Origin of the sequence: Thalassospira sp. (genome assembly GCF_040218635.1) — a bacterium.
Classification (GTDB): domain Bacteria; phylum Pseudomonadota; class Alphaproteobacteria; order Rhodospirillales; family Thalassospiraceae; genus Thalassospira.
The window spans coordinates 57,672-114,996 of the sequence record NZ_JAVJRB010000001.1 but is presented as its reverse complement, the minus strand read 5'-3'; the positions used below and the strand labels follow the sequence as shown (position 1 = coordinate 114,996).

The following is a 57,325-nucleotide window of genomic DNA, read 5'->3' as shown; positions in this document are numbered from 1 at the left end:
GTTCAAACGTTCCGGGTGGCAATCCGACAAGTGACATGGTGCCGCCACGGCCCAGCATGCCAACGCCTTGTTTGAAAGCTGCATTTGAAACAGCGGTGACCAGAACCCCGTTGGCACCCCCCATCTGTTTTTGCACTTCTGAGACCACATCCGTTTCGCGCGCGTTCAACACCCAGTCGGCACCAAGACTTTTTGCCAGATCAAGTTTTTCCTGTGCGATGTCAACGGCGATAACTTTCATGCCCATGGCTTTGGCATATTGCACAGCCATGTGTCCCAGCCCGCCAATACCCGAAATCACCACGGTTTCACCGGGTTTGCATTCAGTTTCCTTAAGGCCCTTATAGACCGTTACCCCGGCGCATAGAACTGGTGCGGCATTGCCAAACTCAAGCGCCTTGGGCAGGTGACCGACATAGTTCGGGTCGGCCAGAACATATTCGGCAAAGCCGCCATTAACGGAATAGCCGGTATTTATCTGTTCACCACAAAGTGTTTCCCAGCCGGTAATGCAATGGTGGCAATGGCCACATGCAGAATGCAACCATGGCACGCCAACGCGATCGCCTTCCTTGACAGATTTTACACCTTCGCCGACTTCGGCAACAAAGCCGACACCTTCATGGCCGGGGATAAAGGGGGGATTGGGCTTTACCGGCCAATCGCCTTCGGCGGCGTGCAGGTCAGTGTGACAAACCCCGGACGCCTCAATCTTGACAAGGATTTTTCCCGGTGCGACTTTGGGGACGTTAACTTCTTCTATCGACAAGGGTTTGCCGAATTCCCGCACCAAAGCGGCTTTCATAGTGGCAGGCATGATCTGACCTCCTGAAGGAAGAATTAAGGCCCGCTTGGCAGGGGCCTGTCAAATTCGTTCAAACAGGATAGGGAGATTTCAAGTTGAAAGCCTTGCTCTGAATCAATCTTGGGTCAGGGGTTGCTCATTTTTGACCCTAGCTGTCAAAGCCGACGTCTGGAAGCTCAAGCACATAGTCCTGATAATAATCCGGCGGCATTCCGGCTTCATAGCGCGCTTCAGCATTGAAGGGCGGCTTTAACGATCCACGGAAATGCATGCGCAGCATATCATGCCATGTGGTGTAGTAGGGCAGGCCGCGCTGGTCACAGATATATTCGTAATATTTACGACCGGCTGCGACATGGGCAATTTCATCATGGGCGATGATTTTTAAAATACGTGCACTTTCGGTATCGCCGTGCGAGAGCAGCCGTTCAATGGTTGGCGGGGTGGCATCAAGGCCGCGGGCCTCAAACACCATCGGGACGACGGCAAGGCGCGGCAAAATGTCATATGCCGTATCCATCGATGTTTGCCACAAACCATCATGGGCAGGCAGATCCCCATAAGCCGCCCCCATTTCACCCAAGCGCTTATTGATCATTTTGAAATGACGGGCTTCATCATCGGCAACCTGAACCCATGCGTCGTGGAAATGGCGCGGCATGTTTGCTTCGGGAAAGCGGACACATAAATCCCAAGCCAGATCGATGGCGTTCAATTCGATATGGGCCAATGCATGCAAAAGCCCGATCCGTCCCTGAACGCTGCCTTTTTTGCGTTTCGGCATTTTATTGGGGGCGAGAAGTTCGGGTTTTTCCGGGCGGCCGGGACGATCTGGCATATCGGTTGCGCCGACTTCCGTGATCTCGCCATTGCGCCAAAGTGCGGCCATTTCAGCCGTGACGTCGGCCTTTTCGGTGGCATCGGCGGTCAGAAGGGCGCGTTTGGCGGCTTCGGCGAGGGTGAGTTTGGTCATGATCGTCCGGCTGTGGTTGGGGTGCGAATGTAAGTGTCAACACGTTGTTGGCTTTGTCTGACATCTGCTTGGCATCGGGTCAATGGGCAAAGAAAAAGGCGGCCTTGCAATGATCTGCAACGCCGCCCTTTAAGACATTTGTTTGGTCAACGATTTGGCGCGATCAGGTGATGTTGAAACGGGCCAATGCTTCTGCCAGATCTTCGCCAAATGCGTTGCCTTTGCGAATGATCGCGGTTCGGCATGGCAGGTCCTGCAAGGACGGATGGTTTGGCGCATCTGATGTCAGAACGGCGGTTGGAATACCGCGTGTCTTGGGCATGGCTTGCAGGGCATTTGCCAAATCAACACCGCCCAACTCATCAATGGTTTTAGCAACAATGATAAAGTCCGGGCGGGTGCGCACAGCAAGTTCAATCGCCTCAAACGATGTTTGCGTGACCGAGCTTCGATAACCACAGGCGGCCAATTCACGTTCAAGAATGGTGGCCATGGAGCGTTGCGGGATCACCAACAATGCTTCGACATTGGTTTTTTTCAACCAGTTCGGGTCAATGTCCGGTGCGCGTTTGGAGGGCAGTTCACGGACGAACTCGGCGGTATCGGTGCCACCGGCTGTCATGTCGCCACTCAAAAGGCTCTGAATTTTATCGACAAATGCCTGAATGTCGTCGATCGACCCTTCGTTCAGTTCCTTGCAGGTGGTGACATAATCGGCCAGTCGGTGGCTGGTCAGATTGATCAGCGGGGCGGCAACCGATTTTCCCTTATAGCGGAGATTGAAAACTTCGCGCTGGATCGCGGTCAAATGGGCCGGGTCGCTTTTGCCGCGTGCATTTTGCAGATGGACGTCAATTGAATTGATGATGTCATTTGCTTCGTCACGAAAGTCTGCAAGCATCTGATCGTCGAGATCGATAACATTCTTGTTCATTGGATTATCCGCTTTGCCGGCGTGCCGGTGTGTTTTCTCCCAATAGGTGGAAAACAGCTCCACCTAATACTCCCATATCCGGATTTTTATCCTGAGAAACAAGGTAAGGCAACACAATCAATCTGCGGGTGCTTGGCCAGAAAACTGATTTGAAAGGGTTTTCAAGGCACAAAAAAACAAGGCCCGGCAGGAAAATGCCGGGCCTTGTTCGGATAAAAGAGCAGGGTTTTAAAGTGCGCGGACAGCTTCCAGGACTTCGGCAACGTGGCCTTTGACCTTAACTTTATGCCAAGCTTTCTGGATCACGCCGTTACCATCAATGACGAAGGTGCAGCGTTCAATGCCCATGAATTTCCGTCCATACATGCTTTTTTCTTTCCACACGCCATAATCTTCGCAGGTGGTGCCATTCTCATCAGATGCGAGAATGAAATTCAGGTCATGTTTGGCCTTAAACTTGTCATGGCGGGCAGCACTGTCTTTTGAAATGCCGATAATCTGGGCGTCAACCGCGCTGAAATCAGGTTCAGCATCTCGGAATTCACAAGATTCCGTCGTGCAGCCCGGCGTCATGTCCTTGGGATAGAAATAGATCACCACCGGTTTGCCCGCCAGATCAGAAAGTTTCACACTGCCACCCCCATCGGTTGGCAGTTCGAAATCCGGGGCCTTGTCACCTACATCAAGCGTCATGTTCTATCCTTTGTTCGTTCGTTTTGATTTGCGACCCAATTCATCGCCGGTCCCGACGATGCCAAGGGTGCCTGATCATGAAGATACAAACCCTTATAGGGATGGCAAGGGTGGGTGGATCATTTTGGGTTTATTGTGTGTCTTCTGGTGGCGTAACTTTTTGCGCCGGTTCGGCAATCACCCGATCATAGATGTTCTTGATCCGGGTTGCGGTCGTTTCGATCTTGTCCTGCAAGCTTGCGAAATCATCACATTTTCCAGCACTGGCCAACATTTTTTGCAAATCGGTACTCGCACTTTCCGGGGAAAACGGCCCTTCTGTCGTTAAGCGCAGCATGGCCTGCAATGCCAACCAGAACGACCCGGCATTGCCAAGAAACTCGGCTTCTTCGTTGTCCAAAATCCCTTTGGCACCAAGGTTTTTAAATACTTCGCGGGTGGTTGGCGACAGGATATCCGGATATTTATGGGCGTGGCGCAGTTGCAGATATTGCGCAATGAATTCCAGATCAACCAGTCCACCCCGGCGCATCTTGATGGCCCATGGATGGTTGTCGCCTTTGCCGGCATCCATACGATTGCGCATATCAAAAACTTCGCGAACCAACTGATCGGGGTCGCGTTGCTTGCACAGAACGGCATTGGTTGTTGCAAGGACCTTCTCACACAATGCTTTGGGGCCATACACCGGACGTATCCGGGTTAGCGCCATATGCTCCCACGTCCATGCGTCGTTGGTCTGGTAGGCCTCGAAACTTTTGAAATGGGTTGCCAGTGGGCCTTTTGCTCCGCTGGGGCGCAGGCGAAGGTCGGTTTCAAACAAAATTCCCTCTGCCGTCGGGGCCGACAGGGCATTGATGTAACGCTGACTTAACCGAATGAAATAGTGACCGGGCGAAAGCGGCCTTTGACCATCAGATTCTTCGGCATGTTCCGCAACATCATAGATGAACACCATATCAAGATCAGACCCGGGGGAAAGTTCCTGACCACCATGTTTGCCAAGGGCAAAGACAGCCAAACCGCCATCTTCGAACGTGCCGTGTTTGTCAGCGAAATCTTCGGCAATGCGCGGGAACAGGGCCCGAATGGCAACGTCTGCGACATCGGCCAAGGCCCGGCCAGCCTGATGCGGGGTATGGCGGTTCTGGATGGTTTGAACATCAATCTGGAATTTTTGGTCATTGGCCCAGCGCCGCGCAGTATCAAGCCAATCTTCAACCATGTCTTCACGGGCAAGGCGTGCATCCAGCTCGGCCATCATGGCATCGGCATCAGGCAGTTCTTCGTGAAAGCCTGCCATCAGAACGTAGTCAAGAACGGCGGCATTCCGCCCGATATATTTTGCTATTCGTGGCGCAGTACCGGCAATTTGGGCAAGCAGTTCAAGAAGCTCAGGGTGGGCCGTGAAAAGTGAGAAAACCTGAACCCCGGCCGGAAGACCTTTGAGAAACTCGTCAAAGGACCGAAATGCCATGTCCGGGTTGGTGGTTTTGCCCAATGCATCCAAGAGGGTTGGCATCAATTCGGTCAGGATTTCGCGCGCACGGCGTGAACGTGTGGCGCGGTAACGGCCATGATGCCATCCCCGTACCGTGATCGAGACGTTTTCAGCATTCTCAAATCCCATTTCACGGAGGTTTGCCAACGTGTCCGGGTCATCTTCGGTGCCGGTGAAGACAAGATTGCCTGCGCGTCCGGTAAGCGGGGTGTCATCTTCGAACAATTCGGCATAGTTGTTTTCGACATGGCGCAGATGAAGCAACAAATCAGCCTTGAACCCGTCAACGGCGTCATAGCCAAGGAAGGTCGCAAGGGCCGTCAGGCCTTCATCCGTATCAGGCAGGGTCTGGGTTTGTTGATCATTGATCATTTGCAAACGGTGTTCGACGGTGCGCAAAAATTCATAAGCGTGTAGCATTTCGTCGCGTACTTTTTCGGAAACCTGTCCGAATTCGGTCAAAGCGCGCAATGTGTCACAGGTTGCCTTACCGCGAAGGGCGACTTCGCGCCCGCCCCAGATAAGCTGCTGCGTCTGGGCAAAAAATTCAATCTCGCGAATGCCGCCCCGGCCCAGTTTGATATTGTGGCCGGGAATGTTGATCTTGCTGCCGCCCTTGTGTGCATTGATCTGACGTTTAATCGAATGAATGTCCTGAATGGCAAGAAAATCAAGATGTTTGCGCCAGACAAATGGCCGCAGGATTTCCAGAAACTGATCGCCGGCAATCCGGTCACCGCCAACGATGCGGGCCTTGATCATGGCCGCACGTTCCCAGTTTTGGCCGACAGTCTCGTAATATGTTTCAGCGGCCAGCATCGATAAAATCGGCGGTGTAGATGATGGGTCCGGGCGCAGGCGCAAGTCTGTCCTGAACACATATCCATCACCCGTGCGTTCTTCCATAACGCGGGTGATGTCGCGCACCATACGGACCAGATCCTGCTGAATGCGGTCCGGATCAAGATAGGTGACGACTTCCTGATCATAAAGGAAGATCAGATCAATATCGGATGAATAGTTCAGCTCACCCGCACCCAGTTTGCCCATGCCAATCGAAAATATACCAGATCCTTCCAACGGGTTTTCCGGATTGGGCAAGTCACATTTGCGAAGACGTGCCATAGCAGAAAGACAATGGGCCATGGTGAAATCAAGGGTGAGTTCGGCGGTTTCACTGATGGCCGAGGTGATTTTATCAAGCGGCCAAGCGAGGCAGATATCAGCAATCGCTATAACCAGTGCTGCCCGGCGTTTTGCCCGGCGCACGGTGGTCATGGTGGTTGGTTGATCAAGGTTGCGGGCATCGGCACTGATGCGAACCGGGTTCAGGGCATTGGCAAATGCCTGATCAAGGCCGTTATCAAACACATCACAGACCACATCAGGATCACGAAGACACAGATTGGTCAGATAGGGGCTGTTGCCAAAAAGAGCTTCCAGAACGGATTTGCTTTGGGTATTCGACGCAATATCGCCAATTTTCGATGCAATGCTTTCAAATGCCGGGCGGTCGCCCAAGGCATGCCAACGTTCCATTGCATTGGCAACATGTTCAGGGGCGTGCGGTTGGGGCAGTCCTTGCGAAATCCAGGAAAGAGACACTTTTTGCGTTCCTTGTATTGCGAAAAGGTAACGAACCGGGCTATGCACAGATCTGTACCTGATTGCATAATCTCTGTCAGAAGTTTGATGTCCTGATCAACAGGGTGGCATGTACCTGTTTAGCTTTTCTATGGTCAGACAAAAAGCGATTTGATTGATAACAGTCTGGTACATTTAACCATGCTTGTTGTCTGTAAATGCTAGACAAGTACACCAGACTGCGCAGATTGTTCATAATGCGGCATATGACACCGACAAGACAGGGTATACAGAGTGCGCCTCGTTAAAACCTTTGCTGGATGGCTGGCGCTGATTTTATCAGCTGTCATTCTGTTTGTTGGCGTATTTGCAGCGGTCACAATCTGGCGGTTGTCGCAAGAGCCCGTGTCTTTGCACCGCTTAACCCCCTATATCGTCGATCATTTGAATAAATCGATGGGCGAGAACAAGCTGTCTGTTGGCGATCTTGTTCTGCGCTGGCGCGGTTGGGCGGAAAAGTTTGATGTCGGCCTGCGCGACGTTACCATCATTGGTGCCAATGACCGCGAACTGCTTCACATCCCCGAAGCCGATGTTGTGTTTTCCAGTAAGGCCCTGTTTGAAGGCGTTCTTGCACTTCGCGAAATGAACCTGATCGGGCCACGTATCCGATTGGAGCGCAGTGCGGATGGCAAAATCGATATTGGCTATGTCGCCGATGAAGCCGCACTTGATGCAGATGGTCTGTCGGGCATACTGGCACTTGGCGAAGAAGATGACACGCCGTCCAATCCGGACGAACTGGTCTATGACAAGGGACGTGGTTCATCGGTAACCATCGAACTCCCGTCAAGCACTATAGGTGAAACGGCGGTAGTTGCCGATGGCTCTGACGACATATCTCAACCTGCTATCAACCAATCTAACGATTCTGCGCCGTTGGAACAAAACGGCGCTGTTGAGCAATCGGGCAGTGATGTTTTACGCGATGTGATCGCCATTCTGTCTGGCGAACGAACCGATTTTCCTGCAGCAGCCTATTTCGAAAGCTTTGGGGTCGTGAATGCCGATCTGCAGGTGCGCGATGAAAAGCTTGGCGTTGTTTGGGCCGCACCGCAGGCCGATATCCTGTTGTCGAGAAAGCCATTGGGCATTGGCGCAGAAGCATCCTTGCAGGTAAGTGCCGGGGCATTATCCACCCGTGTCAGTGTGACCGGTGATTACAGTATCCAGACCGGCGAGATCGACCTTGAAGCTGATGTGGGTGAGGTGGAGCTTTCTGATCTGGTCAGTATTTCCGATGTTTTTGAAAATCTTCGCGACGCATATCTTCCTGTATCAGGGAAGCTTAAGGCAAAATATGACACGGACGGCGAACTGCTTTTTGCGTCGACCGACCTTGTCGTCGGAAGCGGGATCATATCGCTGCCCTCTGAAATGCGTGCGACCTACCGTGTTCGGGACGGGAAGATTGTCACAAGTTATGTGCCAGGCCGGTTTAACCTTGATGACGTGGTCTTGAATGTTGGGGATGCCTCGGCAAAGCTGCAGGGCGTTGTGCTTGACCCATTCGGGAAATGGAGCGTCAATCTTGATGCCTTTGCAACCGATGTCCAAACCAACGATCTGAAGCATTTATGGCCTGAATCCCTTGGCGTTGATGCCCGCGACTGGGTTGTCACCAACCTGTCAGAAGGCATTGTGCATCAGGCCAGCATGCATACGGAACTTCATCAGGATGATGAAGACGGGATTGCTCTGGACGCGCTGGGTGGTCAAATGACCATGTCGGGCGTGACGGTGCATTATCTTGGCGATATGCCAAGTGTGTTGGATGCTGGGGGACGGGCCGAATTTGATGCGGACAGCTTTAAAATCTATGTTGATCGCGGCAATGCCGATGGTTTGACTGTTACTGATGCCAGCATCGAATTTACAAGACTGAATGATCCTGTGCCAGCGGCTGACATCGAAGTTGTCGCACATGGCAGTGCGCGTAAGGCGCTTGAACTGATTGAAGCAGAACCGCTTGGCTTTGCGACACGTCTGGGCATTGATCCGGCCCAGATTAGCGGCGAGCAAGCAACGCGTGTGCGGCTTTACTTCCCGTTATTGCGCGCGGTTCGTTTCGAAGATGTCGAAGTCGCCGCCGCATCAAGGATTGAAAATGCCAGCATTACCAACGCATTTCGCGACCTTGATGTAACGGATGGCACGTTCGAATTACAGGTCAATACAAAGGGGCTCGATTTAAACGGTGTTGCCGCAATCGGCAATGGGAAGACCAAGATAAATTGGGTTGAAAACTTTGAAACCAATGCTGCTATTCGCAGCCACTATACCCTGTCCGGTGATCTTGATCTGGGTGTTCTTCCGACGGTGGAGCTTGATGCATCTCCTTATTTGACTGGAATGGCCAAGGGTAAGGTCGATATCAAGGTCAAATCCGATCAGGTGGAGCTTGTCGGGGATGTTGATCTTAAGGCAGTGACAATTGCACTTCCGTTTGATGGCGTTGATTATCAAAAGGAACCCGGTCCCGACGCAAAAGCCACGTTTGATCTGGCCGTTCAATATGATGGCGGTGGAACCCTTAAATCCTTTGCGGCCATCGCACCGGAACTTGCGGCAGAAGGCCGGGGAACTTGGCGCGGCGATAACCCGATGGCCGATAAATGGGTCTTTGAAATCGACACTGCGACGTTTCGTGACAACACCGATGTCAGCGGCACCGTTCGTTTGGCGGACGATGACAAGCTGACAGTTGATCTGCGCGGGTCACAATTCGATCTACGCTATTTTGTCGATAAGGACGCCTCGAAACAAACTGATCCGACGCAATCGGCATCTGATCAGGCGGAAAACCTCAACCTGATGGTTACGTTGGCTTCTGACAGGTTCCTTTTGAAGGGGGATGAGCCGCTTCTGAGTGATGGCAAAATCACGTTCAGTCAGGACCGCGCAAATCAGGAAATCGAAATCTCGGCTCGTCAGCTTATTGCCACCCCGTGGATTGTTTCTGACGATACAGTCGGAAACACGCAGCCCAAACAAAAACAAAGCCCCAATAGTGGTGGCATTGGTCAAAGCGCAACACGTTCTGGCGGCACGACGGAAATCTTTTTGAATATTGAACAGATGGTGATGGCCAATGGCGAACTTCTGGGCGATGTCAAAGGATCGATCCATACAGTCGGGCAGGAATGGGATCGTCTTGTTTTGAATGGTTCGTTGGGTGATCGGGCCAATGTGTTTGCCCAGGTAACCCGCGAAGATTTCGTCACGCGCAAGGTCAAACTGACCAGCGAAGATGCTGGAAAATTCCTGCGTGCGGTTGATATGTATGAAAATCTTTTGGGCGGTATTCTGACGGTCGAAGGAACGGTCGATGACGCTGATTTAGCTCAACCCTTTACCGGAACGGTGAATATTGATGACTTCCGCGTCGTCAATGCCCCGGTTGCCGCCCGGGTTCTTGGTGCTGCATCCTTAACAGGGCTTGGCGACGTTTTGCAGGGCAACGGGATATCATTTGACGAGCTAAATGGTGGTTTCACCTATGCCAATGATGTGCTGTCGCTTTCGAAAATATCGGCAAACGGAACGGCAGTCGGAGTGACAGCGAATGGATCGATTGATCTGGCGAAATCCGAAATCCGACTGTCGGGATCAATTGTGCCGATTTACGCGCTGAACTCCGCACTCGGTGTTATTCCGATCCTTGGCGATCTTTTGGTCGGCGAGGAAGGTGGGGGCATATTCGCCCCGACCTACACGGTTGAAGGCGATCTTGAAAACCCTGATATTACTGTCAATCCATTGTCGACATTTGTGCCGGGTGTGTTCCGAAATCTGATTACCGGGGCAGAACCGGGTTAAAGCCAGTAAACAAAAAGCCCCGCAAGCATATGCTGCGGGGCTTTTGTATTTGGTTCGGTTGCTGAGTAAATATCAGACAGGCTTGATCAGAACGTGGCGCTTTTTGCCTGCCGAAACCTTGATGACACCATCTGAATTTAGCGCATCTGCGGTGATGTTGGCATTTTCATCGCTGACTTTTTCGTCATTGATTTTGGCACCACCACCCTTGATCAGACGGCGTGCATCGCCACCCGATTTGGCAAGGTCCGCACGACGGAACAAATCAAAGGCAGGAATACCTGCATCCAGTTCGGCCTTGGCGACTTCAACCGTCGGGAGGTCGTCAGCCAGAACACCTTCTTCAAAGGTTTTGCGTGCGGTTTCAGCCGCTGTCAGGGCGGATTCTTTCCCACGGCAAAGGGTGACAGCTTCAAGGGCGAGAACCTTTTTCGCCTCGTTGATGTCTGATCCTTCAAGCTTTTCGTATTCTGCGATCTGTTCGAGCGACATTTCGGTAAACAGACGCATGAATTTGATCACGTCGGCATCTTCGGTGTTGCGCCAGAACTGGTAGTAGTCATAGGACGACAGGCGTTCTTCGTTCAACCAAACAGCACCAGAGGCCGTTTTACCCATCTTCGCACCTGAGGCGGTGGTCATTAGTGGGGTGGTCAGGCCGAACAATGATTTCTCGTCAACGCGACGTCCCAATTCAACACCATTAACAATGTTGCCCCACTGATCCGATCCGCCCATCTGCAGGGTGCAGGCGTAATTGCGGTTCAGTTCAACAAAGTCATAGGCCTGCAGGATCATGTAGTTGAATTCAAGGAAGCTCAGCGACTGTTCGCGTTCCAGCCGTAGCTTGACCGAATCAAATGCCAGCATCCGGTTGACCGAGAAATGGCGACCGAAATCACGCAGGAATTCAATATAGTTCAGTTTGTCCAGCCAGTCGGCATTGTTGACCATGACCGCATCGGTCGGGCCATCGCCAAATGTCAGGAACTGCTGAAATACTTTTTTGATGCCGGCCATGTTGGCAGCAATGATTTCATCGGTCAAAACCGGGCGGGCATCGTCACGACCCGTCGGGTCGCCAACACGGGTGGTGCCGCCGCCCATCAGGACAATCGGTTTATGGCCGGTTTTCTGCAGCCAGCGCAGCATCATGATCGATACGAGCGATCCGACATGCAAGCTGTCTGCAGTGCAATCATAGCCCACATAGCACACCACCGTATTGTCGCTTGCATAGGCGTCAAGGCCCTCAAGATCAGTGCATTGGTGGATATAACCGCGGTCATTCATGACGCGGAGAAAATCAGACTTCAGTTCAGTCATGGTTTTTGCGCTATGTTGGTTGTGATAGAAAAATCGAGCCGCCAATAGGTGCGGAGGCGATGATCTAGCACAGAAAACATCCGCTGGGCAACGGATCGGGACGCAGTTCTGGTATCGTCGTAACGATTTCGCCAGAAATTCGATCTAAGCTGCACGCCACAACGACAAAATGCCACGCGGAGAATGACATGACACAAGGCTGGATCAAGGCAATCGGCATGATGAGCGGCACATCACTTGATGGTGTTGATGCGGCCTTGATTGAAACCGATGGCGTTGAAGTTCGCCGTCTGGATCATGCGGTTTTCGTGCCCTATGCCCCGGAATTACGCGAACGGATGCGGGCATGCTTTGGTAATCGCAGAGCGACCAATACCGAACATGTCGTGGCAGATGATCTGACACAGGTCCATGTTGATGCCGTTAACATGCTGCTTGAAAAATCCGGCACTTTGGCGGGCGAAATCGGTGTGATCGGTTTTCATGGTCAGACGGTGTTTCATGAACCGGCATCTGGCCTGACGCGCCAGATCGGAACGCCTGATATGTTGGCTGACAAAACAGGTATTCCGGTGGTGGCCGATTTCCGATTGGCCGATGTTGCGGCAGGCGGCGAAGGCGCGCCACTGGCCCCTGTCTATCATGCCGCGTTGATGAAAAGTGCCGGGGTTGAGCTACCGGTTGCGGTGCTTAACATCGGCGGGGTGTCGAATGTCACCTATATCGATGCCAATGACGAATTGCTTGCCTTTGATTGTGGTCCGGGTAATGCGCGACTTGATGACTGGATGTTGCGCCATACCGGAAACCCGGTGGATTTGAATGGTGCGACGGCAGCATCCGGTAATGGGGACCCGATGGTCGAGGTCAAATTCCTTGAAGACCCGTATTTCGACCGTGTCCCACCCAAATCCCTTGATCGCGAAGATATGGCTACCCGCATTGATGGACTTGTCGGCCAGGCAAAGCTGAATGTGTCCGACGGGGCGGCGACACTGGCCAATTGTAGCGTTGCGGCCATTGTTGCCGGTGTGAACCATCTTCCGGCCGCGCCGCAAAGCTGGTTTGTCTGTGGTGGAGGTCGGCACAATGACTATGTCATGAAAACGCTAAATGCCCGGCTGGGTGTGCCGGTGCGTTCTGTTGATGATCTTGATTGGGACGGGGATGCGGTCGAGGCGGAATGTTTTGGCTATCTCGCCGTCCGTCATCTGCGCGAACTACCACTTAGCTTTCCCGGAACTACTGGCGTGCCCGAGCCCTGTTGTGGGGGTAAGCTTTACATACCGAAAAAGGCCGCCTGAAAAGGCGGCCTTCGTTCTTTGGTATCTCATGATCGCGTAGGCGTGGCAGGCGGTTACGCGCCGCGCTTATCGAGATATGAAGCAGTATGTTTGATCACGTCATCTTGCTGTTTGGCAAAATAATGATCGGCATCAGTGATGGTGCACATGTCAACTTCAATGCCCTTCTGGGAATTGAGCTTGTCAGAAAGCTTGTTGACCGACGCAATCGGAATGTTGGTGTCCTGTGATCCGTGGATCAGGATGCCAGACGACGGGCAGGGTGCCAGGAAGGTGAAGTCATATTCACTGGCGGGGGCCGCAATCGAAATAAACCCGTCAATTTCCGGACGGCGCATCAAAAGCTGCATGCCGATCCAGGAACCGAACGAATAACCGGCAACCCAGGTTGCACGCGCATTGGCGTTATAGGTCTGCATCCAGTCGAGCGCGGATGCGGCATCGGACAGTTCGCCGATTCCCTGATCGTAAACGCCCTGCGAGCGACCAACACCGCGGAAGTTAAAGCGCATGACCGAATATCCGCGACTCTTGAACATGTTGAACAAGTTGAAACACAACTTGTTGTTCATTGTGCCGCCCTGTTGCGGGTTCGGATGGAGGATCAGTGCGATGGGCGAATCGTCAGCGCCGTTATGGTGGTAGCGACCTTCAAGGCGGCCTTCGGGGCCGTTAAAAATGACCTCAGGCATGGATCAGACTGCTCCTGTCCACGAATGGAATGATGTGTGTAACAAAAATATCCGAGTGTTTTTGTATGTTTTTTCGTGTTTGCGCATAAATTGCTTTGGGCAAATACTTGACCAAGTTACTCGGTTATCCTATATTCCGGCTAACCCGTTGGTGCCGTTTTCACCCGTTCTTGCGTTGTGCGTAAGGTCGGGCTTAGGCGTGGCTGCCGGGAATCGAAGGTACTAATTACACAGTGGACCGCCCCATGTTCAAGCTAATTCGTCAGGAAATCGACGCGATGATTGCCCGCGACCCTGCGGCACGTTCCCGTTTGGAGATCGCGCTTTGTTATCCGGCGTTTCACGCAATCATGGGATATCGCGGCACGCACTGGCTTTGGGGGCGCGGTTTTCGCATTACGGCCCGCTTCCTGTCGCAGATCATGCGCTGGTTGACCGGCATTGAAATTCATCCCGGTGCCAAGATCGGCAAACGGTTATTTATCGACCATGGCATGGGTGTCGTGATTGGTGAAACCGCCGAGATTGGCGATGACGTCACCTTGTATCAGGGCGTAACCCTTGGCGGGACGTCACCCAGTGTAAATAGTGAAGGTCAGCGCGGCCTTAAACGTCACCCCAGTCTTGAAGACGGTGTGATTGTCGGGTCCGGCGCACAAATCCTTGGTCCGTTCACCGTGCGCAAAAATGCCCGTGTTGGCGGCAATGCGGTTGTGCTGTCCGAAGTACCCGAAGGCGCTACTGTGGTCGGTATCCCGGCCAGAATCGTTCGCCGCGAGGCTGATGATCGTTTTTGTGCTTACGGCACGCCGATCGGCGATCTGCCTGATCCGGTGGCCCGTGCACTTGAAGAACTTGGCCGTGAAGTCAAAATCCTGCGTGAACAGGTCGGCGTACTTGAAGCCGAAAAAGCAGGAGCTGCCGGGAAATCGGCAGGCGACGTGGCGCCGGATAAACCGCGCATCGTTGCATCATCTAAATAAGTTTGGCGCGCATCGCGCGACAACAATGAACAGCCCGCTGTCAGGTATGCAAACCAGTATGACCAGGACAGCAAGGCAGGAGGACGCACCGTGAAGCTGAGTACAAAAGGCCGCTATGCCGTCATGGCGATGGTCGATCTCGCTGAAAGCAGTAAGGACCGACCGGTCGCGCTTGCCGATATTGCGGACCGTCAGGAAATTTCGTTGTCTTATCTTGAGCAGTTGTTTGGCAAATTGCGCAAAGGTGGACTGGTTCGTTCCGTGCGCGGTCCGGGTGGAGGATATCTTCTGGCCCGTACGGCCGTTGAAACCCGTGTCGCCGATGTCATTTTGGCTGTCGATGAGCCGATCCGTGCAACCCGTTGTAAATCCGGTTCACCGAAAGGCTGTAAGGCCAATCAGGGGCGCTGCCAAACCCATGAATTGTGGGAAGAACTTGGCAATCAGATTTACCTTTATCTGGCATCTGTAAGTCTTGCCGATGTGGTGGATCGCAATGTTGCCGGGACGCTACGCGCATTCCCAGCGAAAACAACGCAAATAGAAGAGCCGTCACAGGTTGCGGCACAGTAAATGCTGCTCTATATCGAGTGCAGATGAGAATAAGGATGAATACAAACTGATGGCCGAACAGGTTTATCTCGACTACAACGCAAGCGCGCCGCTGTGCATCGAAGCACGGCAGGCCATGATCGCTGCGATGGATGTCACAGGTAACCCGTCATCAGTTCACGGAAGTGGCCGTGCAGCCCGCAAGATTGTTGATCATGCACGCCGAACGATTGCCGAACTGGTCGGTGGTGATGCTGAGCGGATCATTTTCACCAGCGGCGGGACCGAGGCAAACAGTCTGGCGCTGAACGGTTTGGAAGATGTCACTGTCTTTACCAGTGCAACTGAACATCCTTCGGTCATCGAAGGACGGGTGGATGCCAAACGTATCCCGGTTGACGGTAATGGCGTGATTGATCTGGCTGCTTTGGAAAAGATGCTTAAAGACGCATCGGATGCCGGGCAAAAGGTTCTGGTTTCGGTCATGCTGGCCAATAATGAAACCGGTGTGATACAGCCGGTGTCAAAGGTTGGTTTGCTGGCACGGGAATATGGGGCAAAAGTCCATTGTGACGCCGTACAGGCGCTGGGACGGATGCCGGTGGATATGGGGCGCTTGCTGGTTGATATGGTGTCGGTTTCGGCACATAAGGTCGGCGGACCCAAAGGAACAGGTGCCTTGGCGATTGCGCCCGGTGTGATGCTGGTGCCGCAGATCCGGGGTGGCGGACAGGAAAAATATCGCCGTGGTGGCACGGAAAACGTTCTGGGTATTGCAGGCTTTGCCGCCGCTGCCCGGCGGGCCGAAGCCAAAATGGCGCAGATGGCGACTATCGCAGGAATGCGTGATCGCCTTGAAACAGAATTGGCGTCAGAAGCTCCTGAGCTTTTGATTGCTGGTAAGGGAACGGAGCGACTGGTGAATACAAGTTGCCTGATCTTGCCGGGAATGCCTGGGGAAACTCAGGTTATGGCATTGGATTTGGCAGGTGTTGCAATCAGTTCGGGATCAGCCTGCTCGTCAGGCAAGGTACGTGAAAGCCACGTGCTTAAGGAAATGGGAGTTTCCGACACCGGATCGGCCATCAGGGTCAGTCTGGGACTGGAAACGACCGACGACGATATCGATACGTTTATCCGAGTTTGGAGCCGGATGAGGGGTAATGCAGCGCGTAAGAAAGCGCGTCACGCTGCCTGACAAGAGAGTGAGTGAGGAAGCCTTTAATTATGAACGAGCTTAAAGCAAAGCCGATCTATCTAGACTATCAGGCGACCACGCCGACCGACCAGCGTGTCGTCGATGCGATGCTGCCGTATTTCACCGAGAAATTCGGTAACCCGCATTCGCGTAATCACAGCTTTGGCTGGGAAGCCGAAGATGCGGTTGAAGTCGCGCGTGGACAGGTTGCCAAAATCATTGGTGCCAGTGCCAAGGAAGTCATCTTTACATCAGGTGCGACTGAGTCGAACAACCTTGCACTTAAGGGTGTGATGAAGTTCTACGGCAAAAAGAAGCCGCACATGATCACGATCGTAACCGAGCATAAATGCGTGCTCGACAGCGCCCGTCACCTTGAACAGGAAGGTTACAAAGTGACCTATCTTGGCGTTAAGGAAAACGGCCTGGTCGATCTTGAAGAACTTAAGGCAACGATCACGGATGAAACCGCACTTGTTTCCGTCATGGGCGTAAACAATGAAATCGGTGTGATCCAGCCGCTCAAGGAAATCGGTGCTATCTGCCGTGAACGCAAAGTGTTCTTCCACACAGATTGTGCACAGGCCGTTGGCAAGATTGACCTTGATGTTGAAGACATGAACATTGATCTGATGTCGATTTCCGGCCACAAAATCTATGGTCCGAAGGGCATTGGCGCATTGTTCGTTCGCCGTCGTCCGCGTGTGCGCGTTATCGCCCAGATCACCGGTGGTGGTCAGGAACGTGGCATGCGTTCAGGGACGTTGCCGACCCCGCTGATCGTGGGTCTTGGTAAGGCATGTGATATTCTGTCAAACGAAATGGCAGAAGAAAATGCCCGTATCACCAAACTTCGCGATTACACGTTGCAGAAGTTCCGGGACCGTTTGGCTGACATCTACCTTAACGGGGATGAAGAAGCGCGCGTTTCGGGCAACCTCAATGTTTCCTTTGCCTATGTCGAAGGCGAAAGCCTTCAGATGGACATCAAGAACATTGCGGTTTCGTCCGGTTCTGCTTGTACGTCGGCATCGCTTGAGCCGTCTTACGTGCTACGTGCGCTGGGTGTTGACGAAGAGCTCGCACACACTTCGCTGCGTATCGGTATTGGCCGTTACACCACGAAGGAAGAACTCGACGAAGCAATTGAGTCAATCAGTGTTGCTGTCGAGCGCCTGCGTGAGATGAGCCCGCTTTGGGAAATGGCCCAGGAAGGCATCGACATCAAGTCGATCGAGTGGGCTGAGCACTAAGAACGACTGACGACGACTTATCGACGTAATTCGTCTCGTGAGAGAGACTTAAAAGACTTTTAGGAAGGATTCCTATCATGGCTTATAGCGAAAAACTGATCGACCATTACGAAAACCCGCGTAACGTTGGTTCGATGGACAAAAATGAATCGTTCGTCGGAACCGGTCTTGTCGGTGCACCGGCCTGTGGCGACGTCATGAAGCTGCAGATCAAAGTGACCCCGGAAGGGATCATTGAAGATGCAAAGTTCAAGACCTTTGGTTGCGGTTCGGCGATTGCGTCGAGCTCGCTGATCACCGAATGGGTTAAAGGCAAGTCGCTTGACGAAGCAGGTGCGATCAAAAACTCGCAGATTGCTGAAGAACTTGCACTTCCGCCGGTTAAAATTCACTGCTCTATCTTGGCAGAAGACGCCATTAAAGCAGCGATCAGCGACTACAAATCCAAAAACGTCGCGGCTGACGCTGCTGAATAAGCAGTGTCACACCCACTTCGTTTTCGGAAATTTGGGAGAATACAATGGCTCTACCGTCACCGATTTCTGTCACACCGGTTGCGCTTGATCACATCAAGGCGCTGCTCGATAGTCGTGGGAAACCTTCGCACGGCATTCGGCTTGGTGTGCGCAGTAAAGGGTGTTCGGGCCTGTCTTACACGCTTGAATACGCTGACGATGCCAGTGGCTTCGAAGAAGTAGTCGAGCTGAATGACGGCGTGAAACTCCTGATCGACCCAAAAGCCATGATGTTCGTGCTTGGAACGGAAATGGATTACGAGGTCAATACGATGGAAGAAGGTTTCGTGTTCCGCAATCCCAACGAAAAGGGTCGTTGCGGGTGCGGTGAATCCTTCCACGTCTGATCGGGCCGGGCTTTCCCTGCTTTCTGTTTGGTAATGGCCCCGGTTTAATCGCCGGGGCCATCGCTGAAAAATGGTGGTTTGCGCATTAACGCTGACCGCTTTTCGCCTGATTTGTTTTTGTCTTTAATCCTCGGAAGTGCATAGCGTGAGCAATACAGACCATCCGGCACACAAGGTTTGCTGGTCCTGTAAGGGCCCGGTAGACGCAAGCGCGCTGTTTTGCGATACCTGCAACGCCATTCAGGCACCCGGACAGCTTGACCATTTCAAACGGTTTGGTCTGGAACCTTCCTTTGTCGTTGATATTGACGCGGTAGAAGCAACCTATCTCAAACAACAGCAATTGCTTCATCCGGATCGCTTTGCATCGAAATCAGGCCGTGAACAGGCCCTGTCATCGCAACAGGCCGCCAGCCTGAACGAGGCTTTCGAGACGCTTAAAAATCCGGTTTCACGGGCGCATTATATGCTGCGCCTGTCCGGCATCGAACCCGAGGGTGGCGAAGGCCACACTGTGAATGATCCTGAACTTCTGATGGAAGCGATGGAAATGCGCGAAGCGCTTCATGATGCCGCAGACAAAGGCACGATTGATGCGATGATCAAGGATACCCGCAAACAGGCGCGTGCCTGTGAAACGGATCTTGGTGATGCGCTGGCAGCGAATGCCTTTGACGCCGCCAAAAAACTGACCACCCGTCTGAGATACCTGATGAAAATGACCGAGGAAGCGCGCGCGAAGAAGTCGCGCCTTGCCGCTGCCTGATCATATAGGGGCACACTGCCCTTAAAAATAACGGATAGAATTCATGGCCCTGCTTAAAATCCACGAACCGGGTGAAACGCCGCTTCCTCATGAAGACGAGCGCCAGATTGCCGTTGGGATCGACCTGGGGACCACCAACTCGGTTGTTGCGATTTCCCGCGAAGAAAAACCCGAAGTCCTGCGCGATAAATCCGGCGGCAATGCGATTGTCCCGTCTGTTGTCTATTACGGCGACGACGCACCCGTTGTTGGTGAAGCCGCACGCGATCATATCAATACCGATGCGAACCGCGTTGTGTCTTCGGTCAAGCGCCTGATGGGCCGTGGCCTTGAAGATGTGAAACGGGTCGCAGGCACGCTTCCCTATGATGTCGAAGTCCCGGAAAAATCCGAAACCGATAATGGCGAACCGATGATGGTGCGCCTGAATGTCGGGAACCGTGTTTTGACCCCGGTTGAAGTATCGGCCGATATTCTGCGCGCTTTGCGTACCCGGGCCGAAGAAAGCCTTGATCAGCCGGTTGAAAAGGCCGTGATTACGGTTCCGGCCTATTTCGATGATGGTGCGCGCACCGCAACCAAGGATGCCGCCAAACTGGCCGGGATCGAAGTCCTGCGTCTGGTCAATGAACCGACGGCGGCGGCTTTGGCCTATGGCCTTGATAACGGGGCAGAGGGGCTTTACGCCGTTTATGACCTTGGCGGTGGGACGTTCGATATCTCGTTGCTGAAAATGCAAAAGGGCGTTTTCCAGGTTAAGGCAACCGGCGGTGATGCTGCCCTTGGTGGCGATGATTTCGATCACGCCATTGCCGAACATCTTCTGGCCGAGCGTAAAGACGGCGGGGCGACCGATGCACTTGATGCATCTGATGCCAAACGTATTTTGAAAACCGCACGGAAAGTCAAAGAAGGCCTGACCGATCAGGATGCGGTCAAAATTGCGGTTGATCTTAATGGCAAAAGCACAAACCACACGGTGACCCGTGATGCGTTTGAAGCCATGATCGCCAAACTTGTTGCGCGCACGGCCGCGATTACCGAACAGGTTCTTGATGATGCAGATGTGTTGCCAGAAGACGTCAAAGGCGTTGTTCTGGTCGGCGGGTCAACCCGTGTACCTGCCGTGCGCAAGGCCGTGGCCGATCTGTTTGAACAAGAACCGCTTTCTGATATCGACCCGGACGAAGTTGTCGCCCTTGGTGCCGCCCTTCAGGCCGAAGCACTTACTGGTGGGTCTGATAACCTTCTTCTGGATGTGACGCCCTTGTCGCTTGGTCTGGAAACCATGGGCGGGATTGTTGAAAAGGTCATTGACCGCAACACCCCGATCCCGGTGAGCAAGGCACAGGAATTCACCACCTATCAGGATGGTCAGTCGGCCATGATGATCCATGTGGTGCAGGGCGAACGTGAAATGGTTGATCAATGCCGATCACTTGCCCGTTTTGCACTGACGGGCATTCCATCGATGGCAGCAGGGGCCGCGCGCATTCGCGTGCAGTTCAATGTTGATGCGGATGGTTTGTTAACCGTGTCGGCCCGCGAAGAAACCACCGGGGTTGAGCAGGAAGTCGCGGTTAAGCCGACCTACGGCATTAACGAAATCGATATGGCCAATATGCTGCGCGAAAGCATGGTTCATGCCCGGGATGATATGATCGTGCGCCTTCTGACCGAAGCCCGGGTAGAGGCACGCCGCAACATTCTGGCGGTGCGCGCAGCAATGGATGCGGACCGCGCATTGTTGACGCCAGAAGATGATAAAAACATTGCCGATGCGATTGCCAAACTTGAAGCAGCAATGGCGGGTGATGACCGTGATGTGGTGAATGAGGCCGCCGAAGCACTTGAAAATGCATCGCGCCCGTTTGCCGAAAGCCGAATGGATAGTCGGATACGTCAGGCGCTTGCCGGACAAAATGTCGACGAAGTGAATTAAAAGCGACCCGGCCTAATTGACAAACCGGCCACTTGCGGCGATTGTCCCGTTCAACCGCCAAAGGTCAGGTCGGACACGGCGTCTTGTCACAGGCAAGGCGTTAAACAGAGATCGAACAAAAAGTATTACCGAGGAGAAAGGCACAGATGCCTAAGATCGTTTTTGTTGAGCCCGATGGCACCGAAAAGGAATTCGAAGTCGCCGACGGCCTGTCCGTTCTGGAAGCCGCCCATAAAAATGGCGTTGACCTTGAAGGTGCTTGCGAAGGTTCACTGGCTTGCTCGACCTGCCATGTTGTTCTGGACGAAGACTGGTTCGATAAACTTGACGAACCGTCCGAAGATGAAGAAGACATGCTTGACCTTGCATTTGGCCTGACCGAGACATCGCGTCTTGGCTGCCAGATCATCATGAGCGACGAGCTTGATGGCCTGCGCGTCAAGCTGCCGTCGGCGACCCGTAACATGATGGTCGACAAGTAAGTTTGACTTTGTTTTGACCGGGTGGGCACCCGCACGCCCCGGCACCAAAGGAGACTGATATGCGTTGGACAGATGTTAATGACATCGCGATCGAGCTTGAGGAAGCCCATCCTGAAAAGGATAACCTCAACCTTCGTTATACCGATCTGCACAAATGGATTTGTGCGCTTGAAGGTTTCGAAGACGATCCCGAGAAGTCGAATGAAAAGATTCTCGAAGCCATCCAGATGGCTTGGATCGACGAACGCGAAGACTGATTTTATGGGGGCGTTCGCACGCCATGCGACATGCACCCAAATTACGAATACCGGACCAGCCTGCATCATGTGGGCTGGTCCGTTTTTGTTTGAACCAAGATGACCGCAAAAACAGGGCAGGGACCAACCATGGGCCAGACCAAGACATTCACCGATATCATCCCGGCCGACAGCCTGTTTGGCAAATTGCGCGCCCGTGAAAGTGATGCATGGCAAAGCTATGTCTGCCATGATTTCATTACACAGCTTGGCAAAGGAACCCTGCCACAGGCATCGTTCAAGCATTACCTTATTCAGGACTATTTGTTTCTGATCCAGTTTGCGCGCGCCTATGCTTTGGCGGTCTATAAGGCCGAAGATCTGCCCGCCATGCGCCAGTTTTCGGCAACTGTGCATGCGATCCTTGATATGGAAATGAGCCTGCATCTTGATTTTTGCAAAGAATGGGGGCTGTCCGAGGCCGATATTATCGCACAGCCCGAAGCACGCGCATGTGTGGCCTATACCCGCTATGTGCTGGATCGCGGGCTTCAGGGCGATGTGGTTGATCTTCAGGTTGCCTTGATGCCCTGTATGGTTGGCTATGCCGAGATTGCAAACCGCTTGATGGCAAGTTCTGATACTGTGCTTGACGGCAATCCATATCGGGCATGGATTGAAATGTATGCGTCTGATGAATTTCAGGACGTGGCAAAGGCCGAAATTGATCTGTTGGAACAGACCGCTGCCAAACGCGGCGGGCATGACCGGATGGATGGCCTTGCCCAAACCTTTGCCATGGCAAGCCGCCTTGAAGCCGATTTCTGGCAGATGGGGCTTGATCTGGCAAAATAGGGGCGTGATCACGAAATTCGTGCAATTCGTCGCGTCTGCCCCTATATAAGCCCGAATAAACCGTCGCGGGTTGCTTTGTGCCGCCCGTTGGCTATTGAGATCGAACTTCTTGTCGCTGCGGCCTTGACCCGCGGATGGGTGGGAAAAAATGAACAGTCTTGGCTTTGATAAGGCCCCCGAAGATACCCGTGTGGTTGTTGCCATGTCGGGTGGGGTCGATAGTTCCGCCGTTGCCGCCCTTCTGAAATCAGAAGGCTATGACGTGGTGGGCATCACGCTTCAGCTTTATGATATGGGGGCCAATGCCCCGACCCGTGCGAAATCCTGTTGTGCCGGGCGTGACATCTATGATGCGCGCAAAGTGGCCGAGGATATCGACATTCCCTATTACGTGCTTGATTACGAATCACGTTTCCGCGAAGAAGTGATCGATGATTTTGCCGACAGCTATATGCGCGGCGAAACCCCGATCCCGTGCGTGAAATGCAATCAGACGGTCAAATTCCGTGATTTGCTGGAAACCTCGCATGATCTTGGCGCGGATTGCATGGCGACCGGCCATTATGTGCAGCGGAAACTGGGCGCGAATGGTCGGGCCGAATTGCACCGGGCGGCTGATCCCAACCGCGATCAAAGCTATTTCCTGTTTACCACCAAACAGGAACAGCTTGATTTCCTGCGCTTTCCGCTCGGCCATTTGATGAGCAAGGCCGAAACCCGTGCCTTGGCCGCAAAATTCGGTCTGGAAGTTGCCGATAAGCCCGACAGTCAGGACATCTGTTTTGTCCCGGATGGCAAATATGCCCGTCTGGTTGAACGCCTGCGTCCCGAGGCCGGTGAACCCGGCCAGATTGTTGACGTTGATGGCAACGTCATGGGCGATCACCGGGGCCTGATCCATTACACAGTCGGTCAGCGCCGTGGTTTGAATATTGGTGGCACGGCAGAACCGCTTTATGTCGTCAAACTGGTGCCGGAAAAACGTCAGGTCGTGGTTGGGCCCAAGGCGGCCTTGGCCAAGAAGCTGGTCTATGTCAAAGACCTCAACTGGCTTGATGGCGATCATGTTGATGAAAACGGTGTCGAGGTCGAAGTCAAACTGCGTTCGGCCATGCAGCCAACGACCGCAACCGTTTACCCCGAAGCCGCCGGCGAAGCCCGGATCGAGCTTCACGATGCCCAGTTTGGCATCGCGCCGGGGCAGGCGGGTGTGTTCTATCAGGGCGAGCGCGTCCTTGGCGGTGGCTGGATCACTCGCGAAGAACTTCTTAGCGGTGCGGCGACTGCCGCCTGATCCGTGATGGATCACTGATTGATCAACGATTACGGTGGGCGAGGGGCAAAGTTCCTCGCCCATGGGTTTTGTAGATATCTTTTTTGTCAAAATCGTCAAAAAGGCGCTTGACGGGGGCGGCTCCCTGACTTAAAAACCGCCTCGTTCCGCACGTCGCAGAACAGCACAGAATATCCTGTGGCCGAGTAGCTCAGCTGGTTAGAGCAGCGGAATCATAATCCGCGTGTCGGGGGTTCAAGTCCCTCCTCGGCTACCAATTAAAAACCCCCTCATGGCTCCGCCTGAGGGGGTTTTTAATTGGCTCCCTCGGAGAGGGCTTTAACCCCCTAGTTCACGAGAAAGCGAGGCACGCAGCTTTCGAGCGACATCGCACATCGTGCGATGGTCCGCCGGGCGAAGCCCAAGGATAAAAAGCAGCCCAAAGGTTGATTTTTACAATTCCCTCCGACATTTTGTCTGAGCGGTGATTTGATGTTGTGTCCCTAAAATAAATCTGTCCCCGTTTTTCAAAAATAAATCTGTCCCCGTTTTTCGTCCCCGTTTTTCAAAGAAACGCAAACAGCGGGTGAGGCCGTCTGACCAAACGGCCTGCTTTGCGGGCTTTTTGTCTGTTTCCTTATCCCTCCTGCCCTGGTCTCTGGAAAAGTCCTAATCTCTAGATGTGAATCAATTAATCGCCTTATTGTTTCTGCTATCTTTCGTTCCTGCTTACGTATAGCTACATTCAAAACCACAACCTTGTTTCGGGAAACCCACGTCCACAGATGTCTGACGCCCTCCCTTTGTCCATTTCTGTGTCCCTTGCAGTCATTGCGGTTGTTGCGCTGGCTTATGCTGCTCATGTGCGCAGGCGGGAACGGGCGCGATTGGAGATTCTCGATGCGGTATTGGCAAACGTCTCCGACGGTGTTCTGGTGCTTGGCGCCGATGGATCGGTCAGAAACATTAACATCGCCGCAGCTGAGATGTTTGACCGGACTGAGGAGGAGATTGCGGGGCGCTGTCTTAACGACTTGCTTTCTGATGCCCCTGAACGTCCTGATGAACAGCAGGCAGATGAATACCGCACCGACGCAATCCGATCAAACGGCGCCACTTTCCCGGTTGATGTTCGGTTTTTGCAGCTCCCAGGGCAGCGCGAAAGTGTGCTGGTCGTGCATGATCTGTCGCGCGTTCGGCCAGACGCGACCGAGGAAGAGCAACGCTTTAAACAAAGCCAGTATTTTGCACGCATCGGGACGTGGGACTGGCGCGTGGATACGGACGAGCTTTACTGGTCTGACGCGATTTATGGCATGTTCGGCTACAAGCCGGGCGAGGTGATACCGACCTATTCGCTGTTTTGTGATGCCGTGCATCCGGACGACAGGGAACGCGTTCGCGAAGGCGAAATTCGCTGCATTGAAACCGGCGAAAATCACGATGAAGAATACCGTGTTGTCTGGCCGGATGGCACCATCCGATGGCTGCGCGAAACCGGCAACGTCACCAAGGACGAAACTGGCAAAACTGTCAAAATGATGGGGGTCGTTCGCGACATTACCGAGGAACGCGAAGAAGCCGATCAAATTCGCGAACTCGCCTTCCACGATGCCTTAACCCGTTTGCCCAACAGGACCATTTTCGAGGATCGTCTATCAAAGGCCATTGACCGCGCCAAACGTCATAAGAAAAAGGTCGCCGTGATCTTTATCGATCTGGACGGTTTCAAACAGATCAATGATGAACTCGGCCACGCCGCCGGGGATCGCGTTCTGATCAATACCGGACAGCGATTGATCAATGCGCTCAGGGCGTCTGATACGGTGGCGCGAATTGGCGGTGATGAATTTACAGTCATCCTTGAGGACCTGGAAACCGACGCCGAGATCCATAATATCGCCGAGAAGATCCTTGTTGCTGTTTCCACGCCAACGGAACTGGGCCAGGGGACGTATTGGGTTGGGGCCAGCCTTGGTATTGCGATCTATCCCGAACATGCCCGAACGCTCGATACACTTATCCATATCGCCGATCAGGCGATGTACACCGCCAAGGCCGAAGGAACGAACCTTTATCGCATCGGCTGGGAGTTTGAAAACTGATGACGCCGATGATCGATATACGCCCAGCCGCAAAAGCCGACCGTGACGCCTGGTCCGGTCTGTTTCGCGACTATATGGCGTTTTATGGCTGTGAGCCGTCCGACGCGGTGCTTGAGACAACCTGGTCATGGATCATGGAGCCCAAAGGGCCGATGGAATGCCTGCTGGCGGTGAATGGCAATCAGGTCGTGGGGTTCGCGCAATATCGTGCTGTGCCCGAAACCCTGACCGGTGCCTGGTTCGGCCAGCTTGACGATCTTTTTGTTGCGCCCCAAGCCCGCCGCGCAGGCGCCGCACAGGCCCTGATGGAACGGCTGGAATACATCGCTCGCATGCAAAGATGGTTCAAGCTGACTTGGATCACGGCAGATGACAATGCGACGGCGCGGCGCCTTTACGATCAGATCGGCAAGGCTTCGAACTGGGTGGTTTATGAACAGATGCTTGAGGGGTAAGGTCTGAAAGGCCTCTATCTTCTCTTCCTTGGCATCAGTCGACCATCGGGACTAAAAAGGGGACAGTCCCCTTTTCAACTTCTACCCTTAAAGCGCCTTGCGCCCAGCCTCTTCAAGAAAACTCGAAACCGCCCGCTTGCCGTATTTCGCTTCGATTAAGTCAATCAGATTGGCATCAAGTGTCAGGTTGATACGACGCTTTTTCCCCGGAATGGTCGCGGTAATCGCGACAATCCCGATGGCACCATCTTCAAGGCCGACTGCTGCCGAAGGGGCGGGAATTTCTTCGCCGTCCGCGTGCATGCCTTCGATATGGAAGTTAAGGGCTTCGGTACCGGACTCGACCAGTTCCGTCATGATATCTGCTGCGGACACACAGCCCGGAAAATCCGGAAAGGAAATCCCGAAGCCGTCATCATTGTCGGTATGTACCAAACCCCAATAGGTCTGTTTCATTCTGTTGTGATCCTGTTTTCCATTTCCCGTAAGGAACCGGAAAGCCATTTACAGCAGCTTTATACCCGATTGCCTTTCAATGCTTTTGACGGTGCCTTTTGGGAGATCCCGCTTGGGATGAGGCACTGTCACGCGGCCCGGTTTTTCGGATGCGTTAGCTGATGGTGGCTGCCTTTGGTGCGAACGATTTCCCAGCCATCATCTTTCAGCCGTTTGAGTATTTCCCTGCTATCCATGGCCCCCTTTTCATCATTGTCATACGCATTATGCGCATAAAAGCCGATAAAGTCAAAAGCTATGCGCATAATGCGTATGGTGTGTTTGATCGTCCGATCTTTTTCAAATTCGCTCGCTGGCTATAGCTTAACGCTGCAATTAGGATGGCACAGGGGACGAGTGCGGGATGCAGTCTACTGCTTTCGAATACCCTCGCGGTGCACAGCCCATCACCCGTTTGAAGGCCGTACTGAACGCGCTTTCGGACTCATATCCCAGTGACAGCGAGATTTGCGAGATCGGTTCACGGGAATTGAGCAGCTTTTCACCAGCGAGCAACATCCGCCAGTGGGTTAGATAGGTCATCGGGCTTTGGCCGACCTTGTCCTTGAATCGGGCCGCAAAGGCAGAACGGGACATAGCCGCGGTTTGGGCGAGGCGTTCCACAGTCCAGTTCCGCGCTGGAGCGGCGTGGATGGCGGAGATGGCGGTGCTGATTTGCGGGTCGGCAAGGGCGAAGAACCAGCCAACCCCCTTGGCGTCTTCATTTAGGTACATCCGCAACGCCTGAATTAGCATCATGTGGGCGAGATGTTGCAGGATGAGTTTGCTGCCCGGATCGTTTTTGCGCATTTCGGCCATGGTGCGTTCAATGCAATAGCGAAGTCCCGTACTTTCCGTCCGGTCACGAATGACGACAAGGGGCGGCAGCATTTTAAGCAGCAAATCGGCCTGCGGGCCTTTAAGGCCAAAGCGACTGCTCGCAACCAAACAATCACCGCCGCCGTTCAGTGTGCGGATTTGGCCAAACCCGGTGGGTTTGAAGGTTTTCCCGGCTTCCATCGCTGGCGCGTCAAGGCTGCTTCCCATCAGAAATGCCTTGCCATGCGGCAAAAGCACGCAATCCCCGGTTTTCAGGTGTACGGGATCGGCGACGCTGTCCACAGCAAGCCAGCATTCGCCTTTGACCACGGCAGCGGTTTTGATGTTTTGCCCCTGATCGGGGAACTGGATCGCCCAAGGGGCTGCGATATCAAACCCGGCAGACAGGTAATTATCGGGCCGGATCAAAGACAAAATATCGGAAAGCGGATCCATGGGGGAAGCCTGCGTAATTGGACGATTGAAAATGAATAATGGAGTGTAACGTATAGATCATCCAGATAACAGACGATATCTTGCTTGAAACGGGACGGTTGTGTTTCCCGGTTGTTTTCCAAATGTCAGGATGGAGTAAGCATGCGTATTTTTGTAACCGGTTCGACAGGGTTTGTTGGTTCTGCGGTGGTGCGTGAACTTCTGGATCATGGGCATTCGGTGCTTGGTCTGGTGCGGTCTGATGCATCGGACCAAAAGCTTGCCAAAACGGGTGCGACGGTTTTTCGAGGTGATCTTGAGGACCTTGAAAGCCTTAAAAGCGGGGCGGCGTCTTGCGACGCGGTCATCCATACTGGGTTTAATCACGATTTCTCGAAATTTGCCGAAAATTGCGAAAAAGACCGTCTTGCGATTGAGGCGATGGGATCGGTCTTGGTGGGGTCGAACCGCCCGTTCATTGTGACATCGGGGATCGCATTATTGCACGCTGAGCGTCCAGTTGTTGAAACTGACACGGTCGGGGAAGATACGCCGCGCAAGGCATCTGATGAAGCCGTCGCGAAAATTGCAGCACAGGGGGTGAATGCATCACTTATGCGCTTGCCGCCGTCGGTTCACGGGGCTGGTGATCATGGGTTTATTCCGATCCTGATCAATCTGGCCCGTGAAAAGGGTTTTGCAGCCTGCATTGATGACGGCGAAAACCATTGGGCGGCGGTGCATCGACTTGATGCGGCAAAGGCCTATCGGCTTGCAATTGAACAGGGCGCGCTAAATAGGGTTTATCATGCGGTCGGTGAAGGTGCGATTGCCTTTGCCGATATCGCCCATGCAATCAGCGAAGGCTTGGGCGTACCGCTTAAATCCCTGACGATGGAGCAGGCCAAAGATTACTTTACCTGGTTTACCCATTTCGCGGCAATTGACTGCCGGGCATCGAGCGCCATGACGCAAGAATCATTGGGCTGGAAACCAGATGAGGTGGGGCTAATCACGGATATGAAAAGCGCCGGATATTTTGCTGCATGAAACAGAAACAGGACCGGACAGTTCCGGTCCTGTTTGCATTTTGGACGGTAGTTTAAGCCGTCAATTTGATCAGCAACTCGTCAAGCCGTTCAAGGGTCGAGGCCATGCCTTCTTCCATGCCCATGTCAATGACCGTTTGCAGGTCTTCGGGCGAGTTGTAAGAAACCACTGTCTCGGTAAGCGTATGCGCGCCCTGATCGGTGAAGGTCATGTCAATGTGAGAGCGCGGCAGGTCAGGGTTAATGACCCCGGTCTCGTCGGTGAAGCCGTCATAACCGGTATACCCGTCAATCGGGGTGATCGTTTCGTAATCCGTCCGGCTCCAATAATGCGTGCTATTCGGGTCGATCATGGCAAAGTGCCAGTGACCGCCTTCGCAGAAATCGAATGACTTGGTTTTCGTCGTTAGCGGCTTGGGTGCGTACCATTGGTCGAGAAGTTCGCTCTTGGTATAGCAATCCCACACCAGTTGCCGTTTGGCGGCAAATTCGCGGCGGACGGTCAGCGTGCTTTTTTGCATATCGGCGATGAAGTTAAAACGCAGATCAGGTTTCATCGGTTTCTCCCTGAAGAGATGTCAGTAGATCGTCGAGATTGTCAAAGCGGCTCGCCCAGATGGCGCGTTGGTCATCGAACCATTTCTCTGCTGCGGTCAATTTATCGGGATTAAACGTGCAGGTGCGCACGCGGCCCTGTTTTTGCGAGGCAATCAGTCCTGCCTGTTCCAGCACGCTGATATGCTTCATGAAGGACGGCAGGGCCATGTCGTATGGCGCTGCCAGTTCTTTCACAGATGCCGGGCCTTTCACCAAATGCTGGACCACCGCCCTGCGGGTCGGGTCGGCCAGCGCGTGAAAAATGGTGTCGAGTGGTTCATTATAGTTATCCATGTGGCTAACTATAATCGCGATCAAAAGTTAGATCAATAGCTAAGTGTTTTATCGGCTATTTTATTTCTATGCCCCCGGGGGAGCTGAAACAGGGGTTGGCTGTTGTCTGTGTCGAAGATGGCGCTACTTAACGACGCGCAAGGAGCCGCCCATCAATCACCGCCAAGCCAACCCCGATCACGCCCATCCCGGCGATGTGCTGCGGTAACAACGTTTCACCCAGAAACCCGACACCCAGCAAGATCGCACTGACCGGTATCAGGAAGGTAACGAGCAAAAGGTTGCTTGCCCCGGCCCGTTTGAGGATCGCGAAATACAGGATATAGGCAAGCGCGGTGCTGAGTGCTGCGATACCAAAGACCGCAAAGATTGTATCGGTGGATGGGATCGGAAGTTCCCAAGGTTTGTCGATAAAACCGGCAAGCGGGATCAGCATGAAACTGGATGCACTGGTCATGCCCGCTGCGGTCAGGATTGGGTTCATGCCGCCAAAACGTTTGCCAAATACGCCCGTACAGCCGTAGCAGAACGTGGCCAGCAAAATGGCGAACGGGGCAAGGAATGCCAGTGACGATGGCGCGTCGAGAGGGCTGCTATCTGATGCGCCAGTCGCACCAGAACCGGGCAGACCAATAATGATCACGACCCCGGCAAATCCGATCAAAACACCAATTGCTTTGCGCAGGTTCAGCTTTTCCGTGTCGGTTGCGATATGGGCAATGATAATGGTGAAAAGCGGGGTGGTGGCGTTCAAGATCGCGGCAAGACCGCTGGCGATATGGGTTTGCCCCCAGACAATCAGGGAGAACGGCACCAGATTGTTAAACGCCCCCATGATGACAATCGCCCCCCAGAATTTCGGATCACGCGGGATCGGAATATGGCGCAGCAACACCACCCACCACAGGATCAGCGACGCAATCGTCACCCGGCACAAAACAAGGGTAAAGGGTGGCAAGTCCGTTAGCGCAATTTCCGTAAAGAAAAACGATCCGCCCCACAGAACCGAAAGGATCAAAAGCATCAGCCAACTTGTGCCATCGATTTTCAGTTCAGGCAGTGTAAGATCGGGTTTTAGGGGCATTTGGGGGCTGTCCTTAGGGGCACGGCCAGAGCGGCGCGTGATGGGGCTGTGCGTGGTGGCGCATTTGCCAACAGACTTGCCGGAATATTCGGTTTCTTCAAGCGCAAAGCGTGGGGGCGTGATTTCGGTGGGCAGCATGGCCTTATCCATCCGCCTGAAATTGGTGACGGACAAAGATTAGGCGAGCAACAAAATCGCTGCTCGCCACTTTCGGACATCAATGTGCTGGTATCTGTAAAGGCTGTTTGTAAAGGCGGTGACGGATTAATCCGCGGCAGCCGGTTTGACACTTGGTCGGGCAAATCTCGGCAGCTTGGCAAAAATCGTGATGTTGCCAAGCAAGATCATCGCAAGGCCACTCGCCCCGATCGGCGTCCAGACATACCCTTCCAGAAAAGTCGAAACCGTCAGGGCAACCACCGGGAACAGAACGGTGACATAGGCGGCCCGTCCGGCACCAACGCGGTTGACCAGTGCGAGATAGGCCAAAAACGCAATCACCGATCCCGGAATGGCCAGATAGATGAGCCCACCGATATAAAGCGGTTCGGTCGGCATGACCGGTGTCTGCCCGCGCAAACTGGCAAAGATGAACAGCAACACTGTGCCATAGACCATGCCACGTGCAACCGCATCACGGTTGGGAATGCCCATGGCGTGAAGTTTGACCGAAACCATGTTGCCACAGCTAAACACCGCCGTACCGCACAGGGCAAACAACATGCCGGTAATCGCATGGGGATTATGTGACAGGGCATATATCTGATTGGCAAACAAACAGGCAATCCCGCCAAGTCCAAAGGCCGCGCCAAAGACAAAACGCATTCCCGGTCGGTTGCCATAAAACGCCCAATTGCCCAGCGCGTTAAAAATGGTCGATGTGGTAAAGATCACCGCGACAATGCCGCTTGCGATGTAGGCGGTGGCGGAATACATCAGGATGAAGTTGATGCCAAAAAGGCCGCAACCCAAAAGAACAATCCACGGATGGGCCCGCCAGGGAACCGGACGCCATTTGCGCGTGATCAGCAAGAACCCGCAAAGAACCACTGCCGCAAGGGCAAAGCGGTAAAAGATCGACATTTCAACCGGGATCGTCCCGATCTGAAGTTTGATGGCATACCAGGTAAATCCCCAGCAGGCGGTGACAATAAGAAACAAAAGGGCGGTCATTAAATTTAAGGGCTTTCGATAAGGCCCGCAACGTTGGTGGCGCGAGGGCGTGGCGATCAAGCGATACATGGGGCGTATCTGTTAAGCCCGATTAAGCCACAAAGCAGATCGCAGGGCTTTCACCTTCTTGCGGTGTTTTTCACATTCTTGCGCAAAACAGGGCAGGGCTGCGTTCAACGGGCTTTGCAAGTTTTAAGCTTGGTGCGATGATCAGGATCGATAAATCAGGAACCATTGATGTTTGATCCGCAATTCGCATCGGCGCCCCCTGCCAAATTCCAACCCAACGGGCGCTATCAGAAATTTGAAGTCTTCAATCAGCTGATTGGGGATGCAAATTTGCTGCGCGCGGGCGATTTCGGTGACAGCATTTCGGTAGCCCATTGGCGACGCGAGGCAGATGTCTTGACGCGTTATACCGATCCTGATCACCACACGATTAGTCTGTATGTTAATGGCGGCACGGGTATTCAGCGCAAAATTGGTGCGGATCCGTTAACCGGTGGCGGGCCGGGACGGGTTTGTTTGATGCCTGCCCATATGACGTCTGACTGGGTCGTGCAGGGTGAGGTCGAACTGTTTCACCTTTATATCCCGCACACAGCATGGGAACGTGCGGTGGTCGAGGCGTTTGACATTGAACCCAACAGCGTTGAAGTCCCTGAGAAAACGTTTTTCCTTGATCCGTTGATCGAACAAACGGTGCGCAGTGCCATGCTGCCCCTTGATTGGGATGTTCCGGCCGATCGGATGGCAATGTCCAATGCCGGGCAGCTTTTGATGGGCCATATGCTACGCAGCTATTCCACACGCCGGGATTTGGGGTTCAAGGTACGTGGCGGGTTATCCCCGGTGATCAAGCGCCGGATGTTTGACTATGTCGATGCCAATCTTGATCAGCCGCTTACGATTGAAGAGCTTGCTGATATTGCTGATCTCTCGGCCTATCACTTTGCCCGGATGTTTCGCAAAACAGTTGGGGAAGCCCCGCATAAATTCGTTCTGCGCCGTCGGATTGAACGGGCGATGCACATGTTGCGTCTGGGGGCTGACTCGGTTGCGGAAATTGCCGTGGCAACCGGATTTTCAAGTCAGGCCCATCTGACCACCCGTTTTCGCAATATGACCGGCATTACACCGGCAAAATACCGCGAGATCGCAGCCTAGATCCAATTTCGGATACTACTGTTGGTGTCGGGCAAAGAAGCGGTCAAGTTCACGTTGGTCTGGTGCCTGACCGGTAAAGACTTCAACATATTGCGGTATGCGCTGCAGACGGACTGAAGTTTCTTCACTGGTCTGCATCGAGATATAGCCAATCTGCACCAGATAAATTGTGCGCGCCCGGGTGTCGGCCAAACGTTCATCCTGACCAAACCGGATAAACATCTGTTTAAGTGCATCCAGACGTTGCTCGTCCGCAATCTGGATTTCTTTACGCAATGCCGGGGACCGGACCGACCAACCGCGAATGGCGAATTCAAATTTGGCGTCAAACAATTCGGGCTTTAACCAGCAATCGGTGACATTGAGCATCGCCTCGGTCACGGTTTCGGCATAGGCCTCTGTCTGTTTGATGAGGTTGCCGGTATTTTTCGCGCGCCATTGCGTGATCAACGCATCAAGCAGTTCCTTACGGTCCTTGAAAAACCAGTAGAAACTTGTCCGTGACAGATTAAGCCGCTTGGCCAGCGACTGGATTTTTACCCCATCCACGCCGGTTTCAAGCAATGCGTCATAGGCAGCATTCAGCCAGATTTCCGCTGAACCGCGCCAGCCAGTATTCTGTAATTGTTCTTCCATGGCTTCAGTCCATAGCAAACTGCGGGGTGCACAACAAGTGACGCACACATGACTGTACCATAAATATACATCAATGAACTTAAAATTGACATAACTGTACATTTATCCATATGGTTGATGAAAGAGAGTTCGAAACCGGAGCCCCGCACATGTCCAACGATCCCATTCTTCAGCCCTATCAACTTAAACATTTGACCCTGCGTAACCGGATTATCATGACATCCCATGAACCGGCTTATCCAGAAGACGGCATGCCTAAGGAACGGTATCGCGCCTATCATGTTGAACGGGCCAAGGGTGGTGTGGCGATGACCATGACGGCGGGATCTGCTGCAGTGTCAAAGGACAGCCCGCCGGTTTTCAACAACCTGCTTGTCTATAAGGACGAGGTTGTGCCGTGGATGAAGGATATGACGGACGCCATTCACGAACAGGGTGCGGCGGTCATGATCCAGTTAACCCATCTTGGGCGTCGCACGCGGTGGGATAAGGAATTCTGGCTGCCGGTTGTCTCCCCGTCCCATAAGCGCGAAGCATCCCATCGTGCCTTTCCCAAAAAGATGGAAGACTGGGATATCGAGCGGATCATTATGGACTATGCCGATGCGGCCGAACGGATGAAGGCCGGTGGCATGGACGGGATCGAACTTCAGGCCTATGGCCATTTGATGGATCAGTTCTGGTCGCCTTTGACCAACGAACTTGATGGTTCCTATGGCGGCGGGATGGATAACAGGCTTCAGTTTACTTTTGATGTCCTTCGGGAAATTCGCAAACGGGTTGGATCTGAATTCATTGTCGGTGTGCGTTATTCCGGGGATGAGTGCCTTGAAGGTGGCCTGACAAAAGAAGACGGTCTGTCGATCTCAAAACGCCTGAAAGACAGTGGCATGATCGATTTTCTCAATGTGGTCCGCGGCCATATTGATACGGATGCCGGTCTGACCGATCTGATCCCGATCCAGGGGATGGCAAACTCACCGCATCTGGATTTTGCCGGTGAAATTAAGGCTGCGACCGATTTCCCGACCTTCCATGGGGCGAAAATCCCAGATGTTGCAACCGCACGCCATGCGATTGCATCGGGCAAGGTCGATATGGTGGGCATGACCCGTGCGCACATGACCGATCCGCACCTTATTCGCAAGATCATTGAAAAGCGCGAAGATGAAATTCGCCCCTGTGTCGGGGCCAACTATTGCCTTGATCGTATCTATCAAGGCGGTGCGGCCTATTGCATCCACAATGCGGCGACAGGCCGCGAACTTGATATGCCCCATATCATCCCAAAAGCACAAATCCGCAAAAAGGTTGTGATCGTCGGAACCGGCCCTGCGGGTTTGGAAGCCGCCCGGGTTGCGGGCGAGCGTGGGCATGATGTTGTGGTCTTTGAAGCCGCAGACAAGCCGGGCGGGCAGATACGGTTAACCGCACAAAGCGAACGGCGCAAAGAAATGATCAGCATCATCGACTGGCGGATGAACCAGTGCGCGCTGCATGGCGTCACCTTCCATTTCAACACATGGGCAGAACTTGAAACCGTAAGGGCCGAGAACCCCGATGTCGTGATCATTGCGACCGGTGGTTTGCCAGATACCGAAGTTTTGTCACGCGGTAACGATCTAGTTGTTTCGTCATGGGATATCATTTCCGGTGACGTGAAGCCGGGAACGAACGTTCTGGTATTTGATGATGCCGGCGATCATGCCGGGCTTCAGGCCGCAGAGCTTATTGCGCAATCAGGTGCGAAGGTGGAAATCATGACGCCGGATCGGTCCTTCGCACCGGAAGTTATGGCAATGAACCTTGTCCCTTACATGCGCTCGATGCAGAAACTTGATGTCACATTTACCGTGACATATCGTTTGGCTGCAGTCGAAAAAGACGGCAATCACTTGATCGCCCATGTCGGAAGCGATTATGGCGGTATTGCAAAACAGCGCACTGTCGATCAGGTGGTGATCAATCACGGCACCATTCCCCTTGATGATCTTTATTTTGATCTCAAGGCCTTGGCGTCCAATCACGGCGAGATGTCGCATGATCAACTAATTGCCGGTCAGCCGCAGTCGGTTGTGCGTAATGCAGATGGAACGTTCCAGTTATTCCGGATTGGCGATGCGGTATCCGCTCGTAATACCCATGCGGCGATTTACGATGCGCTAAGGCTCCTGAAGGACGTTTAATCCACTTGGGAGTAACTTCTTGGCGGGTTGGCGTTGATTTAGGATTCCGACGAACGATAGGGGCTGCTGGCGGGGCGACCCAGCAAGAATCCTTGAACGAAATCGACATTATGGTCGATCAGGAAATCCAGTTCTTCCTGTCGTTCAATGCCTTCTGCAATGACTTCAATATCAAGTTCTTTCGCCAGTCCGATCAGTTTGCTGACAATCACCTGTTTGTAATTGTCGTGATCAACGTGATCGATCAGTTCACGGTCAATCTTGATAATGTCCGGGCGCAGTTCGGGCAGCAGGTTAAGGGTCGAATATCCCGATCCAACATCGTCCAATGCCACCCGGAAACCTGAAGCACGGTAAGATTCCAAAATAGCGCTCAGATGCGCAGTGCTTCTTACTTTTTCGGTTTCAATGACCTCAAAAACAATCTTGTTCCGGTCAATATTGCATTCTTCGACGACGTCAATCGTTGACCGTAGGCAGGAGTCCGGATCATAGATCGAGCTGGGCGTGAAATTGATAAACAGATTGCCGGTGACGCCAGCCTTTGTTGCGTTTCGAACGTTGGCAGCACGTGCCGCACGGTCAAGCTGAAACAGCAATGTCGCGGATTGGGCGGCCTCAAACAATTGCGCCGGGTTGATAACCGATCCATCGGCCGCCTCGCCGCGAATCAGGCATTCATGTGCGAAAGGGGCGCTTAGATCTTGGGTCGAAAAGATCGGTTGGAAAACAGAATTCAATCGATTGTCGCGCAGCATGCTGCCAAGCCATTCTGCACCAATTGCAGCACGGATGGCGGAAAGGCTGGTAATTCGGGCAATGTCATCAATTTCAGGCACCTGATCTTCGGCCATGATCAGGGCCTTGGTATCTGCCAGTTCTTCCGGAAGCAGGTCCTTTGCAAGCGCATCGATCAGTGCACGGAGGCCGGGTCGGGAATACCGCATTGAAAGAGTTGCAACAGACGCTGATTTTTCAACATCAAGGTCGATTGATTTCGCACCGGCAAGGATTTTACCCGTTGTATGGGCAACGGGCGGCCACAGATACAAGGTCCCCATTTTCGGTGCAATTTCCGGAACCGAGTCACACTTTTCACAATAGCTCACTTGGTTCTCCTTCTTTGCGGTCGTAGGCACGGCGACGTGAACGTTACCAAATCATGTTTGCAACAGGCTACTTTGTATCGGCTGGCGGCGGAATGATAAAATTTTCAGGGTTGAAAGTTTATATTTATCAGTTGCATAGGATTTATGTAGCGCTGCTAACGTGCAAGAGATGATGACAATGCCAGAGGCATAAGGTCGTTGCATCTTAAACCCTGAAATGCATGCCTGCTTTCTAAACGGCATGTGACGGCGCAATCCTCAAAACCATCTGCATCAGGTTTGAACCGGACAGTTTTTTCCTTGCTGTTCCGGTTTTGACGCCGTGTGACCCATGCTCCAGCTCACCATCATCGACGGCATTCTCCGAGATGAATCAGGACAGTTAAGTCCGGTCTTTTCCAATTTTTTGGGCGTAAATCGCACGAAAGTGCGCGTGGGTTGAGGCCGTAAATCTAGTTCAAGAACGCATGAGTAGAATTAAATAATTGATTTAGATGAATTTTATTTGATTCAGAAACTGATTGACTGAATCGGCAAGAGCTATGTAATGTTTCAAACAAACTAAAATATCAATTAATGGCAAAAGCCAATCCAACGGGAGGACTTCCAAATGAAACAGACTGTCAAAACACTTGGGCTATGTGCCGTGCTTGCCGGGGCACTGGTGACGGCGATGCCTGTATATGCTGAAACCACGCTTCGCATCGGGACGGTTCTGGCACCGCATGATCCGATGGGGCAGGGACTTGAAAAATTCAAACTTGATGTGGAAAAGGCAACCAACGGTGAAGTAATCATCGAGGTGTTCCACAATTCACAGCTTGGCGACACGACAGAAATGATTGATCAGGCGCGTGCGGGTGCTGCTGTCGGGACCGTGACCGATGTTGCCCGTCTTTCAAGCTTTGTTCCCTCGCTTGCCATCATGTCGGCGCCGTTCCTGTTTGATAATTATGAACAGGCTGACAAATTCGCCCTTTCGGATGACTATCTTGGCTGGGGCGAAGAGCTTCGCGAAAAGTCCGGCCTCGTGATGATTGCATCAAACTGGTATCAGGGCGCGCGTCATGCACTGACCCAGAAACCGATTTCGAACCCGGATGATCTTTCCGGTGTTCGCATGCGGACAATCGGTGCGCCGGTCTGGATCGAAACCATTCGCGCAATGGGTGCTGAGCCGACCCCGATTGCATGGGGCGAAGTTTACAGCGCGTTGCAGCTTGGCACGATTGATGGGGCCGAAGCCCAACCAACCGCAATCTGGAATGCCAAGCTTTACGAAGTGATCAAGAACGTTACCAAAACCGGCCATATTCAGCTGGTGACGGCGCTTGTTGTTGGCGCAACCGCTTGGGATGAAATTTCCCCGGAAAACCAGAAAATCGTACGTGACCTGGCGGTCGAGGATGGCCGCTATGCGTCGAACCTGACGATTGAACTTGGTGACAAGGCGCTTGAAGATGTTGCTGCAAGCGGTGTTGAGGTAAGCGAAGTCGATCTTGCACCCTTCAAGAAAGCAGTGATGCCGGTTTACAAGTTGCTTGATCTCGAAGCCGAAGCCGAGATCGTGAATAAGGTTCTCGGACGCTAATTTCCGACCTTTATCAACTTGCATTCTAAAGTGCGTTGCTGCGCAATCGTGGCAACGCATTTCAAATTTCAAGATGGAATAGAATACATGCTCAAGCGAATTGAGTTTGTCTTTGGCGGCATGCTGCTTGTCACGGTTGTCGTGCTTGTGGCTGTTGCATCCGTTTCAAGGGCAATGGGATCACCGATTATCTGGTCGGTTGAAATGGCTCAGCTAATTTTTGCATGGCTGTGCATGTTGGCAGCAGATATCGCCATGCAGGAAGACCGTCATTTCGGGCTTCAGATCGTGCGGGAAGTTGTTTCGCCGCGTGTTGCTGATGTGATCGAGATTTTCAACATTGTTGTCATCATCGGTTTCCTCGGATTTCTTCTTTATTACGCTTGGGGCAACATGATTTTGATGCATCCGCGACTTGTGGGCGCAGCCCAGATCAATGCTTCCTATATTCACGCCTCGATGGTTGTCGGCCTCCTTTTGATGATGCGCACCATGGTGTCGCAGCTTATCCGACGTATCCGACAGAAGGGGGCAAACTGATGTTGATCCTGATCGCGGTTCTGTTCACGGTTTTCCTTGTGATTGGCATGCCGGTGGCCTTTGCGCTTGGGCTGGCATCTATTCCGGTCTTTGTTGTCAGTGGTGCGATGCCGCCGACGGTGGTTATTCAAAAAATGGTGACGGCAACACAAAGCTTTCCGCTTTTGGCCGTGCCGTTCTTTATCCTTGCCGGAAACCTGATGAATGTGACGGGCATTACCGTTCGACTGGTTCGGTTCGCCAGATTGTTAACTGGCTGGATGGCCGGTGGATTGGCTCAGGTATCGATTGTACTGAGTTTCATGATGGGCGGCATTTCCGGGTCGGCCGTAGCCGATGCCTCGATGGAATCACGTCTGCTTGGCCCAAGCATGATCAAACAAGGGTACTCAAAGGCGACAACAGCCGCTGTTTTGGCCTTTGGCTCCGTCATCACGGCGACCATTCCGCCAAGCATCGGCTTGATCCTGTTTGGGTTTGTCAATGAAGTGTCGATCGGACGGTTGTTCCTTGCCGGTATTTTACCGGGCATTTTCCTGACACTCGTTCTTATGGGAACGTCATGGTTTGTTGCGCATAAAAACGGTTACAAGCCCGATCTTCCACAGGTTCCAAGTGCTAAGGAACTTTGGTCGAGTTTTTCCGAGAGTGTTTGGGCACTGGCCTTTCCGGTGATTTTGATCGTCGGGTTCCGCTTTGGCCTGTTTACGGCAACCGAAGCCGGTGCATTCCTTGTGTTTTATGCACTGTGTGTCGGGATGTTTGTCTATCGGGAGCTTAATTTCAAAAAGCTCTGCGAGGCAATTTCCAGCTCGATGTCGGATCTGGGTATGGTCATGTTGTTGATCATCATGGCGGCAGTCCTTGGCTATGCGATGACCATCGAACGTGCCCCGCAACAGATCACGGAATTTGTGACAACGCTGACTGAAGACCCGGTATTTATCCTGACTTTGGTTGTGGTGGTTCTGGTGGTCAGCGGCATGTTTCTTGAGGGGGCGGCCAACATCTTGTTGGTGACACCGATTGTCATGCCGGTCCTTGTCACTGCCGGTTACGACCCCGTCCATATGGGGATCCTGATTGTCACGCTGATCAATTTCGGAGGGCTGACGCCGCCGGTGGGCGTGATCATGTTTACGGTGTGCGGCATTCTTGATGTCAAAACCGGGGCATATACCCGGGCCTCCATCCCGTTCTTTATCGCAATGGTGATATTCTTCATCCTGTTGGCGGCAGCGCCGAGCTTGACGTTGATATTGCCCAATACATTGATGTAATGAGTGAACTTAAGGGTCAGGACCTTTTACACCAATGGGTTCTGACCCTGAAAATTCAGGCATCCGAAGAAACTGCCAAGGAGACAAATAAAGATGAAAACATCTACAGGTGGGCTGATCGCGGGCTATGACAGCGGCATCAAAGCCAATGCGCATGTTCCGGCCTCTGCCTTGGTATATGAAGAAATCAGAAGCCGGATTATATCACTGACACTTCCACCTGAGACGACGCTTGTTCGCGCCGAATTGGCAGACAGTTTTAATGTAAGCCAATCCCCTGTGCGCGAGGCGATCTTGCGGCTGGAACAAAGCGGGTTGGTTGTTTCCTATCCTCAGTCGCGGACTGTCGTGACAAAGATTGATGTTGATCGCATTCGCGAAGAACATTTTCTTCGCGTTGCTGCGGAATGCGAAGTGGTTCGGCAATTAGCCGAAACCAATGATTCCGGTGCGGTGATCAAGGCCAAAGGCATGGTTAAACTGCAAGAAGCGCTTGTCGGCGATATTGAACAGATCGATCTGTTCAAGCAGCTTGATGAAACGTTTCATGCGGCCCTTTTTAACGGTGTGAACCAATCCAACCTGCATTTGCAAATCACCGCACATAGCGGCCATTTAGCCCGGGTTAGAACGCTTGATTTGCCGCGCGCCGGCAAGATGGTTTCGGTCCTTGAAGAACACAAGGCAATTATCGAGGCCATTCAATCAGGCGACGGGACAGCCGCAAGTGCGGAAATGCGACAGCACCTTTCCGGCACAATGCGGCGCTTGCCACAGATTATTGAAGAAAACAGGGCTTTGTTCACCTGATCATTGTTCGGAAATAAGACAGATCGACGCCGCCAATGAGCTGATTGGTATAAGCATTTAAGCGATCAGTTAAGGCAAGAAGATTAGAGGCGTGCTGCATGAAAATGCTGCACGCCTCAGCGTATCAGGCGGTTTTATCAACATTCCATAAGCCGGTTCGAGCAACATCTTGGGCATAGGTGCGCAGGCTGTTTGGCTTGCGTCCTAGAATCTGTTCGACATCTGTGGTCGGGGCACTATTCCGTCCATCGAGAACTTCGGAAAACAGATAGCGGATTAATCCCCGAAAATCTTCTGGTACGCCATCACTGGCCATCCCGGCATCAAGTTCATCAAGTGTGATCGGAATGAAATCGATCTTGCGGTTGGTGGCGTCGCTCAGGATGGATGTGACCTCGGCAAAGGTCAGGGCATCTGGCCCGGAAAGCTCATATGTCTTGCCGGTATGCTTTGAATCCAGCAGGCAGGCAACCGCACAATCGGCAATATCATCGGTATCAATGAAGGGTTCGGGGACGTCGCCAGCGGGCAGGGCAAGGGTTCCTTGCTGGATGTAGGGCAGGAACATGTCTTCGCTGAAATTCTGAAAGAACCAGTTGGCCCTTAGAACTGTGGCATCTGCACCAGAATGACGCAGGGCATCTTCTGCACGATGGGCTGCTGCTTCGCCGCGGCCTGAAAGCATCACAATCCGTTTGGCCCCATGCGAGAGCGCCTTTTTTGCAAAAGCAGCGATGATTTCATCGGATCCCGGAACCGCAAGGTCCGGCTGAAACGTTGCGTAAATCGCATCAATATCGCGCAACGCATCATCCCATGTTTCGGGTTTCGTCCAGTCAAACGCAGGCGTTGTGCTGCGCGAAACGGCGCGGACGTCATGGTCTTGGGATCGCAGTTTATCGGCGACGCGTTTACCGGTTTTTGCTGTGGCACCAAGGACGAGAAAACGGGTTTTGGTTTGCATGGTTTTGGCTCCTGAAACGAATGCATGTAATATGAATAATCCTCACATTTGCTAAATGTGATAAATCCTCGTATTTTATGCGTCAAGAGAGTTTTTATATCGTAAGCTTGTGCGCGGCGGCTTTGGGCGGTCGTAGCCACACGTGGAAACAGGGCTTAAGTATTTGTCGGATAATGCGAAAAAGATGCGCCGTGCGCCAACGCAACAAAGAAGTCGCGATCGGGTGGAAAACATCCTTAAAGCGGCGTGCGAGCTGATTTCAGCAAGCGGCAGTGACACAATGAAGATGGGGGAGCTCGCAGAAAAGGCGGGAGTCTCGATCGGGTCGCTCTATCAATATTTCCCTGACAAGGCATCGATTATTCATGCATTGGCAGAACGCTATAACGAAGAATCACAGCATTGCATCGACGAAGCGTTGGCTGAAGTGACAACGCAAAGCGATCTGATTGCCGCTTTTGATCAGCTGATCGATACCTATTACGACCTGTTTCTGGCCGAGCCGGTGATTTGCGACATCTGGACGGGAACGCAGGCAGACAAAACCTTGCGTGACATGGAACTTGAAGTCAGCCGGGCAAATGCACAGTCACTGGTGCGCACAATTCTTCGGCTACGCGACAATGATGGGGATGGCGCGACTTTTGCCGCACGCTGCCTTTTGATCATGTATGCGGGCGAGGCGACTATGCGCCTTGCGATATCCGTACCGGCATCTGAAGGGCGCGAAATCATCAGCAGCTATAAACGCATGGTGGGACGCGAACTGTCCGAAATGCTGCAGGTTTAAGCATTCGGGATATTCGGTTTCCTTGTGTTTTCTGTTTTGGGTGATTGAGCCCTGATGCCTTATATTGCTTGCTGATGGGCTGGCCGGGATCGTATGGTTTTGCCCAAGTTGTGTTGTTCAGAGGATGAAATGCACTACAACCTGCGACACTATCGGGCCGAAGCGGAAAGTCATAGTCACGCCGATTTTCACCAGATCATCATTTCAGATGTCGGCAAGCTCGAACTTGAAGTCGAGGGTCGGGCAGGTGAAGTCTGTGGCCGACGCATGGCGTTTGTCGAAGCAGGACGAACACACGCATTTCGCGCCGAAGGATTGAACCGCTTCCTTGTTCTTGATGTGAATATTGATCTGGCCCACAAAACCGGGATCGAGGCGCTTTGGCAAAGTCGCGGCCGTGCATCAGCCTACCTTGAACTTCAAAATGGTGCTCAGGGCAGTTTGCTGGGTTTGCTGGATCGGCGCTGGTTTAGATCTGACGCATCCGAATTCACCGGTGACGGGATGCCCTTCACCAACGCAATTGGCGATCCGGGGTTGGTGGATCAGATACGTTTGATTCTTGGTCACAGCCGGCAGGCCGTTGGAACCGAGAAGAAGACAGGATCAGATATTCCTACCCGTCTGGTTCGCGTGATGGACTGGGCAGAAACCAGACTGACCGAAGACATTGCAATATCTGACATGGCCCGTATTGCAGCCCAGTCGGAAAGCAGTCTTTTCGCTGTATTCCAGCGTTATCTTGGGACAAGCCCGATGCGCTGGCTCACAGCCAAGAGACTGCAGATGGCCTGGTTTCTTTTGCAAGATTGCCAAATCCAGCTTTCAATTGGCGATCTTGCCAATGCAGTGGGCTTTTCTGATCAAAGTGCTTTTTCGCGTGCCTTTTCCCGGCAGTTTGGACGCACACCCATTACTGTTCGGCGAGATGCACGTAAGTTGCTCGGCGCCAAACTCTAACCCCCACTGAACGTGGATTCTGTGAAATGAGGCTGCCTGAAACCGATTTTCGGAGTTTGGGCAAAGACAGTCGCGACCATCTCCTGCATTTTTGCGCTTTTTAATAAAGGGCATATGCAAGATGACGGATGTCACGGGCGAGAACCAAAAACGAAGTGCAACAGTCATCGGCGCAATTGCTGTGGTTCTTTGGTCTCTTTTGGCACTATTGACCACAGAAGTTTCGACCATCCCACCTTTTCAGTTGGTAAGCCTGTGCTTTTCCATCGCAAGTATTTTTAGCTGCATCTGGATCATCGCGCGCGGCGGAAGCCTTCTAAACGCGTTGCGCCAACCCTTGGGGGCATGGGTGCTGGGTGTGTTTGGGTTGTTTGGTTACCACTTTTTTTATTTTGTGGCCTTGGCCAATGCACCTGCTGTTGAAGCGAGTTTGATCGCGTATTTGTGGCCGCTTTTCATCGTTCTTTTTTCGGCCCTTCTGCCCGGAGAACGATTGCGATGGTACCATGTTCTGGGCGGAACCATTGGCCTTTGCGGTGCTATCCTGCTTGTCAGTAAAGGGCGCAGTCTGTCGTTTGATCCGGCATTTTCTTTGGGATACGGAGCCGCGGTTATTTGTTCGGTTTTGTGGTCAGGGTATTCGGTGTTGAACCGGCGATATCGCCATGTCCCGGTCAATGCGGTTTGCGGGTTTTGTGCCGGTGCGGCCATTCTTGGTTTCATGACGCACTGGATGACAGAAATCTGGGTATCGCCAGACATTGTCCAGTGGCTTGCCATCCTGGGGCTTGGATTGGGGCCTGTTGGTGCCGCGTTCTTTGTCTGGGACTTTGGCACCAAACATGGTGACATTCAGATACTGGGAGTGGCTGCCTATGGGGCACCGTTGCTCAGCACTTGTCTATTGATCGGTTTTGGTAAAGCACTGGCGACACCGGTGGTGATTGTGGGCTGTATCCTGATTGTTGCCGGTGCCGTTCTGGCATCCAAAGAACTTTTGTTCAGAAAGTCCCATAACCTGGTACCGAAATCATGATGACTATTTGATGAGCGTTGTTCAGTAGAAGGGAAATTATGGATCTTGGACTTTGCAATTGACAGTGGAATGATCTGCTGAGGATGCACCTTGGTCACAATTTCGTGATTTTGTCGCTGAAGTGAGATATTTGTGCTGTGCGACAGGTTTTAAGTGACTTATAGTCGACTAGTTTCTGGGGAGGGGCGTGAGTTTAAAAATACGCATCTAGGGACGGATGAATGACGCAGTCAAAACCTGACATTGCACGGGATTTGAAACAGGCAATGTCGGCCGCCGAATTTGATACGGCGGCCAAAATTGGTGCACGGATTCTCAAAATCCACCCCAAACGAACCGACATTCAGATTATGACTGCGGTCAGTGAGCTACAGGGAAAAATCCCTGAGAATGCTGGTCAGCGCCTTCGGAAGTTGTTTCGCAATATTGCATTAGACGACCCGCTGTTCGGCGCGGTTTCTCAGAATTTATTACAATATTGCTATATTACTAATGACTTTAATTCAGTCGAATTGGCAATAGAGCAACGCCTTCGTGCTGCGCCACGGAACGATCTGCTTTCTTACATGCTTGGAAACCTTATTTTCCAACGCGAGGTGGCCAAAAGTCCGGGACGCTGCGTTGCACCTAAACTGTCCCGTGCGCTCGAAGCTCTTAGTGTTATTCCTGAACATAGTCCCCAGTTTTTTGATACCCAAAAACTGATGGCGCGGATTCATTTGTATCAAGAGCAATATGACTTGGCGTTTGAATTGCTTGAAAAACTTGTCGCACGTCATCCGCAAAATATCGACATGCGGATGTTTTTGGCATCCAGCTATGCCGCTGCAGCAGAAGTCGAGAAAGCCGTTTCTATGAGTTTATCAGTTATTGCTGATCAGCCCGATTATAGTGCGCAGCCTTACATGATTGTTTCTTTCCTGCGTCCGCAAGCAATGCCAGAAACAGCGGCAGATTTCCTTGATGCGATTCTTGAGAAAACCGGCATAACGCTCAAGGATGCTTACAATGCTGCGTTCGCGCGCGCCAAAATCGAAGAAGCCCAAGGAAATATGAAAGAGGCCTTCAATTATTATCAAAAGGGGCATGCGGCCAACCGCAAGGCTCGTCCGATTGATATGGCACAAGAGATAGATGAATTGGCGGGTTTGGCGTCAATGGCCAGAGATGCAGACGCGACCCGTGATCAAGTTCCTGCTGTCGATATTTCTGAAAATGTCAGCGGACCAAAGCCAATCTTTATCGTTGGTATGCCACGGTCGGGCACGACTTTGAGCGAACGTATTCTGGGCGCGCATCCTGATGTGTATGCTGCGGGCGAAATCGGTGATTTTGCCAAGGCCGTAACGGACATTGTCGGGGCGGGTAAAATATCGGACCAATTGGTCCGCATGGATGCAAAAGCAGCACGGGCAATCAGAAAACAATATCTTGATGCGTTGAAAGATTATGCGCCGGACAAGCGGTTCGTCACCAATAAGACGCCTGCGAATTTTGTCCGTGTGGAAATGATCAGGCGGGTGTTTCCCGATGCCCCGATCTTACATACCCATCGCCATCCGTTGGCGACCTGTTTGTCGATATATACAACACCGTTTGCCATTCCGATGCGGTTTTCCGATGACCTTGGTGAGCTTGCCGATTACTACCAAGCCTATGTTCAGTTGATGGATGCGTTTTTTGAAACGGATCAAAACGGCATGCTTTATGATCTGTCGTATGAAGATCTGGTGGCAGACCCGGAAGCCGTCGCAAAAGATTATCTCGCCCATTGTGGCTTGGATTGGCACCCGGAATGTCTTGAGTTTTACCGTGCTGACAAGGCTGCCGCGACGGCAAGCATGATCCAGGTTCGGCGCCCGATTTTCAAAGATTCTCTTGGAAAATGGCAACGGTTCGAACCCTATATCGGCCCACTGGCCAAGCTTGCCGAGAACAGTGAAAACACCAAAGTAAAATCGGCACAGAAATCATCACGAAAAGCGGTTGCTGCGTGACCTTATGGGGGCTTCGGGTTAGAAGGTATTTCTATATACAAAAAGATACCCAAAGAACCGGAGCCCCCAATGACCCAGACCCTTCCCAAGGCAGAGCTGCATTTGCATCTTGAAGGTGCGATGACACCCGCATTGGTTCGTGCCTTTGCCAAACGCAATGGTCTGACATTGTCAGATGACATTTATGATGATCAGGACCGGTATATCTGGGGCGATTTTCCCGAGTTTCTCAAAAGTTTTGATAAGGCCAGTGCCGCGATCCGGACCAAACAGGATTATTCTGACCTAACCCATTTCTATCTGACAGAGCAGGCCAAGGTCGGCACATTATATGTCGAACTGTTTTGTTCACCGACCCATGCGCTCGATTGCGGTCTGTCCTATGACGATCACCTTGAAGCCGTGGTCGATGGAATTGATCGCGCTCACAAAGAAACGGGTATCATTGGTCGGATCATCATGACCTGTGTTCGTCATGTTGGCGGGGATGTTGCCGTGAAGGTGGCCGAGGAAACGGCTGCTTGTGCGCATCCGTACATCGTTGGTTTCGGAATGGGTGGCAATGAAAGCATGTTCTCGCAGGAAACCTTCTACCCGGCATTTAAAATTGCCGCAGATGCCGGACTGGGATGCACCACTCATGCGGGCGAAGTGCTGGGTCCGCAAAGCGTATGGGACGCTATTGATAAATTGCCTGTGACCCGTATCGGCCATGGGGTGCGTTCCATCGAAGACCCGAAATTGGTCGAAACATTGGCAAAGCGCGGAATCGTCTTGGAAGTGTGTCCGGGTTCAAACATCGCCTTGTCTGTTTATCCCGATTACGCATCGCATCCGTTGCGCAAATTTTATGACTCAGGGGTAAAGGTCACGCTCGGTTCAGACGATCCGCCGTTCTTCTTTACCAGCCTTGCCGATGAATATCAGCGTGCGCAGGATGTGTTTGGCTTTAGCGATGCTGAATTAATTGATGTGACCCGCACTGCGATTAATGCAGCCTTTGTTGATGATGCGACCAAGGCTGACTTGCTTGCCAAGCTCTAATCCCGATAGTCCTTGTACCAATGAAAAAGCGCCCTTTGATCGGGCGCTTTTTTGTATCTTAAGGCAGCTATGGCTTACCAAGCAGTTTTACCCAGCAACTTTTCACCAAGCGGGGTGAGTTCAGCACGCTTATATCGGGTTTGTTCCCAATTGCGCGGATCTCCGGGGAAAGCATGACCACGTGCGGGCAGGCGTTCGGACCAGCTTTTAACCCGCCAATCAACAAGTTCCTGTTCTTCGGGCGTTGCCGGTGCCATCGAGATATATTGCGCAATGCGCGACTGATCTGATCGGTTTGCGCGAATGCCGTGGGCCAGCAGGCTGTTGAAAATCACAAGGTCGCCTGCCTTCATCGCAATACGTTTGGGCGCGTAGGGGACGTTTTCAATATCCGGGCGGAACGGATCGCGATCGATGGGGGCGGTTTTGCGCCATTCTGCGAAATTGGCAAATAAATCCGGCACACATTGAAATCCGCCCATGTCATCGGTGGTATCAACAAGCGACAACACACCCTGTACATTGATCGGCAAAGGGTCCTTGGTGGTATCAGCATCCCAGTGAATAAATCCATCAAAGGCGCGTTTGCCCGTGTTCGGGGTATTTAGGTTCGCACGGTCAATAGACACCCAAAGGTCCGTTCGATCCCAGATATCAACAAACGCATCATAAACCCGTTGCGTCTGTCGGTTATCCCAAAGCGTTTGATGGTTATAAATCTCGACCATGCCGGAATTGTTCAATTCCTTCATCGCATGATCGCGCATTTGCGGGCGGTTCCAGCTTTCCGGGTCGTTTGGGTCCATCTCGGTGAACTCCCAAAGAAGATCAACCGTCGCGCGGACTTGCTCGACCGGAACAGCATTTGGCACAACGACATAGCCATAGTTCTGCCAATGGGCAAAATCGTCCTCTGACAAAACACGAAGCGGCAAAGTTTTTTTCAGATCGCGAAGCTGTTCGCCTTGAACTTCCTTGACCGACGCATTGCCGGGACGGTCGGCATTGGGGGTGTTGGCGGCGTTGGACATTGGCGCTGTTGCTAACATTGACATGCTGTTTCTCCCGGATGGTTGGTCTTTTTTCACTGGATGAATTCTAAACAGCAGGGACGTGTGATGCCCACTGACAGGACGGACAAAGAATGATACTATTTGGCCAAAATAGATAAAAAATTGTACCGTACAGGCATGGTTGATCTCTGATGAAGCTGTTGTTTGAACATGTCCGAATTGCCGAAGACCGATCATGGAAGGGGCTTTATCGCAATCTGCAAGCGATCCCGTTTGAATGGCATTTTCACCCCGAGTACGAGCTGACCCTGACACTTGGAAGCCATGGGCAGCGCTATGTTGGTGACCATATTGGCAGCTACGGGGATGATGACCTTGTGTTGCTGGGGCCAAATTTGCCCCACACTTGGCATTCTTCGAATGCCACGCCACCATCGACCAGTCATGGTGGATTGCGTGCGCACCAAGCTGCCCTTCAGGTAAAAGGGCGGCGCAAAGGACATCAGGCCTTTGTTTTCTGGTTTACAGCAGACTGGATCACTGCGGTCTGCAAAACCATGCCGGAACTTGCAGGCCTTGATAAAGCACTTCGCCTCGCACGTCGCGGGGTACAGTTCGACCCGCAAACAGGGCGCAAGGTTGCGGCCTTTGCTCCGCAATTTGATCAAGGCGACCCGGCAGATCAGCTTTTACTTCTGATCGAAGTTTTGCGTACCTTGCTGGATGCACGGCAGCTTACACCCTTGGCATCTGATCGCTTTGATGCGACCCTTCCGGATCATGATGATGCCAGCCGGTTGGGCAAGGTGCTTGATCTGCTGCATGGCAGTTATCTGGAACCGGTCAGCAGTGCCGTGATCGCACAAAATGCAGGTATGAGCGAACGCACATTACGCCGGTTTTTTCAGCGCCATATGGGATCAAACATTCAGGATTATGTGATGGGCTTGCGGTTGGGGCGGGCGGCCAGTTTGTTACTATCATCTGACATGCCAATCTATCGTGTGGCGGAAGAATCTGGTTTTCAAAACCTGTCGCACTTTAACCGTCAATTCCGACGCCACCGTGGTATTGCGCCAAGCATTTTCCGCAAAAGGCGTTTCGAAGCTATGCCAGACGTGGCCTAAGGTCTGACGTTTGGAGATGTTGTAGAAAATTCATCATCAGGTGTGATGAAGGGCCATATGTGCATCAAACAGGGCCCAGAATTGGGCGCGAAACATATCTTGTTCCTGTAAGATCTCATGGCGAGCTTCGGGAATTTCGGTGATGGAGATGTTGGGAAGTCCACCAAACATTTCTTCGGTTACCTGGTTTGAAACTACCTGATCATTACCGGCAAGAACCATCGTAATCGGGGGTAAGGTATCGGCAAGGCTTGTCAGTTTATCCGCGGTTGATGCCTGTGCTTGAAAACAGGCATCAAGCCATCCGGCCGACGTGCCCCCTATGACCAAAGATGGATCATTGCCGAGATAAGTACGATTGCGTTCATATCGGATGGGGTCGGAGGTCAACAGGTTTTCGGGGTCAAAATCCTTAAGCGGACTATGGGAACTTTGCCCCGGCAGATACTGCTTATCAAATCCATAGCGGCACAGACTGCTTGATAGAAACTGCGCGGCAACGGATAACCAGTCAGGCCCACCCAACCCGCAAAACGGCGCTATCAGTAAGGCACTTTTCCAAAGATCAGCTTGACCCAGCATCATGCCCATTGCGACCAGACCACCGGTTGAATGGGTAAGAGTCAAGTCGGAGACTATGCCGTGTTTGTGTTCGATGTGATCCATGACGTGTCGGGCATCGGTGGCGTAATGGGCCAGATCGCGGACATAGCCCATATTGTGGTCAGGTGCTTCGCGCGATGATCCACCTTGGCCACGAAAATCAAACGTCACACAGCCCCAACCACGCGCACCAAGATCGGACGCCGTTTCCTCATATCGTTCGATAAATTCACCGCGCCCTTGCAAGACAAGGACATAGCCGCTTGGGGCGTCATATGTGCTGATGCCATAGCGCAGAGAAATGCCGTCAGGTGCGGTGAAACGATCAATAGAAAATTTCATCGGCGTAACTGTTATTGGGATCGAACATTATTTTGCAGTCGTGTCCGCAGCAATGCCAAGCGATGCGACAATAAAGGCCGACATCTTTTCGATCATGGCCGGGAAATCAGGATTAAAGGTCCCGCGTCGCAAAGTTCCCGGTGTCGCCGATGCAATCAGATTACGTTCGCCGTAAACGACATTCTCGCCAGCTTCGCAGGCTTCATGTTGCTGTTCGTCATCATAGTGACCGCAATCATGAACCGCCCCGCTCAGGCCATAAACCGTGTTGTCGGGATGCATGGTAATGGCGGTATGTGCGTGATTGATCGTGCGCATTTCGTCATTGGCCGAATTGACAATATCGATATCGTCGCATTTCGGATGGTCATCAAGCGCATTGTTTTCGCCCTGATACCAGATCAGGTGCTTGATCGGCGCATCAACCTTTTTACAAAAGAAATCAACAGCTGCAAGTGGATCGACGGTTTGGTCATCGGAGCTGATCACGAGGAAGACCGGAATATCAAAATTCTTGATCGATCCATCGCGATAAGGTTCGGTCAGAAGGTGAAACTCACCCGCCGCATTCATTGCCATAGATCCATATTTTCCCGGATCATTGTTTTTGCTTTGACCTACCCATTTTTTGACATGCCGGACATAAGGGGTAAGCCACGCTTGGTCGCTTTTTGCAGCCAATCCGGGCGATAACATGATCATGCCATTGATGCGCTTATCTTGCTTTCGGGCATCGAAATCGCGCCCGATCAACGTCGCTCCTGTGGAATAACCGATGGGGATAATGTGCTTGATGTCAGCACCGAACGCGTCAACACCATACCGCACCGTGTCCAACCAGTCTTCTAAACGTACATCGATCAAATCACCCGGGACCGTACCATGCCCAGGCAACAAGACGCCGTGAAACGTTGCACAGGGAAAACGATTGCGCAGATGGTCGCGGACGTCACTTAACCAGAACGGACTATCTGTCAGGCCATGGATCATAAGAAACCCGACCTTTTCACCATGGGCAAGACCACGGCCTGTTGCGTCACAGGATGTCTTATCTGGTGTGATGGCGAAGGGGGCACGCATATCAACGACTTGATCGATATTGTACTCACCAAAGGGTTTTTCTTCTTGTGCGAACCGCTTTGATGACAGGACTTCGTGTAGCTTACTGCGGGTGGATGTAACGTAGTCAGAGAACGACATGTCGCCCGACGGCGCTTTGATGGCATGGCCAGACGGGCTGTATTGCGGGTCTTCCTTTGAGCAACCTGTAATCGCCAATGCGGCACCAACAATAAGGGAAGTCAAGCTGGCCCGTATCGTTCTTCGATTGCTCATCTGGACTGGCTCCGTGTCGTTAAGTTTGTTGAACGTCTTATAGCATGTTTCTTTTATCGGGTTTCGATGTTACCGCGTGCATCCGTTTGGTGCGAGAAACAAAAAAAGTGGTCTGAATTCAGACCACTTTCGGGGCTTGGGATCGATAGGCATTAAGCCTATTCAATGATTTCCCAGCTGTGGGTTAGTTCTGCTGCCTTTGAAAGCATGATTGATGCTGAGCAATATTTCTCAGCCGAAAGTTCAACCGCACGGCCAAGCTTGGTCTCGTTCAGGTTCTCACCCTTTACCTTGAAATGCAGGTGAATTTTGGTGAAGACCTTGGGATCGGTTTCCGCACGTTCGGCTTTGACGTCGGTTTCAACATCAAGGACGTTTTCACGACCTTTTTTCAGAATGTGGACAACGTCAATTGATGAACATCCAGCAAGACCAAGAAGCAGCATTTCCATCGGGCTTGGGCCAAAACCATTATCTTTGTCGCCATCCATGACAACACCGTGGCCCGTGCCGCTGGTCCCTGTGAAAGTAAGGTTCTCAAGCCACTTTACGCGTGCTTCCATGATTGAATTCCTGTGTTTTAAAAACGGATGTCCCATCCTCTAGCGCGGTTAGGGCGTGCCTGCAAGGCGTGATCATGGATACAGAAGGGAAGGGCTTTAGAAGACAGACCTGATTGATGTAATCTTAAGTATAAACTGTTATAACTGTTTTTACCTTCTAGGATGATACTATCATAAGAATTCAGACCCTTATGGCGTAGGAGCATTGGTCATGACGCAGGATCCCACCCGCAGCAAAAGCCGTTTTATGATGGGCATGGAGCATGTTCTCCGTGAAATCAATCACGAGATTATCAGTCCTGCAATCCCCGATATGTCGGTGGAAAATGCGGTGCCATTGATGATTACTGTGGCAAGGTTGCGTGCTGATTACCTGAAATATGCTTTCAAGCTTACAGCGGACCGTTCGGATCAACATCCGACAGAAGACGAGCTGGCCAAGTTAAAACACTTACGCGAATGCTATCAGGAACTGTTGGCTGCTGCCCGGGAACTTGAACATTGTATCGACCGTGGCTATATCGATCTCCCGATTCCACCGGCAAAATCCTGATTTTGTAAGTTGTTGTTTTCATGCCCATATGACCATTTGAGGCAACGAAAATTGACCCTTAAATATGGAGCCCGGACAGTTTAGCGGGTTTGGTGCGTTGGCGTTAAATTCTGGTATTAAGGCAACAGCGGCTCTTTCACGTGACGGCATCATTCTGATTGAAAAGAATGGGCTGGTCATTCTACACGCCAATCCGGCGGCAGAAGCCATTTTTGCTGATGGTGTCTCGACTTTGCGGGCGGGGACTGAGGTAAAGCAGTTCCTGGCTTTCCTTGCCAAGAATGCTGACTTTGCCAATGGCGATGCCAAGGGTGCTGTTCGTGAAACACTTGAATATGTTTCAGGTAAAAAGGGCAAAGCGGACTTAACGGACTTTGCCTTGGGAAAACGCAAATTTACCTGGCGTCGACATGACGGGCCGGACGGGGCGGTGGCCCTTGTTGTCCGCGATATTGGCAAGGCCGAAGAACTCGCCCGTTCATTGGCAGACCATAAAACCTTTATCCAGCATATGATCGAAGTTCTGCCGACCCCGGTTTACCTTAAGAACCTAGACGGTGTGATTAACCGTTGTAACGCTGCCTTTGCCGAACTGATCGGGTCAAGCCCGGATCAGGTAATTGGTAAAAACCTTGCTGAAGTTGCCGATAAGTCTCTTGTCGATGTGATTACCAGCAAGGAAAAAACGCTTTCCGACACATTTGATAACGCGCGTGATGAAATCAGTTTTGCGGTTGGTGATATTGTTCGAACGGTGATGTTTGCCGCAGCACGGCTTAAAGGTCCAAGCGGGGCGATTGTTGGCACGATCGGGTCGCTTGTGGATATTACGTCGCTTAAGAACGCACAGGCCGAAATTGCTGCCGCCACAGAACGCCTGACAGGGTTGCTCGAACATGCGCCGGTCGGGGTGGCCATTTCCAATCGCGCCGACGGGAAGTTCAGTTTCTATAACCAAACCTTTGCGCGGCTTGTAAAGCTTGGTGAGGATGATGAAAATACCGATGCGGTGTTGCTGTCTGATCGCTATCGTGCGCAAAGCTTAAGTGACATGGATATGTTGGGTGAGCTAAGCGACGTTGAGTTGCGCATTCGCAGACCCAGCATGAGCGAGGCGATCTGGGTCAAAACCAACATTGAACCGATCGATTTCGAAGGCGAACCATCGGTTTTATGGTGGATCAGCGACATCACCAAGGAAAAGCAGGCTGCCCGTGAATTGCAAAACAAAGCCAATAATGACGAATTGACCGGCTTGGCCAATCGTGCACGTTTCTTGCAAAAAATGACTCAGTCCGAACTTGTTCTGCGCGGAACTGTGGCACCCGCCGCATTGTTCATTGTTGATCTCGACCGGTTGCGCGAACTGAACAACAAGCAGGGCCATAGTGCCGGTGATGCTGTTTTGATTGAAACCGCCAAACGTTTGAAACGTGCGGCACGCCGGGCAGAAGAAATTTCGCGCCTTGGGGGCGATCAGTTTGGCTTGCTGTTCATCAACAAGGGCGATGAAAACTATATGATCGAGACGGCCAATGCCATTCTCAAGGAAATGGCACAACCCGTATCGTTGGAAAATGGCGCTGAGGCAACCGTGACATGCTCATTGGGTGTGGTTGTCTTTGATGCCGGGCTAAGTGATATGAACGAACAGCTCCGCCGGGCCGACAAAGCCATGCGCGCAGCCAAGGAAGCCGGATCGGGCCAGTATCGCCTGTATGCCCGCGACATCGAACCGGACCTTGATCAGGACTGATTACAGAGACAGGCGATCATTTGTTCGGCGTTGCGGGGTGAAAACCTCCTATGGTTCGCCGAGTTTATCCGGCGTCTATATTGCCAAGTTGCCAAACTCGGCAGCAGAATGAGTGCCCGATTGATGTCAGTTTGCGGGCATCTTTTGTGTCTCCATTGTCTTTGGCTGCTGCTGCCAATAATAGGGACGGTTCTTCCCGCTTTTCCCGGCCTCTGGGACCTGTAATTTTTCCAGCCAGATCAAGAGCACACTGGAAATGTCTCAGGGCGACGTCTGGGGTGCCGGTCGCACGATAAAATGCGCCCGCAGCCTGAAGGATTTCAATGTCGTTTTTGTCCACCTTTAGGGCATATTCCATGAGTTTTCGTGACTGTGTCGCATGTCCTTCCTCAAACAGCGCCAAACCGAGCTTTGCAGCCATGAACGGAGCTTGCGGGAAACGCCGGAACCCGAGGTTCAAAATGTTACGTGCTTGTTGCTTGCTGCCCGTGCGCTGTATCATGTCCGCAAAATCAACAAAACTAGGCGGGGTTGCGTCCTCCATATTGCAGGCTGCTTCATAAGTTTGCGTAGCCTTGCTAAGTTTTCCGTGTGCCTGAAGGATTTTTGCTTCGAGATGCTTCGCCCCGGATGTTACCGGGAATTGTTTTTGTATTGTGCGTAAAGCGTTCTCTGTCGCAGCTAGATTGCCTGTGTCTAATAGCCGGAATGCTTGCGACAAAGGATTGTTCGGATCTTTCTGTTGTTCATTTTGAAGTTTTTTCATGCCGTATTTGTTTTCTTGCTTCCCCGTTACTGTCCTTAACGATTGGCGATCTAGAGAACATGTTCGCATTTACTGGTTTTGTTCAAAAGCATTAAGCATGGGCTGAACATAAGGTTCATAGGGTCGCCAGCGTTCCACGCTACTGCTATATATTGGCTTCCGGACCTGAGCCATACTTGCAGTACTTACAGTGCGTTTCTGTTTGTAAAAATCAAGAACACCGGGATGCCAAGGCACATTGACGAATTCCAGCAACCTCCGGGCCTGAACTTCTGTATCGGCGACCATTTCCTCATAGCGACTTTTTATTAAGGTCGAGGGAGGTACATGCGCGTGCCAGTATCTCATCTGTTCTTCATAAGCACTGTAGAATTCGGCCAGTTCTTTCTGGTCGTAAGAATAGTTAACTGGTGAATTAAACAGCATTGAATAGCATGATATGCAGGTGTCTATGCGATTGCGCTGACAATGAATGATCCGTGCTTCTGGTATGGCTTGTAGGATCAAGCCGATCATATCGAAGTTTCCCAGCATTTTATCGATAACCAGAATTTGGCC

The 57,325-nt window shown here is 52.3% G+C and carries 54 protein-coding genes, 1 tRNA gene and 1 pseudogene (2 of these 56 only partly in view); 33 read left to right on the top strand and 23 right to left on the bottom strand.

From position 1 onward, the window contains the following. The 5 genes from adhP to RIC05_RS00520 form a co-directional block, all read right to left on the bottom strand. Window positions 1-817, bottom strand: partial view of an alcohol dehydrogenase AdhP gene (adhP, locus tag RIC05_RS00540; protein ID WP_350047437.1) — the 5' portion only. The gene continues 206 nt to the left of window position 1, outside the view; only the first 817 of its 1,023 coding nucleotides appear in the window; the start codon lies at window positions 815-817; the stop codon falls past the left edge of the window. Between the two features lie 136 nt (window positions 818-953). Further along, window positions 954-1,778, bottom strand: a complete 825-nt coding sequence (locus RIC05_RS00535) for a ferritin-like domain-containing protein (RefSeq protein ID WP_350047436.1) — start codon at window positions 1,776-1,778, stop codon at window positions 954-956. A gap of 163 nt (window positions 1,779-1,941) precedes the next feature. Then, complete coding sequence (locus RIC05_RS00530; protein ID WP_350044434.1) at window positions 1,942-2,712, bottom strand: PleD family two-component system response regulator; 771 nt, start codon at window positions 2,710-2,712, stop codon at window positions 1,942-1,944. A gap of 228 nt (window positions 2,713-2,940) precedes the next feature. Next, on the bottom strand, window positions 2,941-3,405 hold the full coding sequence (gene bcp / locus RIC05_RS00525) for a thioredoxin-dependent thiol peroxidase (RefSeq protein ID WP_350047435.1): 465 nt from the start codon (window positions 3,403-3,405) through the stop codon (window positions 2,941-2,943). A gap of 130 nt (window positions 3,406-3,535) precedes the next feature. Next, the gene (locus tag RIC05_RS00520) at window positions 3,536-6,511 is read right to left on the bottom strand and encodes a bifunctional [glutamine synthetase] adenylyltransferase/[glutamine synthetase]-adenylyl-L-tyrosine phosphorylase (RefSeq protein WP_350047434.1); all 2,976 of its coding nucleotides are present in this window, start codon (window positions 6,509-6,511) and stop codon (window positions 3,536-3,538) included. Window positions 6,512-6,784: 273 nt separating this feature from the next. Here RIC05_RS00520 and RIC05_RS00515 point away from each other — a divergent pair, with 273 nt between their 5' ends. Next, a complete protein-coding gene (locus tag RIC05_RS00515; RefSeq protein ID WP_350047433.1) occupies window positions 6,785-10,369 on the top strand; it encodes a YhdP family protein in 3,585 nt (1,194 codons plus the stop codon). A gap of 72 nt (window positions 10,370-10,441) precedes the next feature. On the opposite strand, the gene tyrS is transcribed toward RIC05_RS00515, so the two are convergent. Next, window positions 10,442-11,695, bottom strand: coding sequence for a tyrosine--tRNA ligase (gene tyrS / locus RIC05_RS00510; RefSeq protein ID WP_350047432.1), 1,254 nt, complete (start codon window positions 11,693-11,695; stop codon window positions 10,442-10,444). Between the two features lie 188 nt (window positions 11,696-11,883). Between tyrS and RIC05_RS00505 the strand changes: the two genes are divergently transcribed. After that, on the top strand, window positions 11,884-12,999 hold the full coding sequence (locus RIC05_RS00505; protein ID WP_350047431.1) for an anhydro-N-acetylmuramic acid kinase: 1,116 nt from the start codon (window positions 11,884-11,886) through the stop codon (window positions 12,997-12,999). A gap of 53 nt (window positions 13,000-13,052) precedes the next feature. On the opposite strand, the gene RIC05_RS00500 is transcribed toward RIC05_RS00505, so the two are convergent. Further along, complete coding sequence (locus RIC05_RS00500) at window positions 13,053-13,691, bottom strand: alpha/beta hydrolase (RefSeq protein ID WP_350040778.1); 639 nt, start codon at window positions 13,689-13,691, stop codon at window positions 13,053-13,055. Window positions 13,692-13,936: 245 nt separating this feature from the next. Between RIC05_RS00500 and cysE the strand changes: the two genes are divergently transcribed. From cysE to RIC05_RS00425, 15 genes are all read left to right on the top strand, one after another. Then, a complete protein-coding gene (gene cysE / locus RIC05_RS00495) occupies window positions 13,937-14,674 on the top strand; it encodes a serine O-acetyltransferase (RefSeq protein ID WP_350047430.1) in 738 nt (245 codons plus the stop codon). Window positions 14,675-14,764: 90 nt separating this feature from the next. Next, entirely contained in the window at window positions 14,765-15,247 is a 483-nt protein-coding gene (locus RIC05_RS00490; RefSeq protein ID WP_350040780.1) for an Rrf2 family transcriptional regulator, read from the top strand. Window positions 15,248-15,296: 49 nt separating this feature from the next. Then, window positions 15,297-16,424, top strand: a complete 1,128-nt coding sequence (locus RIC05_RS00485) for a cysteine desulfurase family protein (protein ID WP_350047429.1) — start codon at window positions 15,297-15,299, stop codon at window positions 16,422-16,424. 29 nt (window positions 16,425-16,453) lie between these two features. Next, complete coding sequence (locus RIC05_RS00480; protein ID WP_350040782.1) at window positions 16,454-17,677, top strand: IscS subfamily cysteine desulfurase; 1,224 nt, start codon at window positions 16,454-16,456, stop codon at window positions 17,675-17,677. 77 nt (window positions 17,678-17,754) lie between these two features. Next, window positions 17,755-18,153, top strand: a complete 399-nt coding sequence (gene iscU / locus RIC05_RS00475; protein WP_350040783.1) for a Fe-S cluster assembly scaffold IscU — start codon at window positions 17,755-17,757, stop codon at window positions 18,151-18,153. Window positions 18,154-18,197: 44 nt separating this feature from the next. Beyond that, window positions 18,198-18,539, top strand: coding sequence for a HesB/IscA family protein (locus RIC05_RS00470; protein WP_350040784.1), 342 nt, complete (start codon window positions 18,198-18,200; stop codon window positions 18,537-18,539). Window positions 18,540-18,684: 145 nt separating this feature from the next. Continuing rightward, the gene (hscB, locus tag RIC05_RS00465) at window positions 18,685-19,305 is read left to right on the top strand and encodes a Fe-S protein assembly co-chaperone HscB (RefSeq protein WP_350047428.1); all 621 of its coding nucleotides are present in this window, start codon (window positions 18,685-18,687) and stop codon (window positions 19,303-19,305) included. A gap of 43 nt (window positions 19,306-19,348) precedes the next feature. Then, complete coding sequence (gene hscA / locus RIC05_RS00460; protein ID WP_350047427.1) at window positions 19,349-21,247, top strand: Fe-S protein assembly chaperone HscA; 1,899 nt, start codon at window positions 19,349-19,351, stop codon at window positions 21,245-21,247. Between the two features lie 146 nt (window positions 21,248-21,393). Further along, window positions 21,394-21,729 carry a ferredoxin family 2Fe-2S iron-sulfur cluster binding protein gene (locus RIC05_RS00455; protein ID WP_350040723.1) on the top strand — a complete coding sequence of 112 codons (336 nt, stop codon included), beginning with the start codon at window positions 21,394-21,396 and terminating at the stop codon, window positions 21,727-21,729. 59 nt (window positions 21,730-21,788) lie between these two features. Beyond that, window positions 21,789-21,986, top strand: a complete 198-nt coding sequence (gene iscX, locus RIC05_RS00450; protein WP_350047426.1) for a Fe-S cluster assembly protein IscX — start codon at window positions 21,789-21,791, stop codon at window positions 21,984-21,986. A gap of 99 nt (window positions 21,987-22,085) precedes the next feature. Beyond that, window positions 22,086-22,820 carry a thiaminase II gene (tenA, locus tag RIC05_RS00445; protein ID WP_350047425.1) on the top strand — a complete coding sequence of 245 codons (735 nt, stop codon included), beginning with the start codon at window positions 22,086-22,088 and terminating at the stop codon, window positions 22,818-22,820. Window positions 22,821-22,968: 148 nt separating this feature from the next. Next, window positions 22,969-24,114: a tRNA 2-thiouridine(34) synthase MnmA gene (gene mnmA, locus RIC05_RS00440; protein ID WP_350040726.1), complete on the top strand. Its 1,146-nt coding sequence runs from the start codon at window positions 22,969-22,971 to the stop codon at window positions 24,112-24,114. Window positions 24,115-24,293: 179 nt separating this feature from the next. Then, window positions 24,294-24,370, top strand: a tRNA-Met gene (locus RIC05_RS00435). 508 nt (window positions 24,371-24,878) lie between these two features. Next, window positions 24,879-26,198, top strand: coding sequence for a diguanylate cyclase domain-containing protein (locus RIC05_RS00430; protein WP_350047424.1), 1,320 nt, complete (start codon window positions 24,879-24,881; stop codon window positions 26,196-26,198). Window positions 26,199-26,206: 8 nt separating this feature from the next. After that, window positions 26,207-26,653, top strand: coding sequence for a GNAT family N-acetyltransferase (locus RIC05_RS00425; RefSeq protein WP_350047423.1), 447 nt, complete (start codon window positions 26,207-26,209; stop codon window positions 26,651-26,653). Window positions 26,654-26,740: 87 nt separating this feature from the next. On the opposite strand, the gene RIC05_RS00420 is transcribed toward RIC05_RS00425, so the two are convergent. Together RIC05_RS00420 and RIC05_RS00415 are read right to left on the bottom strand one after the other, a co-directional pair. Further along, entirely contained in the window at window positions 26,741-27,109 is a 369-nt protein-coding gene (locus RIC05_RS00420; protein ID WP_350047422.1) for a type II toxin-antitoxin system HicB family antitoxin, read from the bottom strand. A 48-nt stretch (window positions 27,110-27,157) separates the two neighbouring features. Next, window positions 27,158-27,345: pseudogene (locus RIC05_RS00415) on the bottom strand (type II toxin-antitoxin system HicA family toxin). Here RIC05_RS00415 and RIC05_RS00410 point away from each other — a divergent pair. After that, entirely contained in the window at window positions 27,271-27,471 is a 201-nt protein-coding gene (locus RIC05_RS00410; RefSeq protein ID WP_350047454.1) for a hypothetical protein, read from the top strand. The pseudogene RIC05_RS00415 and the gene RIC05_RS00410 sit on opposite strands and share 75 nt — an antisense overlap. Before the next feature lie 13 nt (window positions 27,472-27,484). On the opposite strand, the gene RIC05_RS00405 is transcribed toward RIC05_RS00410, so the two are convergent. Beyond that, window positions 27,485-28,423 (bottom strand): AraC family transcriptional regulator, encoded by a 939-nt coding sequence (locus RIC05_RS00405; protein ID WP_350047421.1) that lies wholly within the window; start codon window positions 28,421-28,423, stop codon window positions 27,485-27,487. A 141-nt stretch (window positions 28,424-28,564) separates the two neighbouring features. Between RIC05_RS00405 and RIC05_RS00400 the strand changes: the two genes are divergently transcribed. Further along, window positions 28,565-29,452 carry an SDR family oxidoreductase gene (locus tag RIC05_RS00400; RefSeq protein WP_350047420.1) on the top strand — a complete coding sequence of 296 codons (888 nt, stop codon included), beginning with the start codon at window positions 28,565-28,567 and terminating at the stop codon, window positions 29,450-29,452. Between the two features lie 52 nt (window positions 29,453-29,504). Here the strand turns inward: RIC05_RS00400 and RIC05_RS00395 are convergent, their stop codons facing one another. The 4 genes from RIC05_RS00395 to RIC05_RS00380 all read right to left on the bottom strand — a co-directional run bounded on the left by RIC05_RS00395 (window position 29,505) and on the right by RIC05_RS00380 (window position 32,599). Continuing rightward, complete coding sequence (locus RIC05_RS00395; RefSeq protein WP_350047419.1) at window positions 29,505-30,008, bottom strand: SRPBCC family protein; 504 nt, start codon at window positions 30,006-30,008, stop codon at window positions 29,505-29,507. Next, window positions 29,998-30,342: an ArsR/SmtB family transcription factor gene (locus RIC05_RS00390; protein ID WP_350047418.1), complete on the bottom strand. Its 345-nt coding sequence runs from the start codon at window positions 30,340-30,342 to the stop codon at window positions 29,998-30,000. Before RIC05_RS00390 ends, RIC05_RS00395 begins: the two co-directional genes overlap by 11 nt. A gap of 127 nt (window positions 30,343-30,469) precedes the next feature. Then, the gene (locus RIC05_RS00385) at window positions 30,470-31,564 is read right to left on the bottom strand and encodes a DMT family transporter (RefSeq protein WP_350047417.1); all 1,095 of its coding nucleotides are present in this window, start codon (window positions 31,562-31,564) and stop codon (window positions 30,470-30,472) included. A gap of 126 nt (window positions 31,565-31,690) precedes the next feature. After that, entirely contained in the window at window positions 31,691-32,599 is a 909-nt protein-coding gene (locus RIC05_RS00380) for a DMT family transporter (RefSeq protein WP_350047416.1), read from the bottom strand. Between the two features lie 237 nt (window positions 32,600-32,836). Here RIC05_RS00380 and RIC05_RS00375 point away from each other — a divergent pair, with 237 nt between their 5' ends. Further along, on the top strand, window positions 32,837-33,766 hold the full coding sequence (locus RIC05_RS00375) for an AraC family transcriptional regulator (RefSeq protein WP_350047415.1): 930 nt from the start codon (window positions 32,837-32,839) through the stop codon (window positions 33,764-33,766). 15 nt (window positions 33,767-33,781) lie between these two features. Here the strand turns inward: RIC05_RS00375 and RIC05_RS00370 are convergent, their stop codons facing one another. Further along, window positions 33,782-34,402, bottom strand: coding sequence for a TetR/AcrR family transcriptional regulator (locus tag RIC05_RS00370; RefSeq protein ID WP_350047414.1), 621 nt, complete (start codon window positions 34,400-34,402; stop codon window positions 33,782-33,784). Between the two features lie 149 nt (window positions 34,403-34,551). Here RIC05_RS00370 and RIC05_RS00365 point away from each other — a divergent pair, with 149 nt between their 5' ends. Beyond that, window positions 34,552-36,588 (top strand): oxidoreductase, encoded by a 2,037-nt coding sequence (locus RIC05_RS00365; RefSeq protein ID WP_350047413.1) that lies wholly within the window; start codon window positions 34,552-34,554, stop codon window positions 36,586-36,588. 38 nt (window positions 36,589-36,626) lie between these two features. Here the strand turns inward: RIC05_RS00365 and RIC05_RS00360 are convergent, their stop codons facing one another. After that, window positions 36,627-37,697 carry an EAL domain-containing protein gene (locus RIC05_RS00360; protein ID WP_350047412.1) on the bottom strand — a complete coding sequence of 357 codons (1,071 nt, stop codon included), beginning with the start codon at window positions 37,695-37,697 and terminating at the stop codon, window positions 36,627-36,629. A 610-nt stretch (window positions 37,698-38,307) separates the two neighbouring features. Between RIC05_RS00360 and RIC05_RS00355 the strand changes: the two genes are divergently transcribed. The 4 genes from RIC05_RS00355 to RIC05_RS00340 all read left to right on the top strand — a co-directional run bounded on the left by RIC05_RS00355 (window position 38,308) and on the right by RIC05_RS00340 (window position 41,918). Next, complete coding sequence (locus RIC05_RS00355) at window positions 38,308-39,288, top strand: C4-dicarboxylate TRAP transporter substrate-binding protein (protein WP_350040740.1); 981 nt, start codon at window positions 38,308-38,310, stop codon at window positions 39,286-39,288. 87 nt (window positions 39,289-39,375) lie between these two features. Further along, window positions 39,376-39,828: a TRAP transporter small permease gene (locus RIC05_RS00350; protein ID WP_350047411.1), complete on the top strand. Its 453-nt coding sequence runs from the start codon at window positions 39,376-39,378 to the stop codon at window positions 39,826-39,828. Next, complete coding sequence (locus RIC05_RS00345; RefSeq protein ID WP_350047410.1) at window positions 39,828-41,108, top strand: TRAP transporter large permease; 1,281 nt, start codon at window positions 39,828-39,830, stop codon at window positions 41,106-41,108. Before RIC05_RS00350 ends, RIC05_RS00345 begins: the two co-directional genes overlap by 1 nt. A gap of 93 nt (window positions 41,109-41,201) precedes the next feature. Further along, window positions 41,202-41,918 carry a GntR family transcriptional regulator gene (locus RIC05_RS00340; RefSeq protein WP_350040743.1) on the top strand — a complete coding sequence of 239 codons (717 nt, stop codon included), beginning with the start codon at window positions 41,202-41,204 and terminating at the stop codon, window positions 41,916-41,918. Window positions 41,919-42,042: 124 nt separating this feature from the next. Here RIC05_RS00340 and RIC05_RS00335 read toward each other — a convergent pair whose 3' ends face one another. After that, window positions 42,043-42,882, bottom strand: a complete 840-nt coding sequence (locus RIC05_RS00335) for an NAD(P)H-binding protein (protein ID WP_350047409.1) — start codon at window positions 42,880-42,882, stop codon at window positions 42,043-42,045. A 184-nt stretch (window positions 42,883-43,066) separates the two neighbouring features. Between RIC05_RS00335 and RIC05_RS00330 the strand changes: the two genes are divergently transcribed. The 5 genes from RIC05_RS00330 to RIC05_RS00310 all read left to right on the top strand — a co-directional run bounded on the left by RIC05_RS00330 (window position 43,067) and on the right by RIC05_RS00310 (window position 48,709). Then, entirely contained in the window at window positions 43,067-43,672 is a 606-nt protein-coding gene (locus RIC05_RS00330) for a TetR/AcrR family transcriptional regulator (protein ID WP_350047408.1), read from the top strand. A 129-nt stretch (window positions 43,673-43,801) separates the two neighbouring features. Then, on the top strand, window positions 43,802-44,632 hold the full coding sequence (locus RIC05_RS00325) for a helix-turn-helix domain-containing protein (RefSeq protein WP_350047407.1): 831 nt from the start codon (window positions 43,802-43,804) through the stop codon (window positions 44,630-44,632). Between the two features lie 121 nt (window positions 44,633-44,753). Continuing rightward, window positions 44,754-45,668, top strand: coding sequence for an aromatic amino acid exporter YddG (gene yddG / locus RIC05_RS00320; RefSeq protein WP_350047406.1), 915 nt, complete (start codon window positions 44,754-44,756; stop codon window positions 45,666-45,668). Window positions 45,669-45,889: 221 nt separating this feature from the next. Then, window positions 45,890-47,665, top strand: a complete 1,776-nt coding sequence (locus tag RIC05_RS00315; protein WP_350047405.1) for a tetratricopeptide repeat-containing sulfotransferase family protein — start codon at window positions 45,890-45,892, stop codon at window positions 47,663-47,665. A 69-nt stretch (window positions 47,666-47,734) separates the two neighbouring features. Continuing rightward, a complete protein-coding gene (locus RIC05_RS00310; RefSeq protein ID WP_350047404.1) occupies window positions 47,735-48,709 on the top strand; it encodes an adenosine deaminase in 975 nt (324 codons plus the stop codon). Window positions 48,710-48,783: 74 nt separating this feature from the next. Here the strand turns inward: RIC05_RS00310 and RIC05_RS00305 are convergent, their stop codons facing one another. Further along, the gene (locus RIC05_RS00305; protein WP_350047403.1) at window positions 48,784-49,764 is read right to left on the bottom strand and encodes a phytanoyl-CoA dioxygenase family protein; all 981 of its coding nucleotides are present in this window, start codon (window positions 49,762-49,764) and stop codon (window positions 48,784-48,786) included. Window positions 49,765-49,913: 149 nt separating this feature from the next. On the opposite strand from RIC05_RS00305, the gene RIC05_RS00300 reads away from it, so the two are divergent. After that, entirely contained in the window at window positions 49,914-50,849 is a 936-nt protein-coding gene (locus RIC05_RS00300; protein WP_350047402.1) for a helix-turn-helix domain-containing protein, read from the top strand. Between the two features lie 36 nt (window positions 50,850-50,885). On the opposite strand, the gene RIC05_RS00295 is transcribed toward RIC05_RS00300, so the two are convergent. From RIC05_RS00295 to RIC05_RS00285, 3 genes are all read right to left on the bottom strand, one after another. After that, complete coding sequence (locus RIC05_RS00295) at window positions 50,886-51,794, bottom strand: alpha/beta fold hydrolase (protein WP_350047401.1); 909 nt, start codon at window positions 51,792-51,794, stop codon at window positions 50,886-50,888. 27 nt (window positions 51,795-51,821) lie between these two features. After that, on the bottom strand, window positions 51,822-53,129 hold the full coding sequence (locus RIC05_RS00290; protein WP_350047400.1) for an alpha/beta hydrolase: 1,308 nt from the start codon (window positions 53,127-53,129) through the stop codon (window positions 51,822-51,824). A gap of 158 nt (window positions 53,130-53,287) precedes the next feature. Next, entirely contained in the window at window positions 53,288-53,692 is a 405-nt protein-coding gene (locus RIC05_RS00285) for an OsmC family protein (protein WP_350047399.1), read from the bottom strand. Window positions 53,693-53,903: 211 nt separating this feature from the next. Here RIC05_RS00285 and RIC05_RS00280 point away from each other — a divergent pair, with 211 nt between their 5' ends. Both RIC05_RS00280 and RIC05_RS00275 read left to right on the top strand, forming a co-directional pair. Beyond that, the gene (locus RIC05_RS00280; protein WP_350040754.1) at window positions 53,904-54,245 is read left to right on the top strand and encodes a hypothetical protein; all 342 of its coding nucleotides are present in this window, start codon (window positions 53,904-53,906) and stop codon (window positions 54,243-54,245) included. A 64-nt stretch (window positions 54,246-54,309) separates the two neighbouring features. Beyond that, window positions 54,310-56,001: a diguanylate cyclase domain-containing protein gene (locus RIC05_RS00275; protein WP_350047398.1), complete on the top strand. Its 1,692-nt coding sequence runs from the start codon at window positions 54,310-54,312 to the stop codon at window positions 55,999-56,001. Window positions 56,002-56,065: 64 nt separating this feature from the next. On the opposite strand, the gene RIC05_RS00270 is transcribed toward RIC05_RS00275, so the two are convergent. After that, window positions 56,066-56,767 carry a tetratricopeptide repeat protein gene (locus RIC05_RS00270; protein ID WP_350047397.1) on the bottom strand — a complete coding sequence of 234 codons (702 nt, stop codon included), beginning with the start codon at window positions 56,765-56,767 and terminating at the stop codon, window positions 56,066-56,068. A gap of 69 nt (window positions 56,768-56,836) precedes the next feature. Next, a protein-coding gene (locus tag RIC05_RS00265; protein ID WP_350047396.1) for a tetratricopeptide repeat-containing sulfotransferase family protein crosses the window boundary here: on the bottom strand, window positions 56,837-57,325 show its final stretch. 1,266 nt of this gene lie beyond the right edge of the window; only the last 489 of its 1,755 coding nucleotides appear in the window; its start codon lies beyond the right edge, outside the window — the gene reads right to left on this strand; it ends in the stop codon at window positions 56,837-56,839.

Excerpts from the sequence above, each read along its gene's own strand:
- RIC05_RS00420 (WP_350047422.1), bottom strand. The coding sequence starts at position 27,109 with ATGAAACAGACCTATTGGGGTTTGGTACATACCGACAATGATGACGGC.
- RIC05_RS00485 (WP_350047429.1), top strand. The coding sequence starts at position 15,297 with ATGGCCGAACAGGTTTATCTCGACTACAACGCAAGCGCGCCGCTGTGC.
- RIC05_RS00325 (WP_350047407.1), top strand. The coding sequence starts at position 43,802 with ATGCACTACAACCTGCGACACTATCGGGCCGAAGCGGAAAGTCATAGT.
- iscX (WP_350047426.1), top strand. The coding sequence starts at position 21,789 with ATGCGTTGGACAGATGTTAATGACATCGCGATCGAGCTTGAGGAAGCC.
- bcp (WP_350047435.1), bottom strand. The coding sequence starts at position 3,405 with ATGACGCTTGATGTAGGTGACAAGGCCCCGGATTTCGAACTGCCAACC.
- RIC05_RS00330 (WP_350047408.1), top strand. The coding sequence starts at position 43,067 with ATGCGCCGTGCGCCAACGCAACAAAGAAGTCGCGATCGGGTGGAAAAC.
- RIC05_RS00290 (WP_350047400.1), bottom strand. The coding sequence starts at position 53,129 with ATGAGCAATCGAAGAACGATACGGGCCAGCTTGACTTCCCTTATTGTT.
- RIC05_RS00405 (WP_350047421.1), bottom strand. The coding sequence starts at position 28,423 with ATGGATCCGCTTTCCGATATTTTGTCTTTGATCCGGCCCGATAATTAC.
- mnmA (WP_350040726.1), top strand. The coding sequence starts at position 22,969 with ATGAACAGTCTTGGCTTTGATAAGGCCCCCGAAGATACCCGTGTGGTT.
- RIC05_RS00270 (WP_350047397.1), bottom strand. The coding sequence starts at position 56,767 with ATGAAAAAACTTCAAAATGAACAACAGAAAGATCCGAACAATCCTTTG.
- RIC05_RS00305 (WP_350047403.1), bottom strand. The coding sequence starts at position 49,764 with ATGTCAATGTTAGCAACAGCGCCAATGTCCAACGCCGCCAACACCCCC.
- RIC05_RS00310 (WP_350047404.1), top strand. The coding sequence starts at position 47,735 with ATGACCCAGACCCTTCCCAAGGCAGAGCTGCATTTGCATCTTGAAGGT.
- RIC05_RS00340 (WP_350040743.1), top strand. The coding sequence starts at position 41,202 with ATGAAAACATCTACAGGTGGGCTGATCGCGGGCTATGACAGCGGCATC.
- RIC05_RS00430 (WP_350047424.1), top strand. The coding sequence starts at position 24,879 with ATGTCTGACGCCCTCCCTTTGTCCATTTCTGTGTCCCTTGCAGTCATT.
- hscA (WP_350047427.1), top strand. The coding sequence starts at position 19,349 with ATGGCCCTGCTTAAAATCCACGAACCGGGTGAAACGCCGCTTCCTCAT.
- RIC05_RS00425 (WP_350047423.1), top strand. The coding sequence starts at position 26,207 with ATGATCGATATACGCCCAGCCGCAAAAGCCGACCGTGACGCCTGGTCC.
- RIC05_RS00345 (WP_350047410.1), top strand. The coding sequence starts at position 39,828 with ATGTTGATCCTGATCGCGGTTCTGTTCACGGTTTTCCTTGTGATTGGC.
- RIC05_RS00375 (WP_350047415.1), top strand. The coding sequence starts at position 32,837 with ATGTTTGATCCGCAATTCGCATCGGCGCCCCCTGCCAAATTCCAACCC.
- RIC05_RS00365 (WP_350047413.1), top strand. The coding sequence starts at position 34,552 with ATGTCCAACGATCCCATTCTTCAGCCCTATCAACTTAAACATTTGACC.
- cysE (WP_350047430.1), top strand. The coding sequence starts at position 13,937 with ATGTTCAAGCTAATTCGTCAGGAAATCGACGCGATGATTGCCCGCGAC.
- RIC05_RS00335 (WP_350047409.1), bottom strand. The coding sequence starts at position 42,882 with ATGCAAACCAAAACCCGTTTTCTCGTCCTTGGTGCCACAGCAAAAACC.
- RIC05_RS00400 (WP_350047420.1), top strand. The coding sequence starts at position 28,565 with ATGCGTATTTTTGTAACCGGTTCGACAGGGTTTGTTGGTTCTGCGGTG.
- RIC05_RS00280 (WP_350040754.1), top strand. The coding sequence starts at position 53,904 with ATGACGCAGGATCCCACCCGCAGCAAAAGCCGTTTTATGATGGGCATG.
- RIC05_RS00350 (WP_350047411.1), top strand. The coding sequence starts at position 39,376 with ATGCTCAAGCGAATTGAGTTTGTCTTTGGCGGCATGCTGCTTGTCACG.
- iscU (WP_350040783.1), top strand. The coding sequence starts at position 17,755 with ATGGCTTATAGCGAAAAACTGATCGACCATTACGAAAACCCGCGTAAC.
- RIC05_RS00300 (WP_350047402.1), top strand. The coding sequence starts at position 49,914 with ATGAAGCTGTTGTTTGAACATGTCCGAATTGCCGAAGACCGATCATGG.
- RIC05_RS00480 (WP_350040782.1), top strand. The coding sequence starts at position 16,454 with ATGAACGAGCTTAAAGCAAAGCCGATCTATCTAGACTATCAGGCGACC.
- tenA (WP_350047425.1), top strand. The coding sequence starts at position 22,086 with ATGACCGCAAAAACAGGGCAGGGACCAACCATGGGCCAGACCAAGACA.
- RIC05_RS00385 (WP_350047417.1), bottom strand. The coding sequence starts at position 31,564 with ATGCTGCCCACCGAAATCACGCCCCCACGCTTTGCGCTTGAAGAAACC.
- RIC05_RS00370 (WP_350047414.1), bottom strand. The coding sequence starts at position 34,402 with ATGGAAGAACAATTACAGAATACTGGCTGGCGCGGTTCAGCGGAAATC.
- RIC05_RS00455 (WP_350040723.1), top strand. The coding sequence starts at position 21,394 with ATGCCTAAGATCGTTTTTGTTGAGCCCGATGGCACCGAAAAGGAATTC.
- yddG (WP_350047406.1), top strand. The coding sequence starts at position 44,754 with ATGACGGATGTCACGGGCGAGAACCAAAAACGAAGTGCAACAGTCATC.
- RIC05_RS00410 (WP_350047454.1), top strand. The coding sequence starts at position 27,271 with ATGGTGGCTGCCTTTGGTGCGAACGATTTCCCAGCCATCATCTTTCAG.
- RIC05_RS00500 (WP_350040778.1), bottom strand. The coding sequence starts at position 13,691 with ATGCCTGAGGTCATTTTTAACGGCCCCGAAGGCCGCCTTGAAGGTCGC.
- RIC05_RS00315 (WP_350047405.1), top strand. The coding sequence starts at position 45,890 with ATGACGCAGTCAAAACCTGACATTGCACGGGATTTGAAACAGGCAATG.
- RIC05_RS00380 (WP_350047416.1), bottom strand. The coding sequence starts at position 32,599 with ATGACCGCCCTTTTGTTTCTTATTGTCACCGCCTGCTGGGGATTTACC.
- RIC05_RS00530 (WP_350044434.1), bottom strand. The coding sequence starts at position 2,712 with ATGAACAAGAATGTTATCGATCTCGACGATCAGATGCTTGCAGACTTT.
- RIC05_RS00355 (WP_350040740.1), top strand. The coding sequence starts at position 38,308 with ATGAAACAGACTGTCAAAACACTTGGGCTATGTGCCGTGCTTGCCGGG.
- RIC05_RS00535 (WP_350047436.1), bottom strand. The coding sequence starts at position 1,778 with ATGACCAAACTCACCCTCGCCGAAGCCGCCAAACGCGCCCTTCTGACC.
- RIC05_RS00285 (WP_350047399.1), bottom strand. The coding sequence starts at position 53,692 with ATGGAAGCACGCGTAAAGTGGCTTGAGAACCTTACTTTCACAGGGACC.
- tyrS (WP_350047432.1), bottom strand. The coding sequence starts at position 11,695 with ATGACTGAACTGAAGTCTGATTTTCTCCGCGTCATGAATGACCGCGGT.
- RIC05_RS00390 (WP_350047418.1), bottom strand. The coding sequence starts at position 30,342 with ATGGATAACTATAATGAACCACTCGACACCATTTTTCACGCGCTGGCC.
- RIC05_RS00505 (WP_350047431.1), top strand. The coding sequence starts at position 11,884 with ATGACACAAGGCTGGATCAAGGCAATCGGCATGATGAGCGGCACATCA.
- RIC05_RS00395 (WP_350047419.1), bottom strand. The coding sequence starts at position 30,008 with ATGAAACCTGATCTGCGTTTTAACTTCATCGCCGATATGCAAAAAAGC.
- RIC05_RS00295 (WP_350047401.1), bottom strand. The coding sequence starts at position 51,794 with ATGAAATTTTCTATTGATCGTTTCACCGCACCTGACGGCATTTCTCTG.
- RIC05_RS00275 (WP_350047398.1), top strand. The coding sequence starts at position 54,310 with ATGGAGCCCGGACAGTTTAGCGGGTTTGGTGCGTTGGCGTTAAATTCT.
- RIC05_RS00470 (WP_350040784.1), top strand. The coding sequence starts at position 18,198 with ATGGCTCTACCGTCACCGATTTCTGTCACACCGGTTGCGCTTGATCAC.